Genomic DNA, 55,042 nt, shown 5'->3' with positions numbered 1-55,042 from the left:
GCGAGCCACCCGCCATCGACGGCAAGGACATGGCCCTGCACATAGGCCGCGGCATCGGAGGCGAGGAACACCGCCGCCCCGCCCAGGTCCGCCGGATCGCCCCAGCGTCCCGCCGGGATGCGGTCGACGATGGCGGTGTTGCGGACCGGATCAGCCTGGAGCGCGGCGGTATTGTTGGTCGCGATATAGCCCGGTGCGATCGCGTTGACCGTCACGCCATGCTTCGCCCATTCGTTCGCCAGCAGCTTGGTCAGCCCGCCGATCCCCGACTTGGACGCGGTATAGCTCGGCACGCGCACCCCGCCCTGAAAGGTCAGCATCGAGGCGATGTTGATGATCCGGCCCCGCCCTTGCGCGATCATGTGGCGCCCGGCGGCCTGCGACAGGAAGAACACCGACTTCAGGTTGGTGTCGACCACCGCGTCCCAGTCCTCCTCGGTAAAGTCGACCGCATCGGCACGGCGGATGATCCCGGCATTGTTGACCAGGATGTCGAGCCGCCCGAGCGCCTCCAGCGTTTCCGCCACGACCCGCTCGACCGGCGCGATGGTCGACAGGTCGGCGGACACGATCGCCGCCCGCCGGCCGAGCGCGCGGACCTGCTGCGCCGTGTCGGTCGCCGGCGTCCGCCCGACCAGCGCGACATCGGCCCCGGCCGCCGCCAGCGCGACCGCAATCGCCTGCCCGATGCCGGTATTGGCCCCGGTAACGGCCGCGACCCGGCCGGATAGATCGAAGGGGTTCATGGCTACTCCTCGTGTCCGCGCATCGGCGGGGTTCGGGCTATCGTGCGGCCCCCGGTCATTCGCAAAGCGTATCCCCGCGCAGGCGGGGATCCAGAGCCGCGGACGGTAACGCTCCTAACCCTGAATCCCCGCCTGCGCGGGGATACCGTCAGGTAGCGCTTACGCCAGCTGGCAGATGTCGAGGACCTGCATGTCGGTATAGTCCTGGTTCTCGCCGGCCATCGCCCAGATAAAGGCATAGGCGCGGGTGCCCGAGCCCATATGCACCGACCAGGGCGGCGAGATCACCGCTTCCTCGTTGCCCATGACGATGTGGCGCATCGCTTCGCCCTCGCCCATGTAATGGAACACCTTGTCGTTGTCGGTCGGCAGCTCGAAGTAGAAATAGATCTCGCTGCGGCGTTCGTGGATGTGCGGCGGCATGGTGTTCCACACGCTGCCGGGCTTGAGCACCGTCAGCCCCATCACCAGCTGCGCGCTGTCGCACACGCCGGGGATGACCAGCTGGTAGATGGTCCGCTCGTTCGATTCCTCGAGGCTGCCGCGCTCCAGCGCATTCGCATCGGCGATGCCGAGCTTGCGGGTCTGGAACCCCTTATGCGCCGGGCAGGACGCGATGTAGAAGCGTGCGCTCTCGCCGCCGAACTCCACGTCCTGCGCACCCATGGTGACGTAGACACAGTCCTTGTTGCCAAGCGTGAACGTCTCGCCATCGACGGTCACCGTGCCTTCCGCCGACCCGACATTGACCACTGCCATCTCGCGGCGTTCGAGGAAGGGATGCCCTTCCGCCGATTTCGGTTCGCTCTGCGCGGGCAGCTTCACCGGCGCGTCACCCACCGCCACCCCGCCGATCACGAACCGGTCGGCATGGGTGTAGTTCAGCACGCACTCGCCCTCGCGGAACAACCCCTCGATCAGATACCGGTCGCGCAACTCCTCGTTCGACACGCATTCCATCATGTCCGGATGCGTCGCGTAATAGGTCCGGTCGTACATTGCTCTCTCCCAAACGGTAACCGGTATCCCGCGCGTCGCGCGTCGTGCCCGTCGCCTCTATTCCGTACGCCCCGATGCTAAGGAGGTTCGGCGCGTCCGTCGACCCACTTTATGACACCGGTTTCTCCAAAGAACTGTTGCAGGGCTTTGCGAGAAGGTTCGTTCCGGCCTAAGTCGCCGACCATGCAACCGCTCGACCACCAGCAACAAGCCGCCCGCACCTGGTTCGAATCGCTCCGCGACCGCATCTGCGCGTCGTTCGAGGCGATCGAGCGCGAAGCGGGTTCGGACGCCAGCTTCACCTATACCCCTTGGGATCGCATCGACCCGTCGGGGGCGCCGGGCGGCGGCGGGGTGCGCGGCGTGATGAAGGGGCGCGTGTTCGAAAAGGTCGGCGTCAACGTGTCGACGGTCGGCGGTACGTTCGAGGGGGAGTTCGCCAAGTCGATCCACGGCGCGGCGGAAGACCCGCGCTTCTTCGCGACGGGCATCAGCCTGGTCGCGCACATGGCCAATCCGCATGTGCCCGCCGTGCATATGAACACCCGCTTCCTGGTGACGACGAAGCGCTGGTTCGGCGGCGGGGCGGATTTGAACCCGCCAATCCCCTATGCGGACGATACCGCCGACTTCCACGCCGCGATGCAGGCGGCATGCAATGCCCATGACCCGGCGCATTATCCGAAGTTCAAGCAATGGGCCGACGATTATTTCTACATCCCCCACCGCGGGGTCCATCGCGGCGTCGGCGGCATCTTCTACGACCATCTCGGCACCGACTGGGACGCGGACTTCGCCTTCACCCGCGATGTCGGGGAGGCGTTCCTGTCCATCTATCCGCAGCTGGTCCGCCGCCGGATGGACATGCCGTTCGATAATACCGACAAGGCGCGGCAGCTGGAATGGCGCGGGCGCTATGCCGAATTCAACCTTGTCTATGATCGTGGCACGTTGTTCGGCCTGAAAACCGGCGGCAATATCGATGCGATCCTGATGAGCCTGCCGCCGCTGGCGACGTGGAGCTGACGCCGTGGGACTGATCCCGGTCAGGCCCGGCGAGGTCGCGACGATCGTCACCTCGCTGGAAATGCTGGAGCGACCACGCCCGGCACCATTGCCGGCCTCGCCGCTGCGGCTGGCGCGCTGGGAACGACCGGGGGTCGAGCGATATCGCGCGTTGTTCCGCCGGGTCGGCGGGCCGTGGTTGTGGTTCTCGCGACTGGTGATGGCGGACGACCGGCTCGAGTCGATCCTCCATGACGATGGCGTCCGCATCTGGGCCGTGGTCGACCGGGCGGGGATCGAGGTCGGGATGCTCGAACTCGATTTCCGCACGGCGGGCGAATGCGAGCTGTCCTATGTCGGGTTGATCCCCGAACTGGCCGGCAAGGGGCATGGCCGCTGGTTGATGGCGCACGCGCTGGCGATGGCGTGGGCCAAGGACGTGACGCGGGTGTGGGTGCATACCTGCACGCTCGATCATCCCGGTGCGCTAGGCTTCTATCGCCGTTCGGGCTTCGTGCCGTACCAGCGCACCGTCGAGACCTTTGCCGACCCCCGCATCGCCGGGATCCTCCCCGACGACTGCGGCAGCCATTATCCGTTGCTGGCGAGCCGGCGGTAGATCGCGGCGCGGGTCAGCGTGTAGGCGATGGCGGTCGCCATCGACACGGCCGACGTCGCGATCGCCACCATGCCCAGCGTCACCGGATTGCTGCCGCCCGACGACGCGGCGCGCGCCAGGCTCTGCAGTAGCGTCTGGACGAAATAGGCACCGACGAAGATCAGCGCCCAGAGCGACAGGAGCTGGATTACCCGCCCCCGCGTCAGTTCGACCGCCCGCCCGATCGCATCGCCGAAGCGCCGCTCCGGCTCCGCGATCAGCACCGGCATCACCAGCGCCGCGCGGCCGATGACGTACAGCCCCGGCACGATGAACAGCGCCATGCCGCAGACCAGCGCGACGTTGATAAGCAGCATCGCTGCGATCAGCACCGGCAGCCGCCGCGCGACGATTCGCAGCGCCTCTCCGACCGTCGGGCGGCTCGGGTCGAGCAGCAGCGCCAGCAGCACCGTGACGCCGACCAGTTCGGCGATCATCTGGAACGCCAGCATCGGCGCATTGTCGATCAGGAACGACTGCATTGATGCCAGCAGCGCCTGATCGTCCGCCGCGCCGCCCGTCGTCGACACGGTCGCGGTCTCGACCCGCGCGAACAACGCCATCGCCAGATTGGGCAGGAAGAAGAACACGCCCCCGACCGCGGCGATGACGTCGCGGTCGCGCTTCCAGATAGTCGACGCCTCGGCACAGGCGGCCGCGATATTCAACCTCATGCGAAGACGGCCGCGTCATCCTGCTGGCCGACGACCTCGCGGTACAGCTTGCCGACGAACGCGCTCTGGTACAGCGCCAGCGCGGCGCTGACCGCCGCCACGGCAACGGCTCCGGCAATGACGGCGGGCGACATCGTAGCGCTATTGTCGGTCAGCAGGCCGAAGATTCCGCCGACGACGAACTGTACCGCCGAAACCGCCACGCCGGTGACGATGCCGTAGAGGATCAGCAGTCCGATCAGCTTCAGCGTCATGCCGCGAGTCAGCGCAAATGCCCGGCCGATCGCACCGATCCCGCGACGCTCATGCGCGACGACGGCGTTGATCGGCAGCAGCCGGGCCGATGCCCAGACGATGAACAGCGCAAGGGCAAAGAAGTACAGGATGGCGATGCCCAGCTTGCCGATCTCGCCGGGCTGGGGCGGCACACCGTTCATGACGGAGGTGAAGTCGAACCCGCTCATGACGGCCAGCACGACTCCGGGAATCGCCAGCACTGCGAGGATCGCCATCAGGACGATGCTGACGCCGATCATCGGCAGGAACCGCGTCTTGGCCAGCGACAGCGCGACGCGATGCTGTTCCTGCCGGTCGGGCTGTCCCGCGAAGGCGACCAGATAGAGCGCACCCCACAGGGAAATGATCGTCGCGACGACCGACACGATCCCCAGCACCGCCGCCGTGCCGGCACCGCTTGCGGCGCGCAGACCGCTGAGGCTGCCATTGATCGCAGGCGCCACGAACTGGGTCGCCAGCAGGACCGGCATCACCTCACCCAGATGGTCGCGCACGAAATCCACCGCACGGTCCCAGATCGTCCCGATCTTTGCCATCGTTGCACTTGCTCCCCTTTTATCCGATGGACGCTGTACCCATCCTGATCCCGAATGAAAATGGCTCCTGACCCCATCGTCCCGCCCGTCGCGACCGCGCAAGCCATTGAGTGGCGCACCGAAACCGAACAGATCGATTACGCCCACGCACTCTCGACGATGGAGGCGCGCGCGACCGCCATTGCCGATGGGCAGGCGGGCGAGATGATCTGGCTGCTCGAACATCCACCGCTCTATACCGCCGGCACCAGCGCCGACCCGGCGGAGTTGCTCGACCCGCGCTTTCCGGTCCACGCCGCCGGGCGTGGCGGGCGCTATACCTATCATGGGCCAGGACAGCGTATCGGCTATCTGATGCTCGACCTGACCCGGCGCGGGCGCGACGTCCGTCGTTTCGTCCACGCGGTGGAGGCGTGGGTGATCGGCGCGCTGGCGAGCTTCGACATCCATGCCTATGCCGTGCCGGAGCGGATCGGCATCTGGACGGCGGATGGCGGGACCGAGGCCAAGATCGGTGCGATCGGCGTTCGCGTGCGTCGGTGGGCCACATTGCACGGTTTTTCGGTGAATCTGGCCCCAGATTTGTCACATTTCGGGGGCATCGTTCCTTGTGGGATCGCCGAATTTCCCGTGACCAGCGCAGCGGCGCTGGGGAAAACGGTGACCCCGGAGATGTTCGACGCAGCGCTCGCCGCCGGTCTGCCGGCTTTTCTGGACGGGCTGTACCCTCCTGCGAAAGAGGCTTGAGGGCGGGCACCCCTTCGACTAATGTCCAGCGCGGATTGGGTATTAACGGCAAAGAAATGCCGCCTATCCATAGCTTAGGGAGCTTACCATGCGTGCATTCTCGAAGATCCTGACCGGTTCGATCATCGCCGGCGCGGCGCTGGCGCTGTCGGCTTGCGGTGGCAAGACCGAAACCACCGCCGACAACGCGACCATCACCGACCTGAACTCGACCGACATGATGGACGGCACGATGTCGGACAACATGACCGCCGTTGACGGCGCCATGGGCAACGACACCATGATGATGTCGAACGACAGCATGATGATGTCGAACGACACCATGATGTCGAACGAAGCCGGCATGACCAACGCCATGTAATCAGCCGTTTTCGGCTATTCTGGCGAAGGGCCGTCCGGGCGACCGGGCGGCCCTTTTCGTTGGTCACCGCCATCCGCCCGATCGTTACGGTTCCATGCGGCGAAACGTGACGCCAACGTGCAAGTTGGGGCTTGGGTCGTCGCGAAAAACGCCTTAACCATCGCTCCCTACCCTGGCGCCAAGCCCGCGCCACGAAAGGAAGAGATGAGCGTAGTGCGTACCCTGGTCCTGGCCGCTGCCGCCGCCCTGACCGTCGCGGCAACCCCCGCGTCGGCCCAATTTTTCTTCAAGCCCTATGACATGGACGGACCGCGCGTGACCGGGGACGAACCCGGCGTCATGACGCAGGCGTTGCCCGGTGCGACGCCCGCCGAACTGCGTGCCGCCGTGCTGTGGAATCTGCGTTCCGCGCTGAACGTGGCGGCGCTGCAGTGCCAGTTCGAACCGACGATGCTGACGCTCAACAACTACAACGCCATGCTGTTCAACCATGCCGACGAACTGAAGGCCAGCTACGCCGCGCTCGACAAATATTTCGACCGCACGACCGGGTCGCTGAAGGCCGGCCAGACCGCGCTCGACCAGTTCGGCACGCGCGTCTATTCGAGCTTCTCGACCGTGTCGGCGCAGCTCGGCTTTTGCCAGGCGGCGAACGAGATCGGGCAGGAAGCGTTGTTCGTGCCGCGCGGCTATCTGGGCGAATTTGCGGAACTGCGGATGCGCAAGCTCCGCAACTCGCTGGTCGCCTATGGCGAGCAGCAGTTTACCCGCCAGATCCCGTACATGCGTCCGGCGCGCCTCTACCAGTTCGAGAACCCGAAATGCTGGCGCAAGGGCGTGTGGCAGACGAAGCGGTGCGGCGCATTCCCGAGCTAACGATCTTTTCCAAAAAAAAGCACTGTAGCGCCGGAACCATGGATAGGGCTTGCCGTTATCACCTTCGGATAGCGATCTTATGCCCCCCCGCTCTCGCTATCCGCTAAAAGGACCCGGTAGGCGCAAACCCTCCCCCCCCCCCGGTAGCGCCACCGGGTCCATATACTGGTTTCACCTAAGCGACCCGTCGGCCACAAACCGGCGGGTCGCTTTTTTGGTGGCGCCATTTTGGTAGCGGAACGAATAATTTCGTCAGACATTCCTCTCCCGGAAGCGGGTATTGGCCCGCAAAACACCGGAGATGAACATGCGTAAGATCCTGAGCCTCGCCGTCGTTGCCGGCGCCCTTGCCATCAGCGCCTGCAACACCGTTGAAGGTGTCGGCAAGGACGTATCGTCGGCAGGCAGCGCAGTCGCCGGCGCGGCACGCGACACCAAGTAACGCTCGACCGACGGTCGACACGAAAAGGGCGGCCCGGAACCTCGGACCGCCCTTTTTCTATACCCGCATCTTTCGGGAAGAAGCCGTCAGGCGGCTTCTTCCTCGGCAGCGTCGGGATCGCGTTTTGCCCGCCGCTTTTCGGTGAACCAGATCGCGATGAGGGCCAGTTCGTAGAGCAGGATCAGCGGCACCGCGAGCAGGAACTGCGACCCGATGTCCGGCGGCGTCGCCACGGCGGCAATCGCAAACGCCGCGACGATGGCATAGCGCCGCGCGCCGACCAGCTGCTTGCGCGTGACGATCCCCGCCAGTTCCAGCAGCATCAGCAGCACCGGCAACAGGAACGCCAGGCCAAACGCGAACAGGAACTGCATCACGAACGACAGGTAATTCTCGATCGAGGGCAGTGCTTCCTGTTCGACGCCGCCGAGATTGCCCTGATAGCCGAGCAGAAAATGCAGCGCGACGGGGATGGTGACGTAATAGGCCAGCGCCGCCCCGGCGATGAACAGCACCGGCGTCGCCAGCAGGAACGGGAACAGCGCCTTTTTCTCGTTGCGATACAATCCTGGCGCCACGAACTGCCATAGCTGGTTCGCGATCACCGGGAAGGACAGCATCATCGCCGCGAAGAACGCGACCTTGATCTGAACGAAGAACGCCTCGAAAATCTGGGTGAAGATCACGCGCTTTTGCCCCGCCGCCAACAGCGGCTTGAGCAGAAACGTCAGGATCTGATGCGAGAAATAGAAGCAGACCGCGAAGCACAGCGCGACGGCGACCGCCGAATAGAGCAGGCGGCGGCGCAGTTCGATCAGATGGTCGAGCAGCGGGGCCTGGCTGTCGTCGATATCGTTCATGACGGAGCCTTGCCATCGGCGGCGGGCGGATGATCGCCGGGTGCCTCACGCAGTTCGGGACGTTCGACCATGACGGGTGCGTGCGCATCGTTGTGGGGCGGAATGTCCTGTGGCGCATCCTGGACCGGCGGTGGCGGCGAAGGCGCATCGACGGGATGCACCGCAGCCGGCGCATCGGCGGGGTGCTCCCGCATGATCCGGGCGTTTTCCTCCGCCCATTTCTTTTCCATTTCCGCAAGTTCCGCCTCGCGCACCATCGTGTCGAAGCCGGAGCGGAACTGACGCGCCACGCCACGCGCCTTGCCGACCCACAGGCCGACGATGCGCATGGCTTTTGGCAAATCCTTGGGACCGATGACGACCAGCGCGACCAGCGCGACGACCATCAATTCGGTGGGAGCGATATCGAACATCGGCGCTCGGGGTCAGGCGGGCGCGATGCCCGCCAGGGAACAGGGAATCAGCGGTCGCCGTGCGGACGGTCGGCGTCGCGAACGGGATCGCGATGCACAGGATCGCGCGGCGGCAGATCATGGTCGTAGGCAGTGTCGAGCGGACGCTGTTCCAGCCGTTCGCGCGGCCGTGCCGGCGGCGGCGGAACATCGTCGTCCTCCGCCATGCCCTTCTTGAAGCTCTTCAACCCCTTGGCAACGTCACCCATCATGTCCGAAAACCGACCCTTGCCGAACAGCAGCAGGATCGCGACGCCGACGATAAGCCAGTGCCAAATGCTAAGACCACCCATCGTCCAACTCCAAGCGAAACGGATCGTTGGGCCTCACTTAGTCGCTATCGCCGCCGCTTTCCAGCACGCTTGCGCAGGCATCGTCGATTGGTTCGAGCAGCCCCGCCGCGCGCAGATCGTCGATTCCCGGTAGATCGCGGCGGCTGTCCAGCCCGAAATGGTCCAGAAACGCCTGGGTCGTTGCGTACTGTAGCGGACGCCCGGGCACCTCACGCCGACCCGCCGGCCGGACCCAGCCGGCGCTGAGCAGCACATCGATCGTCCCCTTGGATATCTGCACCCCGCGGATCGATTCGATGTCCGCGCGTGTCGCCGGTTCGTGATAGGCGATGATTGCCAGCGTCTCGATCGCGGCGCGCGACAGGCGGCGTGATTCGTCGCGGTCGCGGCGCAGGAAATGGGCGAGGTCGGGCGCGGTTTCGAAATGCCAATGCTCGCCCCGGCGAACGAGGCCGAAGCCGCGACCTTCATGGTCCGCCGCGATCCGCGTCAGCGCGGCGCGCACGTCGCCTTCCCCAACATGAGTCGCGATCATCGCGACCGTCATCGGCGTTTCGCTGGCAAACAGCACCGCCTCGACCGCGCGGACGAACGGGTCGGTCATGCGATCCGCCGCACGTCGATCGGTCCGAACGGCGCATCCTGCCGGATCGCCACCCGCCCCTGCCGCGCCAGTTCCAGGGTCGCGAGAAAGGTCGACGCAAGCGCCGAACGGCGATAGCGTTCGTCCGCGTCGACCGGCAGGAACGCCGCGATCGACGTCCAGTCGATCCGCGTGCCGAGCATCGTCTCCACCCGTTCGATCGCCGTCTCCAGCGTCATGACGGGGCGATGGGCGACGACATGCAGCACCGGGCGGGTCCGGGCGCTGATCCGGCCATAGGCGGCGATCAGGTCGTACAGGCCCGCGTCCCACCGCGCCTTGCGCACGACGTTCAGCCCTTCCGGGTCCCCGCGCAGGAACACGTCCCGGCCGATCCGGTCTCGTCCCATCAGCCGCGCCCCCGCCTCCCGCATCGCATCCAGCCGTTCGAGCCGGAGCTGGAGCCGCAGCGCCAGTTCCTCCGGGTCGGGGTCCATTTCCGGTTCGCGCGGCAGTAGCAGCGCGGATTTGAGATAGGCGAGCCACGCCGCCATCACGAGCCAGTCCGCCGCCAGTTCGAGCCGCAACGCCGCCGCCCGGTCGATCCAGCGCAGATATTGCTCGACCAGCGCGAGGATCGAGATGCGGCGCAGGTCGACTTTCTGCGTCCGGGCCAGCGCCAGCAGCAGGTCGAGCGGCCCTTCCCACCCATCCAGTTCGATCGTCAGTACCGGTGCGTCGGCGTCCATCGCCCGACCCTACCCGGCCATGGCGCGGTCCGTCACCGATATTCGTGCGTCACATCCTGATGGACGCCGTACAACCGGACCGACCGGCCGTTCTCGACCTCCGGCAGCGCGACGATGCGCACCCAGCGGAGCGGCTGGCCTGGCGCGTCGACTTCGGTATCGATCGTGAAGCCGCGGTGATGGCGGATCGCATGGCTACGCAGCCGTTCCAGCGCGGCACGCGATTCGGGGCGGTACATCGGCAGGACGACTTCGCGGACCGGTGTGATACCGGCGGGCAGGCCGAACAGCGCATAGGTTGAATCGGACCAAGACAGGGTATTAGTGAGCAGATCACAGGCAAACGGGCCATCGTTGGCCCGTCCGGCGCTATAGCCGACATCCAGCATGCCATGGGGGAAGCGCGCTCCCCGTTCGAACAGCGGCCAGCTATGGTAGAGTTGAAGCGGCTCCGTCGGCAGCATCGTCCTGTTCCCACGCAGAAGGCCGGGAAAGTCTAGGTCGGCGGCGTTAAGAACCGGTTATCGCGTCAGGCGAGCGCCAGCAGCCGGTCCCGCGTGTCGACCAGTTCCGCCAGCGAAGCCATACCTTCCGTCGCGACGCCGGCCATCGCCCGGTCCAGCCGTACGCGCGATTCGGGGGCGACTTCGCCCAGCCGGTCGGCGATCGCCGCCATCTCGTCCAGCCGTGCCCAGCAGTCCAGCACCACGTCGCACCCGGCCGCAATCGCCGCCGCCGCCTTGTCCGCCGGTGCGCCGCTCAGCGCCTTCATGTCGATATCGTCGGTCATGAGCAGTCCGTCGAACCCGATCCTGCCCCGGATCACGTCACGGATGATGGTCGGCGACAGGGTGGCGGGTCGATCGGCATCCCATGCCTCGAACACGACATGCGCCGTCATTGCCATCGGCGCGGACGACAGCGTCGCGAACGGCGCGATATCCTGTTCGAGCGCATCGGCCGGTGCCGACACGCGCGGCAGTTCGAGATGGCTGTCGACGGTGGCGCGGCCATGGCCCGGCATGTGCTTGACGATACCGACGACCCCGGCCGCCGCCAAGCCGTCCAGCGTCGCCCGGCCGAGCGCCGCCACCTGCATCGGGTCCGCGCCGAAGCTGCGGTCGCCGATCGCCCCGGTCATGTCGGGCTGCGCCACATCGAGCAGCGGCGTCGCATCGACCGTCACGCCGACTTCCGCCAGCATGACCCCCAGGGCCTGCCCATTCGCTTTGGCCGCGGCGATCGCCGAGGACGGAGCGCGATCGTACAGCGCGGCAAAGGCCGAGGGCGCGGGAAAGGCCGGCCAGACCGGTGGCTTCATCCGGGCGACCCGCCCGCCCTCCTGATCGATCAGGATGGGAAGGTCGCTCCGGCCTGAAAGGTCTCGCAGGCTGTCGGTCAGCGCGCGCATCTGGTCGCGATCGACGCAGTTGCGCCCCATCAGGATATAGCCAACCGGATCGGCGTCACGGAACAGGGCGATTTCGTCGGGGGTCAGGGTCGGGCCGGACAGGCCGAAGATCACGGGCTTCATGGGACAGCGCGCTACCCCAGCAACGGGCGGGCGACAACCGTCGCCGCGCCCGTCCACCTCATCGTGCGACGAAGCAGTTCTCGCCCGCCAGTTTCAGCTTGCCGCACAGGTCCGACGCCTGGTTCGCGCTGCCGGCGTTGACGCGCAGGCGATAGACGGTCTTGCCCTTTACCTCCGCTACCTGCACCGACTTGCCGAGTGGGGCCAGGTAGGCGAAGCGGCGGGACAGCTGGTTCCACGCCGTGTTCGCGACGGCTTCACTGGGAAAGGAGCCGAGCTGCACGACCGATCCGCCTGCGCCCGCCGCCGTTTCGACCGGTGCGGCAGCGGCAGGCGCGCGCGCTTCCAGCTTGGCAGTCGTGGTCGGGACGGCGGTCGCCACGCGTCCGGTACCGCTGCTGGTCGGGCCGGCGGCCGGCGCGGCGGTGCGACCCTGAACAGGCGCTTCGGGTACGGCGTTCAGATTGACAGAGGCATTGCCCCCGGTCGCGCCTTCGCTGGTGGCGATGGCGGTATCGCTGTCGCCGGTCACACGCAAACCATCCGCTTCCTGCGGGCGGGTCTTGTACGGTCCTTCCGGCGCGGCGATCAGGTCGCCGGTACCGCTGGCGGTCGGCGCGCCGCGATGGCGCAGTAACGCAAAGGCGATCGTCCCGACCATCAGCAACCCGATCAGCACGATCAGCACCGTGCGCCAGATCGGACGCGCGGGTTCCGGTTCCGGCTCCGCGCTTTCCAGCCAGGGCAGGCGTTCGTGGTCGGGATCGCCGGATGCGATCATGTCCGCCATTACTTCATCTCCTCGACCGCCTCGACGCCCATGATCGCCAGGCCGTTGCGGATAATCTGCCCGATCGCGCGGGCGAGGAAAAGCCGCGCCTGCGTCAGCTGGGCGTCATCAGCCTGAAGGTACCGGCGGGACGGATCGTCGTTGCCGAGATTCCATGCCGCATGAAATTCGGCGGCCAAGTCGTAGAGATAAAAGGCGATCCGGTGCGGCTCGCGCGCCGCCGCCGCGCTTTCGACGACGCGCGGGAACTGCGCCGCACGCTTCACCAGCGCCAGCTCGACCGTATCGAGACGGGACAGGTCTGCATTCGCGTCCTCGGCAATGCCGGCCTCCGCCGCGCGGCGGACCAGCGAATGGACGCGGGCATGGGCGTATTGCACGTAGAACACCGGATTGTCCTTCGACGCCTCCACCACCTTGGCGAAGTCGAAGTCCATCTGCGCATCGGCCTTGCGGGTCAGCATGGTGAAGCGCACCACGTCCTTGCCGACCTCGTTGACGACATCGGCCAGCGTGACGAAATTGCCGGCGCGCTTCGACATCTTGACCGGCTCGCCACCGCGCAGCAGGCGCACCATCTGCACGAGCTTGACGTCGAAGCGGGTCTTGCCTTCGGTCAGTGCCTGCACCGCCGCGACGATCCGCTTGACGGTGCCGGCATGGTCCGCGCCCCAGATATCGATCAGCTGATCGGCACCCTCTGCCTTCTGAAAGTGGTAGGCGAGGTCGGCGCCGAAATAGGTCCAGCTGCCGTCCGACTTCCTGATCGGGCGATCCTGGTCGTCGCCGAACTTCGTCGAGCGGAACAACGGCAGTTCGACCGGTTCCCAATCGTCGGGCAATTCGCCCTTCGGCGCTTCGAGGACACCGTCATAGATCAGGTCGCGCGCACGCAGCCATGCCTCGGCCGCTTCGGGCTTGCCGGCAGCCTGCAACTCGGCTTCGGACGAGAAGACGTCGTGATGGATGCCGAGCAGTTGCAGGTCGGCGCGGATCATCTCCAGCATTGCGGCGACCGTCTTGGTGCGAAACAGCGCCAGCCATTCCTCCTCGGGTGCGTTCGCATAGCGGTCGCCATATTCGGCGGCGAGCGCCTGCCCGACCGGGACCAGATAGTCGCCGGGATACAGGCCTTCGGGGATGGTGATCGTCTCGCCCAGCGCCTCGCGGTAGCGCAGATGCGCCGAGCGGGCGAGGACGGCGACCTGTCCGCCGGCATCGTTGACATAATATTCGCGGATGACCCGCGCGCCGTTCCATTCGAGCAGGCTGGCGAGCGCATCGCCGACCACTGCGCCGCGGCAATGGCCCATGTGCATCGGCCCCGTCGGGTTGGCCGAGACATATTCGATGTTTACCACCTGCCCCGCACCGGTCTGCGAACGGCCATAGGCGTCCCCCGCTTCGGCGATCGCGGTCAGTTCGCCGCGCCAGGTGTCGTCGGTCAGCGTCAGGTTGATGAAGCCTGGCCCTGCGACCGATGCGCTCGCTACCTCAGGCAGGCCGGCCAGTTCGGCGACCAGCAGTTCGGCCAGCGCGCGCGGGTTGGTCTTGGCCGGCTTGGCCAGCACCATCGCTGCATTGGTCGACAGGTCGCCATGCGTCGTATCGCGCGGCGGTTCGACCGTGATCGCGCGTCGCTCCAGTCCCGCCGGCAGGTCGCCACGGGCGACGAGCGTGTCGAGCGCGCGGTCGAGATGGGCGAAGAAACGGGGGTACAGCGTCATGGCGGTTCCGGTCGATTGATCCAAACGCGCCGCTTAGCCGATACCGCCGCCGCTGCAAAGGATCACGCCCGGATCAGTCCCGCAACCGGACGCCGGCCCGTACTGCCGGGAAACAGCGTCGCCATGGACCGTGCCGGATCGATCCCGAAATGCCCGGCGACCGCCCCGGCGATCAGCGCGTCGAGATCGGTCGTCGGCGTCAGGTCGCGATCCTCGTAGAGCTTCGACAAGCCCGGCCAGTCGGCCATGACCCGTCTGCCCAGCACCGTGCCGCCCAACAGCATCGTCGCGGTAGCCGTGCCATGGTCGGTGCCGCCGGTGCCGTTGATCCTCGCGGTTCGGCCGAATTCGGTTGCGACCAGCACCAAGGTCCGGTTCCATGCCGGGCCGAGGCCGTCCTTCAACGCACCGACCATCGCGTCCAGCGCCTTCAGCTGATTGTTCAGCCGCCCGCGCTGGCCGGCGTGGGTGTCCCAGCCGCCGCTCTCGATCATCGCGATCCGCGCGCCATCGGCCGGGGCCAGCAGCCGCGCGGCCAGCGCTCCGGTCGCTGCAGCGTCGCGTCCGGCATCGCCACCTGCCTCCTGCGCCAGTTGCCGGGTCTGCAACGCCTTGGCCCACAGCGCATGGAGTTGCGGGTCCTCGGCATAGAGCTGCGTCACCCGCCCCATCAGGTCACCGGACGCGTCGGGCAGGGCGGAGGGTGCGTAGGACGCGACCTCCCTGCCCCCACGCAACGCCAGCGGGACCGTAGCGGCGACGGCAATGGCGCGGGCGTCATCGCGCGGTAGCAGGGTCAGCAGCCGGTTGAGCCAGCCATCCTTGACCGCATAGGCGGCAGCGCCGCCGGTTTCGAGGACATTCTGCCCGTCGAAATGCGAGCGGTCGCGATAGGGCGAGGCGACGGCATGGGCGAACAGCGCCTGGCCGGCGTCGTACAGCCCCGCCATGCTCGAGAGCGCGGGATGCAGCGCGAACATGCTGTCCAGCTTGCGCGCCGCCGCCGCATCCTCCGCCCAGACCCCGCGCAACGGCGCGAAGCCGGGATCGCCCGTCGGCATCAGCATGGCGAGGCCATCCGCCGCACCGCGCTGTATGATGAACACGAAACGACGATCGGTCGCAGCGCGGGCATAGGCAAGGCGCGGGGCGAACGCAGCGGACAGCACCGCTCCGCCGCCGATCAGGAAATTTCGCCGGTCGGTCATGGCTTATCTCCGCAGGAACTGAGGGGCGACGAACAACAGCGCGAGGCCCTGTGCCGGGCTTTCGGCGCGTGATATCGCCGTCGCGGTGGTCGGCGCGAGGCTTTGCGTGAACAGTCGCGTCGCCAGCGCGCGGGGATCGGGTGGCTCGCGCAATCGCCCGGCCAGCCGCTCGGCCGCCTCGATCCGGCGCATCAACGCGTCGGGGCCGGCCCAGCTGGCGGCGATATCGTCGAACCCGATCGGCTGGCCGGGTCGCCAGATCGGCTGACCCAGCTGCCCGAACAGGTTGACCAGCCCCCGCCCCTCCGCCGCCGGCGCGTCGATCGCGCGCAGTGCGGCGACGGTCCATTCCCATGGCGTGCGGAACTTGGGTGTGCTCGGTGCCCATGCCTCGGGCGCAGCGATCAGCGCGCGATAGACGGTCGGTAGGTCACCGCCCGACGACAGGAACGCCCGCTCGAGGCGCGCCACCGCAGCAGGGGGCGGATCGTCGGCGATGAAGTGGCGGACCAGCTTGGTGGCGATATGTTTCGCAGTCGCCGGATGAACCGCCAGATCGGCCAGCACCGCCGCCGACTGTTCCGCGCCGCCCTCCCCATATTGCATGCCCAGAACGGTCCGCGACCCCGGCTGGTGCAGCGCGGGCGCGAACACCGCCTCGCCCGGCTGCCCCGGCACGACGCGCGGCCCGCCCCGCCCGAGGCCAGCGACGGTCCAGCCGGTCAGTGCACGGGCCAGTTCGGTGACGTCCCCCTGCCCATAGCCGGTACGGACGCCCAGAGTGTGCAGTTCCAGAATCTCACGCGCCAAATTTTCGTTCAGCCCGGCACGTCCGCCCATCCGACGCTGGCCGAACGGACTGTCGGGGCCGACCGACTGCGCCTGGTCGAGATAGAGCAGCATCGCCGGATGATGCTCGACCGCCAGCAGCAGGTCGTGGAAGCGGCCCAGCACATGCGGGCGGATCGCGTCAAATTCGAACGCGGCGGCGAGGCCGGTCACCTCCAACTTGTCCGCCGACACCGCGAAATGGTTCGACCAGAAATGGGTCAGCCGCTCGATGAACGGCGTGTCGCTGGCCACCGCCGCCGCGGTGCGGGCGGCGACGCCGTCGAGGTAGAATTGGCGAACGCCGCGGCGAATCTGCGCGGCGCGATTGTCGGGCGGGTCCGCCGCCATCGGCATGGCGTCAGGCTTGTCGGTCGCCTGGGTCGCGCGGCGTTCCTGCCGAACCATGCGCAGTTCGGCCCGCGCCTGCGCCACCGCCTGCCCCGCGACTGCCGTCGTCGCGGTACCTGCCAGCGTGGCCGGACGCGGGTTCCAGCGGTCGAACTGGTCGGTCAGCCAGCGTTTCGGGTCGGCCGGCGGCGCTTCGTCCCCGCGCGCGCCCAGCCCGAACCGGTTCCATGCAATCTCCGCAAGCGCCATCACCCGCGACTCCACAGCCATACTCGCCCGCGACTGAGCGCGCCGATTGTCGCAGAGTTATGCCAGCGGGGTCAGAATCCGTCGGGCAGGTCGATCGGGCCGACGACCTGCCGATAGCTGCGCACTGCGAACCGGTCGGTCATGCCGGCGATATAGTCGGCGATGTGGCGACTGCGCTGCGGTTCCCCCTCCGGCAGCGTCGCGCGCCAGCCATCGTGCATCGCCGCCGGGTCGGCGTGATAGGCCGCGAACAGGCCGGCGACGACCGTCTCCGCCATCGCCGCCGCCGCCAGCTGGCGCGGATGGTGGTAGAGATTGGCGTACATGAAGCGCTTCAGCGTCCGCTCCGCCTCCGCCATTTCGGGCGAGAAATGGGCGAGGCATTGCCCCGCCGCGCGAACGTCGGCGACCGTTTCGACGCGGGCGGCGGCCACCCGACGCTGCGTCTCGGCGATCAGGTCGTTCACCATCGCACCGATCTGAGAGCGCGTCAGTTCGCCTACCAGCCGCTCCGCCGGCACGTCGGGAAAACGCGCGCGGACCGCGTCCCAACCGGCGGCGACGAACGGTACTTCGAGGAGCTGGTCAAGCGTCAGCAGTCCGGCGCGCAGGCCATCGTCGATATCGTGATTGTCATAGGCGATGTCGTCGGCGATCGCGGCGATCTGCGCCTCCAGCGACGGCCATTCGTTCAGCCGCAGGCCATGGGCGGCATCCGCCTCCGCCAGCGCCCAGCCGGGCGTCGGGATCGGACCGTTATGCTTGGCCAGTCCCTCCAGCGTGTCCCAGGTCAGGTTCAGGCCCCGCCAGCGCGGATACGGGCTGTCGAGCCAGGTCAGCGTGCGCAGCGTCTGACCGTTATGGTCGAACCCGCCCTGGCCGGCCATTGCCGCTTCCAGCGCGTCCTCCCCCGCATGGCCGAACGGCGGGTGGCCGATGTCATGGGCGAGGCACAATGCCTCGGTCAGGTCCTCGTTCAGACCGAGCGTGCGGGCGACGGCGCGACCGATCTGCGCGACCTCCAGGCTGTGGGTCAGCCGGACACGGAAATGGTCGCCGTCGGGCGCCATGAACACCTGCGTCTTGTGGCGCAGACGCCGGAAGCTGATCGAATGGATGATGCGGTCGCGATCGCGCTGGAACGCGTCGCGGGGCCCGCGGGTCGCATCGCCCGGTTCGGGATGGAGCCGCCCGCCATGCGCCAGCGGGTCGGCGGCATAGGATGCCCTCACTTGACCGGGACCCGCGCGACCTTCTGCCCCGCCTCGCTGGTGAAGGTGAAGGCCTGCACCCCGGACTTGCGCAGCGTGTTGACGAAGTCCTGCGCCTCCGCATCGCTCTTGAACGGGCCGGTCAGCAGGCGGTTGGTCGCGCGCAGCGGCGTGGTCCACGCCTGACGACCTTTCAGCGCCGGTGCCTTGCCCGCCATGATGCCCCATGCGGCGGGCAGGCCGGCGACGTTGGCGCCACCGGCGACCTGAACCCAATGGCGTTCGGGGTCGGCGCGCTTGATCTGAGCGAGGCGGGCGGCTTCGGCGGCCTCCGCCTTCTTCTCGTCGGCGATCCGCTTGGCTTCGGCGGCCTTCTTGGCGGTTGCGGCGCGGGCGGCGGCAAGCTTCTTTGCCTCGGCGGCTTCCGCCGCGCGGGCGGTGGCTTCGCGGGCCTCCGCAGCGCGACGGGCGGTTTCCGCTTCGGCGGCGAGCGTGGCGCTGCTGGCGGGGGCCGCGACCGGAGCCGGCGGCGGACCGACGCCCAGTTCGGACGCCGGAATGTCGAGGTTGCGGATGATGCGCGCCAGCACGTCGTCGTTGGACGGGGCACGGGCAACGACGCTCGCGGCGGCAGGCGTCGTGGCCGGCGCGGCGCTCGCCACCTCGACAGCTGTGGGCGGCGACGCAGCCGGGGCGGGTTCCGCAGGGCGGTCGACGATGGTGACCGGCACCGGGGCGGAGGCGACCTGTACCGGCGGGCGGGCGGCCTGTTCGGCGCGGTCGCGGGCAGCCAGTGCCTCGGCGGCGACGCGGCGTTCCTCGGCCTGCCGTGCGGCGACGCGCTCCGCCTCGATGCGGGTCGCTTCGGCGATGCGCGCCTGTTCGGCCTGTTGCGCGGCGAGCTGCTGCCGCTGGGCAAGGGCGGCGCGGCGGGCAGCTTCGTCGGCGCGGGCCTGTGCCAGCTGCTGTGCCTGCGCGTCGGCAGCGCGGCGGGCGGCTTCGGCCTGGGCGAGTTGCGCCGCCTGTGCCTGACGCTGGCGTTCGGCGCGACGCTCGGCATAGGTCGGCGTGCGCGTGACGGTGCGCGTGGTCGCTACGGTCGCGGTTGGCGTGGCGGAGGCCAGCGCGACCGGCGGCGCGGTGCGGACCGGCGCGGGCAGCGGCGGGGCGAGCCGCGCGTCGGCCAGCCGTTCCGGGCTGGGTGCGAGGCGGCCATAATGGACGGCGAAGGCACGGTCCGCCCCGGCCAGCTGCGGCAGGCGGCGGAAGAAGGGCGAGAGGCTGGCCGAAAAGCCCGGCAACATGCTGGCCGTGATCTTGTCCGCGCCCGCCGCATCGCCGGACATGGCGAGGACGAAGGCGCGCACCCGCCATGCCGCGCGGTCGCCCTTTTGCAGCAGCGGGTTCAGCACCGCCGTCGATTCGGTCACATTGCCGTCGATACCGAGCGACAGGGCGAGCCGCCGGGTCACCTCGTCATCCTCACCGGCGCGCAACACCTGACGATAGTCCGCCTGCGCCAGCGATCCCCGGCCGAGCAGGTCATAGGCGAGCCCGCGTTCGGCGAGGTACGGGGTCATCGACACCCCGGCGCGTTCGGCCGAGCCGAACATGGCCAGCGCCTCCCCCGGCCGCTCCATCGCCACCAGCGAGATGCCCCGGGCGGCGCGGATGCGCGGATCGTTGGGTGCGACCTTTTCGGCACGGGCGAGGAACTGCATCGCCGCATCGGTATCGCCGAGCTTGCCCGACAGCCGCCCCGCTTCGATCAGCGCCGACACGTCGTTCGGGCTGCGGCCGAGGATGCGCATCTGTTCCGACAGGCGGTCGGCATTGGGAGTCAGCGGCTGGACGATCGCACCGGGCTGCGCCAGCGCGGGCAGAGGCGCGGCGGAGGCGAGCAGCAGGGCGACGGCGCGGAGCGTGGGGAACTGGGTCATGGGCCGGTCCGCTTAACCATGGGACGGCTGAACGGGGAATGTTCGCAAGCCTCAAGCGGCGGTGAAGCGAGTGGTGGTGACGACGAAGCGAGCCGGCGCGGGCCAAAGTTCACAAAGTTCACACTCGTGCGCGTTTTGCGTGTCGTTTGGCCTTCGGGTTTCAAGTGGCTGGGATTGAGGAACGGGAAGCGGCAGGCTGGCAGGGTTCGGTCGTGTAGGAAAATGGTTTCCGGCCCTGTCGGACATGGTGGTCGTGAACGGCTTCCATACACACGGACGTCACCCCGGACTCGATCCGGGGTCCCGCTTTCCTTCTCCGTCGGCAAAGAAGCGGGACCCCGGGTCAAGCCCGGGGTGACGTTTGATGTACGGTGGCGGAAGCCGCCCGGTCCCGCCGGGCGACGACCGTTACTGGTTGTTCTGGCGGTGCAGGAAGCGCGGGATGTCCAGCGGTTCCTTCGCATCATCGGTGCCGCGTGCGGGCGCGCGGCCGGCATTGGCCATGCGTTCGAACAGCGTGCCGCCAGGCTTGCGCGCCGGGGCCGCTTCCTCGCGCGGGGCTTCGGCCGGAGCGTCCGGGGTCAGCCAGCGGCGACGGCCGTCGTTCGACGATGCGCCGAAATCGCTGGCCGGGGTCGGCGCGGGGATCGGGGCGGCGGCCTGTTCGGCACCCAGCACCAGTTCGTCCTCGTCCGGCGCCGGGGCGGGCGGCGTGTCGTAGGTCGAATGCGGCACGACGCGTTCCGAAGGCGACGGCTGGCTCGCGCCCTGCGGGAAGCGGTCCATCGGCTGCGGGGCCGGCGCTTCCTGGAGATGCTCGGCGGCGGCACCGCTCGGCGCGACCGGCGCGGCGGCCGGCGCGGCCGGACGGCGTGGTGCGTTGAACGAGAAGGCGCGGGTCGGCTCGGCCTGTGCGGGCGCCGGGACCGCCTGCGACGGGGCTTCGTCCTCGATACCGGTCGCGACGACCGAGACGCGGATCTTGCCTTCCAGTTCGGAATTGAACGCCGAACCCCAGATGATGTTGGCGTCGTCGTCGACCAGTTCGCGGATATGGTTCGCGGCCTCGTCCACTTCGAGCAGGCGCATGTCGTCGCCGCCGGTGATCGATACGATCACGCCCTTGGCCCCGTTCAGCGACACGCCGTCGAGCAGCGGGTTGGCGATCGCCTGCTGCGCGGCTTCGATGGCGCGGTTGTCGCCCTCGGCCTCGCCAGTGCCCATCATCGCCTTGCCCATCTCCTGCATCACCGAGCGCACGTCGGCGAAGTCGAGGTTGATGAGGCCGGGCATGACCATCAGGTCGGTGATGCCGCGCACACCCTGCTGCAACACTTCGTCGGCCATTTCAAAGGCTTGCTTGAAGGTCGTGTTGGCGTTCGCGATCAGGAACAGATTCTGGTTCGGGATGACGATCAGCGTGTCGACATATTTCTGCAGCTCTTCGATGCCGGCCTCGGCCGACTTCGCGCGGCGCTTGCCCTCGAACGCGAACGGACGGGTCACGACGCCGACGGTCAGGATGCCCATCTCGCGCGCGGCCTTCGCGATCACCGGCGCGGCGCCGGTGCCGGTGCCGCCGCCCATGCCGGCGGCGATGAAGCACATATGCGCGCCCTCAAGCGACTTCTGCACCTGCTCGATCGTTTCCTCGGCGGCGGCGCGACCGATTTCGGGGCGGCTGCCGGCACCCAGCCCCTGCGTGATCTTCGCACCCAGCTGGATACGCTGTGGCGCTTCCGACTGCTTCAACGCCTGCGCGTCGGTATTGGCGACGAGGAACTCGACCCCCTGCACCTCGGCACGGATCATGTTCGCGATCGCGTTGCCGCCGGCCCCGCCGACCCCGATCACGGTGATGCGCGGGGTCAGTTCGTCGACGTCGGGTGCCAGAAATTCGATGCTCATACTCGGTCTCCCTGTCCCGGCCGGCACCGGGTACAAAATTCGATAGGCGGTTGTGCATCAAGCCGAAGGACGATCCTAGCCCCTCCACCCGGCCCGATGGTAATAAATCGTCAATAGTTGGCGCGAAATGCGGTCAACAGCCGCTGGAACAGCGCCCCCGTGCTGGGGCGCGACACCATTTGCTGGGTCGGCTGCAGCGCGCGCAGGTCGACCGGGTTCGACGCGGCGAACATGGCAAGGCCGGCAAGCGTCGCGAATCCCGGTCCCGAATGCGCATCGGGCAGCGCCGCCAGACCCCGCGCCCGGCCGACGCGGACCGGACGGCCCAGCGCCTGCTGCGCATAGTCGGCGATGCCCTTCAGCTCCGCACCGCCGCCGGTCAGCACGACCTGTCGCCCGACGGGATCGTCGAAGTTCAACCGGCGCAATTCCTTGGAGATTTCGGCGACCAGCCGCTCCAGCCGCTGGCGGATGGTGGTGATGAGCTGCGCGCGGGTGATGCGCGTGCCCTCCGCATCCTCGTCCGCACGGACCGGCGCGACGTCGATCATGTCGTGATTGTCGCGCGGGGACATGTTGGCCGAACCATAGAAGCATTTCAGCCGCTCGGCCTGTGCCCGGTTGGTGCCGAAGGCGGAGGCGACGTCGTCGGTGATGTCGCTGGCCCCCATCGCGATCGACGCGAGACCGGTCAGCACGCCATTGGCGAAGACCGAGACGTTGGTGATCCCTGCGCCGATCTCGACCAGGGCGACGCCCAGTTCGCGTTCCTCTTCGGACAGGCAGGCCAGCCCGGTCGCGACCGGCGCCGCGACGATCGACTTGGTTTCGAGATGCGCCGAGCGGACGCATAGGTCGAGATTGCGCACCGGCGAGCCTTCGGTCGCGACGACGTGGATTTCGACGCCGAGGCGATCGGCGTGCAGCCCCTTCGGCTCCTTCACTCCGCCAAGGCCATCGAGCGTATAGCGCATCGGCTGGGCGTGCAGCACCATCCGCTGACCCGGATCGATGGCGTTGCGTCCGGCCTTCAGCAGCGCGTCGATATCCGACTGTTCGACGCGGTGGCCACCCAGATCGACCTCCAGCTTGACGATATCCGACACCAGGCCGCCGGCCGAGAAGCTGACCCACACATCCTCGATATTGAAGCCGGCGATGCGTTCGGCCTGCTCGACCGCTTCGCGGACCGCCGTCTCGGTCGCCTTCATGTCGGCGATATAGCCGCGCTTGACGCCCCGGCTCTCGCGCTGGCCGGTGCCCAGCACGGTCAGTTCGCCGCCCTCGCCCGGCTTCGCGATCAGCGCGGATACCTTCGACGTGCCGATGTCGAGCGCGGTGATGATCCCTTCCGGTGCCAATTTCGCCATGGTCCTGCCCCCTGTCAGTCGCCCTCGACCGGTTTCGCGGTCGCGGCACTGTTGCCCTGTTCGCTGCCGTCGTCGCCATTGTCCGGCGTCGCATGTTTCATCCGCACGACCAGCTTGGTCGGATCGCGCAGGTCGAACCGGTCATAGCCCTTGCCGAGCAGGCCTAGCGTCCCGTCGAGCTGCGCGAACTTCACCAGCGCGCGCGCCGATCCCCTGTCGCCTTCCGGCAAAACCAGTCGTTCGCCGGTCTGGAACAGGATGTCCCAGCGACGATTGCCGACCCAGATCGCGGCCTTGACCACGGGTTTCAGCGCGGGCGCGGCGGCCATCAGCTTGCGATAGGCCGGTTCCTGCGCATTGGCACCATCGCCGATCACCAGCGGCAGGCGCGGCATCTTGTTGGGCTGCACCCCGTCGAGCAGCACGCCGCCCTCGTCGATCAGCATCAGCTGCCCCTTGTTCTGCCAGACGGCGGCAGGATCGCGTTCGACGACGTCGACCACCAGCGTATCGGGCAGCCGGCGCGACACGCGGGCATCGGCGATCCAGCCATAGTCGAGCAGCTTCTGCCGCGTCGCGTCGAGATCGACCAGCGGCATCGCCCGCGAGCGCTGGTCCAGCGCGACGGCATAGACCGACGTCGCGTCCATCCGCTTGAGGCCGGTCACCTCGATCTGTTCGACGCGAAAGCCCGCAGCGCCGACGGCTTCGGCGGCGGCGACGCCGACCATGCCGAACAGGCCGAACCAGTTGGCGAGCGCCAGTGCGATCGCCCCTGCCCCGGCGGTCAGGCTCCAGCCGACGATGCGGCGTGCGGTGGCGGCCCCGCCGGGCAGCGCGGCAACGGCCTGGTCGAGGACCGAGGCGCGCACCGGGCGCTTGGTCTGGACGCGGCGCTTGGGCTTGACGGTGCGGGTCTGGACGACGCGCTTTCCGGTCTGGGTCATCGCATCGCCTCTTCCACGATCCAGCCGACGAGTTGCTCGTAGCTCATGCCGACATGCCGCGCCTGTTCGGGCACGAGGCTTAAGGGGGTCATGCCGGGCTGGGTATTGGTTTCGAGGACGAACAGCCCGTCGACACCCTGATTATCGTCCCAGCGGAAGTCGGTGCGCGACGCGCCTTTGCAGCCCAGCACGCGGTGGGCAGTGACGGCATAGGCCATGCACGCCTGCGCAATGTCGTCGGGAATGTCGGCGGGGCAGACATGTTCGGTCAGGCCGTCGGTGTATTTGCTGTCGTAATCGTAAAAGCCGCTCTTGGGCTTCAGTTCGGTGACGCCCAGTGCGCGGTCGCCGAGGACAGCGGTGGTCAGTTCGCGGCCACGGATGAAGGGCTCGGCGAGGAGTTCGTCGAATTCCTGCCACGGTCCCTTCGCGTCCGCCGCGATCGGGTTGCCATAGTTGCTGTCGTCGGTGACGATGGCGACGCCGACCGACGAACCCTCGCTGACGGGTTTGAGGACATAGGGGCGCGGCAACGGATCGCGTTCGTAGAGTTCGGCGGTCTTGACGATGCGGCCGCCAGGCATCGGCACGCCAGCGGGGACGAGCGCGTGCTTGGTCAGCACCTTGTCGATCGCGATGACCGAGGTGGCGAGGCCGCTATGCGTGTAGCGCAGCCCCATCAGGTCCATCATGCCCTGCACGCTGCCGTCCTCGCCGGGCGAGCCGTGGAGGGCGTTGAAGACGAGGTCGGGCTTCGCTTCGGCCAGGCGGGCGGCGATGTTGCGGTCCATGTCGATGCGGGTGACGCGGTGGCCGAGCGATTCGAGCGCGGTCGCGACGCCTGCGCCGGACATCAGCGAGACTTCGCGTTCCGACGACCAGCCGCCCATGAGGACGACGATGTGGAGGGGGTCGGTCACGCGGTCGGTTCCTTCGTTATATTGCCATATCCGTTTGCTTCGAGCGCAGGGTCGAGCCTGTCGAGACCCGAAGTCGAGAAGGCGGTGGTTGTGGCACACGCGTTCTCGACGGACGCTTCTCGACTTCGCTCGAAGCTGCTCGAACCAAACGGGTTGCTTGGGGGAAGGAAGGTCACGCCACCCCCACCCGCTGGATTTCCCATTCGAGCGTCACGCCCGATGCTGCCAGCACCTTCGCCCGCACCTCTTCGCCCAGCGCCTCGATATCGGCGCTGGTAGCGTTGCCGGTGTTGAGCAGGAAGTTGCAGTGTTTTTCCGATACCTGCGCGTCACCCTTGCGCAAGCCCCGACATCCGGCGGCATCGACCAACGCCCATGCCTTATGACCATCGGGGTTCTTGAAGGTCGATCCGCCGGTTTTCGATCGCAGCGGCTGCGAGGCTTCGCGTGCCGACGCGATGCGATCCATTTCGGCCTGGATCGCCTGGCTGTCGCCAGCCTCACCCCGGAAGGTCGCCGACACGACGATCGCGCCTTCGGGAAGATCGCTGTGGCGGTAGCGGTAGTTGAGGTCGGCTCGGCTCAGCGTGGTCAGCGTACCGTCGCGGGTGACGACCTGCGCCTCGACCAGCACGTCGGCTACCTCGCGGCCATAGGCACCGCCGTTCATCCGCACGAAGCCGCCGACCGTGCCGGGAATCGAGCGCAGGAATTCGATGCCAGCGATTCCTGCATCCCGGGCGGTCGAGGAGACGAGGATGCCGCTCGCCCCGCCGCCGCAGCTGAGCGTCAGACCGTCCGCCGCGACCTTTGCGAAGGCTTTGCCGAGACGCACGACCACGCCCGGAACGCCGCCGTCGCGAACGATCAGGTTGGAGCCGAGACCCAACCCCATGACCGGCACCGTCGGGTCGAGCGCGCGGAGGAAGTCGCACAGATCATCCGTGTCGGCCGGTTCGAACAGCCACTCGGCCGCGCCACCCGCCTTGAACCAGACGAGCGGGGCCAGCGGGGCGTTCGGGGTCAGCCTGCCACGGACCGGCGGCAACATCATTTTCCGCTGCCCCAGAAGCGCGCCCAAGCGGTCCATGCCTCGGCCTGCGCATCGGCGATCTGCTTGCCGACCTCGGTCATGTCGCGCGTCTCGGCGGTGTCGAGCAGCTTCTTGGCCGCGTCGAGCTGTGCCTGTTGCGCGCGCAGGATTTCGCGCTGCATTTCGATGGCGGTGGAGAACCAGTCGCTCATGCGAGCCGCTCCTCAATCGCGGCGGGCAGGCCGGCAGCGATCTTGGTGATGTCACCGGCGCCCAGACAGACGATCAGGTCGCCGTCCTGACCTTCGGCAGCCAGCGCGGTGGCAAGCGCGTCCTTGTCCGCCGCGACCTGTGCCGAACGGTGGCCGCGCAGGCGGATGCCGTCGACCAGCGCCTCGGCACTGACGCCTTCGACCGGGGCCTCCCCGGCGGCATAGACGGGCAGGACATGGACCGCATCGGCGTCGTTGAACGCCTGCGCGAACTCGTCCATCAGCGCGCCCAGCCGCGAATAGCGGTGCGGCTGCACCACGGCGATGACGCGCCCGCCGGTCGCTTCGCGCGCGGCGGACAGGACGGCACGGATTTCGACCGGGTGGTGGCCATAATCGTCGATCACGGTCATGCCCGCGACTTCACCCACGCGGGTGAAGCGGCGCTTCACGCCCCCGAACTTGGCGAAGCCCTGCGCGATGGTCGCGTCGTCGAGGCCCAGTTCGACCGCGACGGCGATCGCCGCCAGCGCGTTCTGGACATTATGGCGGCCGGCCATCGGCAGGTGGATGCCTTCGATGGTGCGGGTCTGCCCGTCGCGGTCGCGCACCACGCAGTCGAAACGGTTGCCGTCGCGGCCCGCCGTCACTTCGACGCCGCGCACATCGGCTTGCGCCGCGAAACCATAGGTGACGATGCGGCGGTCGCGGATGCGCGGGATCAGCGCCTGTACTTCCGGATGGTCGAGGCAGAGGACCGCCGCGCCGTAGAAGGGCACATTCTCGATGAATTCGACATAGGCGTCCTTCGCCCGGTCGAAGCTGCCATAATGGTCGAGATGTTCGGGATCGATGTTGGTCACGACCGCGATCGTGCCGTCGAGGCGCAGGAAGCTGCCGTCGCTCTCGTCCGCCTCGACCACCATCCAGTCGGACGCGCCCAGCCGGGCGTTCGAACCGTAGCTGTTGATGATCCCGCCGTTGATGACGGTCGGATCGACGCCGCCGGCATCGAGCAATGCCGCGATCAGCGAGGTCGTGGTCGTCTTGCCATGCGTGCCGGCGACCGCGACGGTTGATTTCAGCCGCATCAGTTCGGCGAGCATCTCCGCGCGGCGCACCACCGGGATACGCTTGGCCAGCGCATGGTCGCGTTCGGGATTGCCGGGCTTGATCGCGGTCGAGGTGACGACCACCGCCACGCCCTCCACATTCTCCGCCCGGTGGCCGATATGCACGTCGATGCCGCGCGCGCGGAGACCATCGACGACATAGCCCTCGGCCACGTCCGATCCCTGCACCTTATAGCCGAGATTATGCATCACCTCGGCAATGCCCGACATGCCGATGCCGCCGATGCCGACGAAATGGATCGTGCCGATATCGGTCGCGACGCCTTTCACGCAAATGCTTCCTTCTGTCGTTGGGCGGGGGCTTGCCTGCCCACTTTCGCCTTGGGTGCATCGATGCTCTCGACCAGATCGGCGAGGTCGCGGACGGCAAAGGGCCGACCGCAGCTGCGCGCGCGGGCCGCCGCATTGGCGAGCGCGGCGGGATCGAGGCCGAGCTTCTGGATTTGCTTGGCCAGTTCCGGCGCGGTGAACTGCGCCTGCTGGATCGAGCGCGCGCCGCCTGCGGCCACGATCTCGCGGCAGTTCGCGGTCTGGTGGTCGTCGGTGGCACCGGGCAGCGGTACGAGGATCGCAGGACGGCCGGCGGCGGTCAGTTCGGCGATGGTCGACGCCCCGGCACGGGCAATGACGACATGGCTCCACGCCAGCCGGTCGGGCAGGTCGGGCAGATAGGTCGCGATCTCCGCCGGGATGCCGTGTTCGGCGTACTTCGCGCGCACTGCGTCGATATCCTCGATTCGCGCCTGATGCGTCACCTGCATCCGGCGGCGGAAGGCGACGGGAAGCAGCGCGAGACCATCGGGGACGACCTGGCTGAGGATGCTCGCGCCCTGACTGCCGCCGGTGACCAGCACACGGAAAATGCCTTCCTCGTCCAGCGCCGGATAAGGGCGTTCGCGCAGGGCGAGGACGCTTTCGCGCACCGGATTGCCGACCAGATGCGTCTTGGGGACATGGCTGTCCTTCAGCCGGGCGACGCGTTCATAGCTGGTGGCGATGCCATGCACGCTGCCCGCGACCAGCCGGTTGACCCGGCCGAGCACGGCATTTTGTTCGTGGACGATCGTCGGCACCTTCTGCGCGAAGGCGGCCAGCAGCGCGGGGAGCGCGGGATAGCCGCCGAAGCCGATCACGGCGGACGGGCGGAAGGTCTTGTACAGCTCGATCGCCATCGACCGTCCGGCCAGCATCTGCCGCGCGGCCTTGGCCCAGCCGAGCGGACCGCCGGACAGGCGACCGGCGGGCAGGACATGGGTCTGGATGCCGTCGAAAAGGTCGGGAAAGCGCACGCCGCGTTCGTCGCTGACCAATGCGACACGATGGCCGCGCCGGGTCAGTTCGGTCGCCAGGGCGGCGGCGGGGACCATATGCCCCCCGGTGCCCCCGGCGGCGAGGACGTAGTGCTTGCTCATTTCGCTCCGCTCCAGCGCTGTGGGCCGTAAGGTGAGCGGCTCAGATACGGGTTCCGGCGCGTGAAAGCGAGCAGCAGTCCCATGCCGATCGACAGCGCGATCATCGACGACCCGCCGTAGGAGATGAACGGCAGCGTCATCCCCTTCGACGGGGCGATGCCGACATTGACCGCCATGTTGATGAGTGCCTGCGCCCCGAACTGCACCGCGAGGCCGGCGGCGGCGAGCAGCTTGAACGCGTCCTCTTCGTCCAGCAGCCGGACGAAGACGCGCACGACAATGGCAAGGAAGATGATCGCGATGATCGCGCAGGCAATCAGGCCGAACTCCTCACCCACCACGGCAAAGATATAGTCGGTATGCGCCTCGGGCAGCTTGAACTTCACCCGCCCCCCGCCGGGGCCGGTACCGATGACGCCGCCCGCGGTCAGCACGGCGTGCGCCATGTCGACCTGATAGCTGTCGGTCGCGGCGCTTTCGGGATCGGGGAACAGGAAGCCGTCGATGCGGACGCGGGCGGTGCCATAGAAGGTATAGGCAGCAGCGATCAGGCCGACCCCGGCCGCTCCGAGCAGCGCCATGGTGCGGACGGCAATGCCCGAAATGATGAGCAGCGCGAGCCACACGCCGCAGAAGATCACCGTCTGACCGAAATCGGGCTGGAGCATCAGGCTGCCCGCAATCACGGCGGTCAGCGCTCCGGTAACCCACAGCATCGGCAGCTGCGGGTCCTTTGCGCGCAGTGACAGCAGCCATGCCGTCGTGACGATGAACATCGGTTTGAGGAACTCGGACGGCTGGAACTGCCCGATGCCGAGGTTGATCCAGCGCCGCGCGCCGTTCGCCTCCACGCCGACGAAGGGCGTGACCATCAGTGCCAGTACCAGCACCGCCGCGCCGAGCAGGCACAGCCGGCGCGCGAGCGTGACCGGCAGCATCGACACGATAATCATCACCGGGAAGGACACTGCGATCCAGCCGGCCTGTCGCCAGAAATACATCATCGGCGGCACGGTGACGTCGCCGCCCGAATAGCGCACGGCGGATGCCGGCGAGGCGGCGGCAACCGCGACCAGCCCGATGGCGATCAGCACCATCGCGATCAAGAGCAGCACCCGGTCGACTTCGCGGAACCACGCGCCGATCGGCGAGCGCGCGCTGCGCCCCTGCAGCGTCTCTACCCGTTGGCGCAGTGCCCGGACGTCGCGCCCGCGCCCCATATCGGTCATGCCAATGCCCCCACTGCGGCCGCGAAGGCACGCCCCCGCGCTTCGAAATCGCTGAACTGGTCGAACGACGCGCAGGCCGGCGACAGCAGGACGGTATCGCCGGGTCGCGCCGCTGTCGCGGCCAATTTTACCGCTTCGTCCAATGTGTTGGCGACGGTTACGGGCATGTCGCCGCCAAGCAGTTCGGCAAAGCGGTCCGCCGCCGTGCCGATGGTATAGGCGTGGACGACATTGGCGAAGCCGGGGCGGCAGGCGTCGAGGTCGTCGGACTTGGCGAGGCCGCCGACGATCCAGTGGATGCGCTTGAACGCGTTGAGCGCGGGCGCGGTGGAATCGGGGTTGGTCGCCTTGCTGTCGTCGACATAGGCGACGCCGTTCACGTCGGCGACGTGCGCCATGCGGTGCGGCAGGGCGCGGTAGCTTTGGAGACCGGCGCGGATGGTTTCGGCGTCGAGGCCGAGCGCTTCGCAGACGGCGATGGCGGCAAGCGCGTTCTCCGCGTTGTGCGAACCGGCGAGTGCGGGGCCAAAAGTTACCGTTTCATCGTACGTCTTGGGCAGACGAACGACTTTGACGTTCGTCCCTACTCGACTGCGATTGTAACGGTAGATCGAAGCAGCCCACGACGCACTTGCGCGATTACGCCGTCCAAGGACTGCTGTGCCTTGAAACTGCATGGCGAACAGGCGGGCCTTGGACGCCGCATAGGCTTCGAAGCCGGCATAGCGGTCGAGATGGTCGGGGGTGAGGTTGAGCAGCACCGCCACGTCGCAGTCGAGGCTGCGGGTCAGGTCGATCTGGTAGCTCGACAGTTCGAGGACATAGACCCCGCCCGCCGGCAGCGGATCCTGCGCGAGGATCGGCAGGCCGATATTGCCGCCCATGCGTGTGGGGATGCCGGCCTGTTCGAGGATGTGGTGGATCAGGGCGGTCGTGGTCGACTTGCCGTTGGTGCCGGTGATGCCGACGACCTTGTGCGGCGGCAGGTCGGCGCGGGCCTGTGCAAAGAGTTCGATGTCGCCGATGATGGGCGTGTCGCCGGCGTGGGCGACAATCGGGTGCCGGTTGAGGGGCACGCCGGGAGACACGACGACGCCGTCGAACCCGGTGAGGTCTATGGTAAGCGGGTCGGCGAACGTCAAAGCCCTCTCCCCTTCAGGGGAGAGGGTTGGGAGAGGGGCAGTCGCGGGCGATGTCGTAGAAGAAGAAGGCCCCTCTCCCCGACCCTCTCCCCGCGAGCGGGGAGAGGGAGAGATCGCGTTGCGCTTCGCCTCGTCGCCATCCCAAGCCACGACCTCCGCGCCACCGGCCAGCAGCGCGCGCACCGTCGCCGCGCCGGAGCGTGCCAGCCCCAGCACCGCGAATTTCTTCCCCGCCCAGGCGGCAGCGGTAATCACCGCAGCTTCAGCGTCGAGAGGCCGGCTAGCGCCAGCACGAAGGCGATGATCCAGAAGCGGATCACGACCGTCGCCTCGGCCCAGCCGAGCTGTTCGAAATGATGGTGGATCGGCGCCATGCGGAAGATGCGCTTGCCGGTGCGCTTGTACCAGAACACCTGAATGATGACGCTCAGCGCCTCGACCACGAACAGCCCGCCGATGATCGCCAGCACGATCTCATGATGCGACGACACCGCGATCGCACCCAGCGCGCCGCCGAGCGCCAGGCTGCCGGTATCGCCCATGAACACCGCCGCCGGGGGCGCGTTGTACCACAGGAACGCCAGCCCCGCCCCGACGATCGCGCCGCAGAACAGCGCGAGGTCGCCCGCGCCCAATACGTGCGGGATGCCGAGATAGGCGGCGAACTTCGCGTTGCCGACCATATATACGATCAGCATCAGCGCGACCGAAGCGATGATGACCGGCATCGTCGCAAGGCCGTCCAAGCCGTCGGTCAGGTTCACCGCATTGCCGAACGCGACGATCGTGAAGGCGGCGAAGACGATATAGAACGGCCCCAGATCGATCGCGACGTTCGAGAAGAACGGCACATAGAGCATCGTGCCGGTCTGCCGGATGATGATCCAGCTGGCGATGCCGGCGATCAGGAATTCGAGCAGCAGTCGCACCCGGCCCGATACGCCGGCCGTGCTGGCCTTTCGCACCTTGTCATAATCATCGAGGAAACCGATCGCGGCGAACCCCAATGTCACGAACAGGCACGCCCAGACGAAGGGGTTGGCCAGGTCCATCCACAACAGCACCGACGTGGCGAGCGCGGTCAGGATCATCAGCCCGCCCATGGTCGGCGTGCCGCGCTTGGCAAGATGGGTCTGCGGCCCGTCGAGGCGGATCGGCTGCCCCTTGCCCTGGCGCACGCGCAACCAGCCGATGAAGCGCGGGCCGATGACCAGCCCGATCAGCAGCGCCGTCGCCGTCGCCGCGCCGGTGCGGAACGACAGGTAGCGGAAGAGGTTCAATACCCCCGGAAAGCCGAGATATTCGGCGATTTCGTACAACATCAGCCCTGGCCCCACAGGTCGGCGACGACCCGCGCCAGCCCCACCCCGTTCGATCCCTTTACGAGTACCGCGTCGCCCGGCAGCAGCAGGTCGGACAGGACCATGGCAGCGGCGGCGGCGTCGGGCACATGGACGGTTTCGATGCGGCCCTCAAGCGCCTTGGCGAGGGGAAGCATCCCCTGCCCCACCAGCACGGCGCGCGAAACGCCCGCTTCGTCGATAGGGACCGCCAGCGCCGCGTGATAGGCGTCGGACGACTCGCCCAGCTCGCGCATTTCGCCCAGCACCGCGATGCGCCGGTCGGCGCGTTCGGCGGCCAATACCTTCAGCGTCGCACGCATCGAGGCGGGGTTGGCGTTGTAGCTTTCGTCGATCAGCAGCGCCTCGCCCGCCGGCAGCTTCAGCGTGCGACGGGCACCGCGCCCGGCGAGGCCGGCAAGGTCGGCCAGCGCGAGGCCGGCAACGCCCAGATCGCCACCGATCGCATCAACCGCCGCCATCACGGCCAGCGAATTGGCGACCCAATGCTCGCCCGGCGGGGCCAGCGTATAGCTGACCTCGCGCGATCCCAGCCGCGCGGTCACGAAGCTGTCGCCGCCCGACATGCGGACATGTTCGATCGCGCGGACATCGGCCCCTTCGCGCAGACCGAAGGTCACGATCTTCGCGGCGTGCGGGCGCGCGGCGGCAATCAGCGTGTCGCGATGCGGGCTGTCGAACGGCACGATGGCGATGCCGCCCTCGACCAGCCCTTCGAAAATTTCGCCCTTGGCGCGGGCGATGGCGTCTTCGCCGGTGAAGAATTCGGTATGGGCCGGTGCGATGGTGGTGACGATCGCCACTTCGGGGCGAACCAACCGGGTCAGCTGCGCCAGCTCGCCCGCATGGTTCATGCCCATTTCGAACACTGCGGCCTGCGTGGCGGCCGGCATCCGGGCGAGGCTCAGCGGCACGCCGGTATGGTTGTTGTAGCTCTTGACCGACCGATGCGCGTTGCCGTGGGTGATCCGGTCGAGCGCGGCGAACAGCGCTTCCTTCGTGCCCGTCTTGCCGACCGATCCGGTGACGCCGATGATGCGCGACGCGGTGCGCGCGCGCGATGCCGTGGCAAGCTGGTTCAGCGCGATGGTCGTGTCGTCGACCAGGACGTGCGGGCCGTCGACCGGACGCGATACGATCGCCCCCGCCGCCCCTTGCGCGAACGCCTGTGCGACGAAGCGGTGGCCATCGGTCGCCTCGCCGGACAGCGCAACGAACAGGTCGCCCGGCCCGACTTCGCGGCTGTCGAACGCCACGCCGTCGACGGCGAAATCGGTGGAGGCGGTGCCCCCGGTCGCGGCGGCGATGGCGGCGGCGGTCCAGAGCGGCAGGTCAGCCGGCACAGTCACGCGCCACCTGTACGTCGTCGAAGGGCAGGATCATGTCGCCCACGATCTGTCCCTGTTCATGCCCCTTGCCCGCGATCAGCACGATGTCGCCGGGCTGCGCCATGGCGCATGCGGCGGAGATAGCGGCGCGGCGGTCGCCGATCTCGGTCGCGTTCGGCGCACCGGCCAGTACCTGCGCGCGGATCTGCGCCGCATCCTCGGTCCGGGGATTGTCGTCGGTGACGATCGCGACGTCGGCCTGTGCGGCGACGACCTCGCCCATCGGCGCGCGCTTGCCATTGTCGCGGTCGCCACCCGCGCCGAACACGACGATCAGCCGCCCCTCGGCATGGGGACGCAGCGCGGCGATGGCGGCTTCGAGCGCGTCGGGCGTGTGGGCGTAATCGACATAGACCGGCGCGCCATTGGCGAGGATCACGGCACGTTCCAGCCGCCCGCGCACCGGCTGCAACCGGGCGAGACCGGCGAGCGTCGCGGCAAGCGTGCCGCCGGTCGCCAGCACGAGCCCAGCGGCAGTCAGCGCGTTCGCCGCCTGATAGGCGCCGATCAGCGGCAGCTGCACCTTATGGGTCGCGCCCTCCGCCTCGATGGTCAGCGCCTGCCCCAGCAGGCTCGGCTCCCGGCCGACCAGCCGCAGCGTTTCGCCATGTTCGCCCACGGTAATCAGGCGGTTGCCGCGCACCCGCGCCAGATCCATCACCCGGTCGGCATGGGGATCGTCGATCCACACGACTGCCGTACCGTCATCGGCCAGCACTTCGGAAAACAGGCGCAGCTTGGCGGTCAGATAGCTCGCCATGTCGCCATGATAGTCGAGGTGATCGCGGCTGAGATTGGTGAAGGCGGCGGCGCGGACCGGCAGCCCTTCGGTGCGATATTGCGACAGGCCATGGCTCGACGCCTCGAACGCGACATGGGTCACGCCCTCGCGGGCCAATCCGGCGACGTTGGACAGGAAAGTGACGATGTCGGGCGTGGTCAGCCCGGTCACGACGCGTTCGTCGGCGGTGGTGACGCCCAGCGTGCCGATGGAGGCGGCGTGATGACCCTGCATCCGCCACAGCTGGCGCACCATTTCGACGGTGCTGGTCTTGCCGTTGGTGCCGGTCACCGCGACGCAGGTCGGCGGGAACGGCGCGAAGAACTGCGCGGCGGCGCGGGCGAAGGCCTCGCGCGGGTCCTGCGCGCCGATATGGACGGCGCCGTCGACCACCGCCTCCGGGCGGGCGACGACGGCGATCGCTCCGGCGGCGATGGCGGCGGGGATATAGTCCTCGCCATTCACCCGCGCGCCTTCGAAAGCGCCGAAAATCGTGCCCGGTGCGACCTTGCGATGATCGATCGCGAAGCCGGTCACCGTCTGCGGTTCATCGCCGCCCGTGATCGTTCCTAATTTCATTCGACGTTCGCCAGCTTCTTCGCATCCCCCGGCGCCCGCCACAGCAGCGAACGCAGTCCGGCGAGGTCAATATCGGCATTGGCGTCGGGAATCACCCCCAGCAGCGGTCCGGTGCGCGAAATCACCCGACTGACCACCGGTGCGGCGGTCCATGCCGCCGTGGTGAAGCCGAAGGTTTCCTTCGTGCCCTTCGGGCTGTCGAGCATCGCGATCACGACATAGCGTGGGCGATCCATCGGAAAGACCGCGGCGAAGGTCGAGACGTTGACCTTCTTCGAATAGCCGCCGCCAGCGCCGACCGTCTCGGCCGTACCGGTCTTGCCACCGACGCGAAAGCCGGGTGCCTCCGCCTTGCGGCCGGTGCCGTCGGTAACGACCAGGCGCAGTAGCGCGCGCATCTTGGCGCTGGTCGCTTCGGTGAAGACACGGCTGCCCGCCGGGGCCTGTCCGGGCTTCAGCTTCAGCATCGTCGCTGGACGCCAGATGCCGCCATTGACCAGCGCGGCATAGGCGCTGGCGAGGTGGAGCGGCGTGACGGCGATGCCATGGCCATAGGCGGTCGTCATGGTCGTGGTCCGGCCCCAGTAATGCGGCCAGATGGTGCGCGATTTTTCCAGTTCGATATCGGGCGCGGTATCGAAATGCAGCGCGCGGAACAGCTTTTCCATCCGCGCCTGCCCCATTTCGTCGGCGATGCGCGCGGTCGCGATGTTCGACGAATGGACCAGGGTTTCCGGGATGTTCAGCCAGCGCTTCTGCGCATGGTCGTCGCGGATGCGGAAGCCGCCGACGGCGAGCGGCTGGGTCGCATCGTAGCGCTTGGACAGCGACGGTGCGACGCCGCTGTCGAGCGCGGCGGCCATGGTCAGCGGCTTGAACGCCGACCCCAGCTCGTACACGCCCTGCGTCACCGTGTTCATCTGTCCGGTGTTCGCGGTCACGGCATTGGGATTGAACGTCGGCAGCGAGGTCATGGCGATCACCTCGCCGGTATCGCTGTCCAGCACGATGCCGCCCGCGCCGCGCGCCTGGAACACCGCCATCGCATTGGCGAGTTCGCTTTCCAGTGCCGCCTGCACCCGCAGGTCGAGGCTTAATGCGACCGGGCGACCACGCTCGGCCGGATCGACCAGCCGGGCGTTCAGATATTTCTCCATGCCGCGCACGCCGCGCCCGTCCATGTCGAGATAGCCCAGCGCATGCGCCGCCATCGCGCTTTGCGGGTACAGGCGTTCGGGTTCGCGGCCGAGCGCGATGCCCGGTTCGCCCAGCGCATTCACCGCCTGCACCAGTTCGGGCAGCGCGCGGCGACGCAGATAGACGAAATTGCGGTCGAGGTTCAGCTGCGCATAATAGTAGCCGGCGTCATGTTCCGGCATCAGCGCGGCCAACTGCTGGGCCAGCTGCTTCTTGTCGCCGATCACCTTGTCCGGGCGGACGGCGATCGACCAGGCATCGATGGTGCGGGCGAGCGGCGCGCCGTTGCGATCGACCAGATCGCCGCGCAGCGGGACCAACGCCGCCTCCGCTGCGATCGCCGAACGCGGTTCGGCAGCGACCGCCAGCAGCATCAGCCGCGCGAGGATCACCGTGACGCCCGCCGCGAACAGCAGCATCAGCACCATCAACCGATAATGGGCGATGTTGACCAACGTGTGCCGCGCACCGTCGGACCGTTGCTGATTGAGGGGCGGGGCCACGACGACGATCACGGGCGGGCCGCTTCCTTACGCGCCGAACGGGCAAGGTCGGCCATGGTGGCGTCGCTCAGCAGCGTGCGGTCAAGCATTGCCACCGCCCGCGCCTTGGCCGGGATCACCGCCGCCGTCTGCACCGCGCCGACCGGCTTCATCGCCGGCTTGGCCTTGTCCGCCTTCGCCGGGGCCGTGACCGGCGCGCTTGCCGCAGCGAGGGTCGGCTCGGGCGTCGCGGCGGCCATTTCCATCGGGGCGCTGGGGACGACATAGGCGAGCGCGACATTGCCGCCCTCGGTCCGGCCGGGCAGCGACGCCAGCTGATGCTCGCCCCCGACATATTGTTCGGCGCGCGGCGCGGCGAGCGCCAGTACGTCCCCGTTCCAGCGTTCGAGTTGGGCCATGTTGGCGCGGGTATCGAATTCGGTTTCCAGCGCGCGGATGTCCTTGCGCGCCTGCACGATCGAGCGCTCGACCGCCTCGACCCGGCCGCGTTCCGCCGCGCCCTGCGAGATGACAAGATAGAAGGCCGGCGCCATCACGCCGACCGCCACCAATTTGCCCAACGTTCCGAACCCGAACGCACTCATACCAACGCACTCCCGTTCGAACTCCACGGCGCGGACGCCGTGCGAAGGCCCGCGCGCAGCGTAGCCGACCGTGCGCGCGGGTTAACCGATATTTCTTCGTCACTTGGCCGCACCGCCTTGGCAATGTCGCCAAAGCTGGGCGCCGGCCCCTGCACCACGACCGGGCGATGGCGCGACCCGGCGGGCATCGCCCCGCCGCGCTCCCGCAGGAACCGCTTCACGATGCGGTCCTCCAGACTGTGGAAGCTGACCACCGACAACCGCCCGCCGGGTCGCAGCACCCGTTCCGCCGCGTCGAGCCCGGCGGTCAGTTCGCCCAGTTCGTCGTTCAGATGGATGCGGATCGCCTGGAACGCGCGGGTCGCCGGGTCCTTCTTCTCATGCGGACGATGGCCCAGCGCACGGCGGACCACGGCGGCCAGCTCGCCGGTGCGCGACAAGGGCCGCGCGCCGACGATGAAGTTCGCGACGCGACGGTGGCGCGGTTCCTCGCCGTAACGATCGAGGACGTCCGAGATTTCGGCCTCGGCAGCGGTGTTGAGCCATTCGGCGGCGGTGATGCCTTCCCGGCTCATCCGCATGTCGAGCGGCCCGTCATACTGGAACGAAAAGCCGCGATCGGCTTGGTCGAGCTGCATCGACGACACGCCGATATCCATCACCACGCCATCGACCAGATCGATGCCACGCGCCGCCAGTTCGCTCGCCATCGCGGAAAACGGAGCCTGGATCAGGGTCAGGCGATCGCCCGCCTCGGTCAGCAGCGGCGCGGCGGCGGCGTGCGCGGTCGGATCGCGGTCGAACGCGATCACCCGCGCACCGGCCGCCAGCATGGCGCGCGTATAGCCACCCGCGCCGAACGTCGCGTCGACATGGGTTTCGCCCGGCTGGATCGCCAGCGCGGCGACCGCTTCGGCCATCAGCACGGGGATGTGCGGCGCGTCGGTCACAACAGCCCCTTCTCTTCCATCAGGAATTCGCACAGCTCGCGCGTATCGGCGTCGATCTCCAGATCGGCGATCAGCGTGTGCGGGTCCCAGATGTTGAACGTGTCGCCACGCCCGTGAAAGAACGCCCATTTGTCGATCTTTGCACGGCGGCGGTAGAAGGTCGGCAGGACGAAGCGTCCGGCGCTGTCGAACGGCGCGGTTTCAAGGTTGCCGAACGCCTTGCCCGCGACGTTGTAGTCGGTGTCCGCATCCTCGTCGCTGCCCTGGGGTTTGCGCGAATAAAGGATCTTGGGCCACGCGGCGTCGAACGCGCTGAGGCAGACATGCTTGGCGTGCCGCTTGAGCAGGAGTTCGCGGGCGTCGGCGTTCTTCTCCAGCACCGAGCGCAGCTTGGCAGGCACCGCGACGCGACCCTTCGCGTCGACCGCCTGTAGCCCGTAGCTCAGGTAGAGTTCCCTCTCCAACACAGCCCCTGTTCGGTCACGCAGGAGAAGCGTCGACCGCCGGCAAATACGCGCCGGGCAGTGTGAAGCGACGATCCCAGGACCTGCCCCCTGTGACGCCCGATACGTACCAAAACCCAATCTGGGTAACAATGGGCGAAGTTGGGTCAGAATGGGAAAAAGCGCCACCAGAACGGCAGATTTTGGGATGTACGTTGTTTGTTCTCACCGTACTTTTGGGTGAGCGCGGGTGTGGCGATGGGATGGCGCCCCACTGGACGTTGCAGTCGGACCGCAGATGCGGGGTTGGATGGGAATCCGCCTAAGCGTCACCTGCGGCAAAGGCGGGAGTCTCGTGCGGCAACTGCGGCGCACGATCGGCGGTCGATCCCAGCCTGCGCCGGGACGGCGCGCGTGGGCAGGTTCGCAGGGAAGCTATCCGGCGAGGTCGCATTGCGGCGACGAAAGAGCCGGACAGGACGTGGCCGCGCACGTCACCCCCGCGAAGGCTGGGGCCTCATTGGGCTACTACGGCGCGTTGGTGTGGCGATATCAGTCTGCGCGCTGCTCGCGCGGGTCAGAACGAACGGATCGCGGCTTCAGCGAATCTCCGGCGTCGCGACATTCCCGTTCGGCGAGGCACCCGGCGAAATGCCGAGTTCGGCCAGCGGCTCATCGGGGTTGCCGACGGGCGTGACGTTCACGACCGCGATATTGGCCTGTTCGTCGATCGTGGCGACGTCCTCGCCGATCGGCGCTTCGTCGATCGCCGAGCGGAACAGGGCGCTGGCCAGCACGATCAGCAGCACGACCAGCACCAGTCCGGTCGCGCCGACGCGCAGGCGTTGCAATAACTGGGATTGATCGGACCGCGGCACCATCTGCACCGCTGTTACGCCGAAGCGGCCCCGCTGTCGACCGCCAAGCCCTTCGCCGTCAGCCATTCGGGATTGTAGAGCGTCGACAAATAGCGAAATCCGGTGTCGCACAGGATCGTCGCCACCCGGCTGCCCGCGCCCAGTTGCCGCGCCAGCAGCACCGCGCCGGCGACGTTGATCCCGGACGACAGGCCGAGACACAGCCCCTCCTCCGCCAGCAGCCGGCGGACCCAGACCATGCCTTCCTCGTCCGAAACCCGGAACTGGGTATCGATCGGCGCGCCGTCGAGGTTCGCGGTGATCCGCCCCTGCCCGATCCCTTCGGCTACCGACGTTCCTTCGGAGCGAAGCTCGCCATGGGCATAATAGTCGTACAGCGCTGCGCCGTGCGGATCGGTCAGCGCGATGGTGACCGATTCGTCCTTTTCCTTCAGGCCGAGACCGACCCCGGCCAGCGTTCCGCCGGTACCCGCCGCACAGGTGAAGCCGTCGATCCGCCCGTCCATCTGTTCCCAGATTTCGGCCGCCGTGCCGGTGATGTGCGCACGGCGGTTGGCGATATTGTCGAACTGGTTCGCCCAGATCGCGTTCGGGGTCTCCTCGGCGATGCGGCGGCTGGTGTGGACGAAATGGCCGGGGTTGGAATAGGGCGCGGCCGGCACCAGCACCAGTTCGGCTCCCAGTGCGCGCAGCGTCTCCATCTTCTCGCGGCTCTGCGTCTCCGGCATCACGATGATGGTGCGATAGCCCTTGGCATTGGCGACCAGCGCAAGGCCGATGCCGGTATTGCCCGCCGTTCCCTCGACGATCGTCCCGCCGGGCCGGATCAAGCCGCGTGCCTCCGCATCCTCGACGATCGACAGCGCGGCGCGGTCCTTCACGCTGGCGCCGGGATTGGCGAATTCGCACTTGGCGAAGATCTCCGCCCCGGCGGCCTCGCTCGGCCCCTTCAGCCGGACGAGCGGGGTGTTGCCGATCAGGGCGAGCGTATCGAGAGCAGTGTGCATGATAAGGAGATGGCCCGCCGCGCCCGCCGGGGCAAGCGCGCGAGCGGGTAGAATGGATTGAGGGGCGGCAATGGTGGCTTGGGCGCTACCCCGCCAGCAGGTCGACCAGCGCCTTCACCTTCGCCTGTCGCCATTGCGGCAGCGGTGCGACCAGCCAATAGCCCAGCCGCCCCGTCTTCGGTTCGCCGGTCACTGCGATCCGGCCGGCGGCGAGGTCGTCGCGGGCGAGCAGTTCGGGCACGGTCGCCCGCCCCAGCCCCGCCGCCGCCGCATCGATCGCCAGCCCGGCATCGGCGACGCGGACCAGCGCGGTCGCATCCTCGGGTTCGCAACCGGGCCAGCCGATCCGGGTATCCGCACCGCCGTCGGCACGTTCCACCGTGACCATGCCGTCCGATTCGAGCGCCTCGCCCTCATGTGCCCCCGGCCCCTCGCCCCAGCGGATGGCGAGATCGAGATTGGCTTCGGTGAAATCGAGCGCGTCGTCCGCCGCGACCAGCACGAACCGCAGTTCGGGATCGGCGGCGGCGATGCGCGACAGGCGTGGAAGCAGCCATTTCTGCGTAACGTCGCGCGGCGCGGCGATGGTCAGCGACTTGGACGACTGCCCGGCCTGCATCGCGCGGACCGCTTCCTCGAACTGCAGGAACCCACCGCGCAGCGCGGCCAATCCCGCCTCGCCCTCCGGCGTCAGTTCCAAGCCACGCGTGGTGCGGCGGAACAGCACGACGCCGAGCGTATCCTCCAGCGCGCGGACCTGCTGCCCCACCGCCGCCGGGGTCACCGCCAGTTCGTCGGCCGCGCGCGTGAACGACAAATGACGTGCGGCGGCGTCCAGCACGCGGAGGCCATTCAGCGGCAGATGCGTCCGCTTCATGCGCCGACCGCCGGCGCCAGCAACGTGAAGCGCGGGATGGCCACGTCGAACGTCTCCCCATCGTCGGCCAGCATATGATAGCTCCCCTGCATCGCCCCGGTCGGGGTCGTCAGCGGACAGCCCGATACGTAATCGAAGCTGCCGCCCGGTTCGATCACGGGCAGTTCGCCGATCACACCTTCGCCCTCCACGCTATGCCGTTCGCCGCGCCCGTCGGTGATGATCCAGTGGCGGGTGAGCAGCTGCACCGTCCGATCCGAATCATTCTCGATCCGGATGTGATAGGCCCAGAACCACCGCCCCTGCGCCGGGTGCGATTGTTCGGGCAGATAGGTCGCCGATACCCGCACCACGATACCGCCGGTCGTCGCCTCGTGCGGGAACAGCGCCTTCATAGGGCGACCGCGCGCAACGCCTGGTCGAGATCGGCGATCAGGTCGTCCGCGTCCTCCAGACCCACGTTGATGCGGATCATGCCTTCCGAAATGCCCATCTCGATCCGCTTCTCTTCGGCCACACCCGAATGGGTGGTGGAGGCGGGATGCGTCATCAGCGAACGCGAATCGCCGATATTGTTCGAGATATCGATGAGTTGCAGCGCATCGAGCAGCCCGTGCGCCTGCGGCCGGCCGCCATCGAGTTCGAACGAGAAGATCGGCCCGGCCATCTTCATCTGGCGCATACACAGCTCGTGCTGCGGATGGCTCGGCAAGCCCGGCGCATTGATCTTCGGCACGCGGCTTTCGAGGAAGCTCGCGACCTTCAGCGCATTTTCCGACTGGCGCATGACGCGCAGGTCGAGCGTCTCCAGACCCTTCAGCACCACCCACGCGTTGAACGCGCTGAGCGTCGGGCCGGTATTGCGGGTGAAGGGCAGCAGCACGTCGTCGATGAACGCCTTCGTCCCGCAAACGGCACCGGCAAGGACGCGGCCCTGCCCTTCCATCAGCTTGGTCGCGCTATAGGCCACCACGTCCGCGCCGAACTCCATCGGGCGTTGCAGCGCGGGGCTGGCAAAGGCGTTGTCGACGACCGTGACGATGCCCCGCTCGCGCGCGGCCGCGCAGATCGCGGTCAGGTCGGCGACGTCCATCGTCGGGTTGGCCGGCGTTTCGAAGAACCAGACCTTGGTGTTCGGGCGGCTGGCGTCGATGAACGCCTGCGTATCGCGCGCATCGACGACAGCGGTTTCGATGCCGAACTTCGGCAGCAGCGTATCGGTCAACCAGCGGCACGACCCGAATGCGGCGCGCCCCCCGACCAGGTGATCGCCCGCCGACAGCTGGCTGAGCAGCGCCGCGGTCATCGCCGCCATGCCGGTCGCCATGGTGCGACATGCCTCCGCTCCTTCGAGCAGGGCGATGCGCTCCTCCAGCATCTCGACGGTCGGGTTCTGCAGCCGGGAATAAGTCATGCCGACCTGTTCGCCCGCGAACCGCGCGGCGGCATCGCCGGCACAGTCATAGGCATAGCCCGAGGTGAGGAACAACGCTTCCGACGTCTCGCCATATTCGCTGCGCGCTGTGCCGCCGCGCACGGCCTGCGTTGCGGGACGCCAGTTGGCGGTGATGCTGCGGTCTTGTCCGGTCTTGCGCTTCATGGCGCCGTCTTTGCGCGCTCGGGGCAAGAATTTCCAGTAGAGATGCGCCCCGCTGGACCACCCTGCCGCCAAGGGGTACAGCGCGGCGATGCGTTCCGTACTCAATGTGCATCGCTCCATCCTCGGCCAGCCTTGGCGCTGGCGTGGACTGGAGGGCGATGTGTGCGACGACGGGTTCGTCGCCGACGACCTCGTCACCCGTATCCTGCTGGCGCGTGGCTGCCCGCGCGAGGCACTTGCCGCGCACAAGACGCCCAGCATCCGCGACTTCATGCCCGATCCTTCGATCTTCCGCGACATGGACCGCGCCGCCGAACGCCTGGCCGATGCGGTCATCGCGAAGGAGCCGGTCGCGATCTTCGGCGATTACGACGTCGATGGCGCCACGTCGGCGGCGCTGCTGGTGCGGCTGCTGCGCGACCTGGGCCTGACCGCCCGCCCCTATATCCCCGACCGCCAGCGCGAAGGTTACGGCCCCAACGCGCCGGCGATGCTGCGGCTGGCGGGTGAAGGTGCGACGCTGATCGTCACGGTCGATTGCGGCGCGCAGGCGTTCGAGGCGCTCGCCGCGACGCGCGACGCCGGGATCGACGTACTGGTGGTCGATCATCACCAGTGCACGACTGCGCTTCCGCCCGCCCTCGCCATCGTCAATCCGAACCGATTGGATGAGGGCGAAGGCGCGGCGCACGGTCATCTGGCGGCGGTCGGGGTCGCATTCCTGCTGGCGGCGGCGCTGGTTCGGACGTTGCGTGCGCGCGGCTTCTTTGCCGGCCGCCCCGAACCGAAGCTGCTCGACCTGCTCGACCTCGTGGCGCTCGGCACCGTCGCCGACGTCGCGCAGTTGCGGGGCCTGAACCGGGCGTTCGTGGCGCAGGGGCTGAAGGTCATGGCCCGGCGGCAGAATATCGGCATCGCCGCGTTGATCGAGGCATCGCGCCTCACGCGCGCGCCGACCGCCACCGACCTCGGCTTCGCGCTGGGACCCCGCATCAACGCCGGCGGACGGGTCGGCAAGTCGGACCTCGGCGTCCGGCTGCTGACGACGCAGGACCCGGAGGAGGCCCGCGCGCTGGCGGTCGAGCTGGACCGGCTGAACGAGGAACGCCGGTCGATCGAGGGCGACGTGCAGGCATCGGCCGACCTGTCGGCGCGCGCACAGGACACTCGCGGCTGCGTGGTGGTATCGGGACGCGGCTGGCATCCCGGCGTCATCGGCATCGTCGCCGGACGGTTGAAGGAAAAGCTCGGCCGCCCGGTGCTGGTCATCGCGATCGACGACCATGGTGTGGGCAAGGGATCGGGTCGATCGATTCCCGGTGTCGACATGGGCGCGGCGATCCTGGCCGCCAAGGAACTGGGGTTGGTCAGCGCCGGCGGTGGCCACGCGGCGGCGGCGGGCGTCACCGTGGCGGAGGACGCGATCCCCGCCCTCGCCGATTTTCTCCACGCGCGGATGGCGGAGCCGGTCGAGCGCGCCCGTGAGGACCGCGCGCTGCTGGTGGACGCGGTGCTGGCCCCCGGCGGGGTCAGCCCGCTGCTGATCGAGGCGCTGGAAGCCGGCGGCCCTTACGGCATGGGCTGGCCCGCCCCGCGCGTCGCGGCGGGACCGGTACGGATCGTGAAGGCCGACATCGTCGGCAACGGCCATGTCCGTGCGATCCTGACCGGCGACGATGGCCGCCGGTTCAAGGGCGTGGCATTCCGGCAGGCCGAAACCGACCTGGGCGCCGCACTGCTGGGCGCACCGCCGCATCGCAAGCTGTGGCTGGCGGGGCGCGCCAAGCTGGACGACTGGGGCAGCCGCCCCGCCGCCGAACTCCATATCGACGATATGGCATGGGCCGATTGAAGAAAAATGCAAAAGTGTGTTGACCGATCGCGAACCCTCCACTAACAGCCCCTCCACGCCACCAGATGGCCCCTTCGTCTAGCGGTTAGGACGCGGCCCTTTCACGGCTGAAACACGGGTTCGATTCCCGTAGGGGTCACCATCGTCAAGGCAAAAGCAGCCGAAATCTGCGCTTTTTGCGGACACGGTGCGATTGGCGACTTCACTTCACCTCCCAAGATAATCCGGCTCTGATGGTTCGAAATGGACCGCTTGGGGTCGAAAGTCATCGCTTGGGATATGCCATGGCGTCTCGCATCCGAGCATGGTCCCCGGCCGATGACTGCCACCACGTCCCGCGCGTGAGCCGCTATACCGCCTAAGCCCGGCTCGCCTCTCACCACGCAACGCCGCCCGGCGCTTCAGCCGGGCGGTGTCACACTTCGTCAGGCCAGCCCGCGATTGCGCAGCAATGCCGTCGCGTCGGGCATCCGGCCGCGGAACGCGACATAGCTTGCTGCGGGGTCGCGGGAGTTGCCGCGCGAGAGTACTTCGTCCCGCAACTTCTTTGCCAAGGCCGGATTGAAGACGTCGCCCGATTCCTCGAACGCGGCAAAGCCATCGGCGTCCAGCACCTCGGCCCAGGTATAGGCGTAATAGCCTGCCGAATAACCGCCGTCGAAGATATGGCTGAAGTGCGGCAGCCGGTGCCGCATCCCGACCGCGTGCGGCACGCCCAGATCGGCCAGCTGCGCCTTTTCCCAGCGGAGTGCGTCGAAATCGGCAGGCAGCGTGCCCAGCGAATGCAGCCGCATGTCGAGGATCGCCGACGACAACTGCTGCACCGTCAGATAACCCTGGTTGAAGGTGCGCGCCTCCAGCAACGATTTCAGCATCGCCTCCGGCATCGGCTGGCCGGCGGCGTTGCGGGCGTGGGCGCGCAGGATCGCCGGATCGCTGACCCAGTGCTCATGCACCTGCGACGGGAATTCGACGAAATCGCGGGTGACCGACGTGCCCGACAGGCTGGGGTAGCGGACCTTGCTGAACAGCCCGTGCAAACCATGCCCGAACTCGTGGAACAGCGTCTCGGCATCGTCGAGGCTGATGAGCGCGCGTTCGCCCGGAGCCGGCGGCGTGTAGTTGCAGTTGTTGACGACGATCGGCTGGTGGCCCAGCAGCATGTTCTGGTCCCGCAGCGAGTTCATCCACGCACCCGGCCGCTTGGTCGGTCGCGCGAACCAGTCCGCGTAGAACAGCCCGATCGGCGTGCCGTCGCGCTCGCGCACCTCCCACACCTTCACGCCATCGGCATAGACGGGCACGTCGGCGCGGGCGACGAACTGGATGCCGTACAGCCGCTTGGTCGTGTCCATCAGCGCGGCGACCATGCCGTCGAGCGGGAAATACTGCTTCACCGCACCTTCATCGAGGCTATAGCGCCGCTGGCGTTCCTTTTCGGCATAGAAGCGCCAGTCCCACGGCTCGATCCGCGTGACGCCATCGGCGCTGGCGAGCTTCAGCAGCGCCGCTTCCTCCTCCTGCGCGCGGGTCAGCGCGGGACGATAGACCCGCATCAGCAGGTCGGTCGCGGCCTCAGGCGTCTTGGCCATCGCATCCTGCAACACGAACGCGGCGTGGCTCTGAGCGCCCATCAGCCTGGCACGTTCGATGCGCAGTTCGACCAGCCGACGGATGATCGCCGACGTGTTGTTCTCGTTCGCATTCGCGCCGCGATTGTCGAACGCCGCGAACACCTTTTGCCGAGCCGCACGATTGGTCGCCACGGTCAGGAACGGTTCGACCGCCGAACGCGTGGCCGGGATCAGATAGCCGGTCTTGCCCGCCGCCTTGGCCGCCGTCGCTGCTGCCGACTTCTGGTCCGCGGGAAGCCCCGCGACCTCCGCCTCGGTCAGCAGCACGCTGCTCGCCTTCTGATCGGCCAACAGCTTCTGGCCGAACTGGACTCCGAGCCTGGCCTGCTCCTCGTTGATCGCCGCCACCCGCGCGCGTGCCGCCGGCGGCAGCGCCGCACCGGCGCGGACATAGCGCTTGTGCGTCTCCTCCAGCAGCCGCGACTGTTCGGGATCGAGGCCGAGCGAGGCGCGATCCTTGTACAGCCGGTCCACCCGCGCGAACAGCGCCGGGTCGAGCGAGGTTTCGTTCGAGAAGCGAGTCAGTTCGGGGACCACCGCCTCCTCGATCGCCTGGATCTCGGGCGTCGCATCGGCGGACGACACGTTGAAGAAGGCGGACGATATCCGTGCCAACTGCTGCCCCGACCGCTCCATCGCTTCGATCGTGTTGGCGAAGGTAGGCGCGGATCGCACGACGGTGATCGCACGGAAATCGGCGCGTGCGGCCTTCAGCGCGGCATCGAACGCCGGGCGATAATGCGCAGGGCGGATCGCCTGATAGGGTGGGATGCCGCCGGTCCAATCCCCGAGCAGCGGGTTTGCCGGTTCGGCGGCACGAAGCGGCGTGTTCAGCAGCGGCAGCATGGCGGCGGAGACTAGCAGGGTACGACGGTGCATGAAGGTCCTTCGTCAGGTTAATTCTTCGTATCGAACGCGATGGTATAGCATCACATCGACGCCGCGCGCACAACCCCGGCGTTCGGCCGATGGCGTACGCGATCGATGCCGCATTGCTACCCGCACGAACATGAACGTAGCCGGTCCGAGGACGCGCAGGGTCAGGCGGGGCGGCGACACCGGGGTTGCAATCCCCTACGACGTGAATGATATGTTGTATCATTCAATCGTTAGTCGAGTATGTCGCATGTCCAGCACTTCCCCCGCCCGGCAGCCTGCCGCGCCACATCGCCAACGGCTGCTCGACGGATTTGCCGTGACCGCATCGATGCTATGTCTGATCCACTGTCTCATACTGCCGATCCTGCTGATCGCCCTGCCCGTGCTGGCGACGGTGCTGGTCGTGCCGGAGGCGTTTCACACCATCGCCTTTGCCATCGCATTGCCGATCAGCATCCTTGCCATGGCGTCGGGCCATGCCCGGCACCACCGCTTCGGTCCGGCAATGCTGGCGGCGGCCGGTCTGATGCTGCTCGGCATCGGGGCATTCGCCATCGACGGCGAAACGGCGGAGCGGATCGTGACGTCCGTCGGCGCGGTGACGCTGGCGGTCGCCCATGTCCTGAACTGGCGGGCACGATCGGCACCGATATCGCCGGGAACGGTCGGCTGACGCTGGCTGACCGTCCTAAGCAGAAGGATAAGCCGACACGGATCGATCGATTCCCCACTTTCGGCATCGGCGGGGGGAGCATAGAAGCGCGACGGGCGTTCCGCTCCCGCAACGACAATGTCCGGCCGCACCGCCGGCACGTACCGAAACCGAGGCTGTCCAGCATGGCAATCGTCCGTCAGCGCGTCGAATCCGGCGGGTTCCTGCTCTTTCTCGCACTCATCACCGTCGCGCTTACCTTCGTCGTATCGAGCTTCATCGGCGCACTGCTATGGGCGGCGCTCGCGGCATTATTGTTCCAGCCGCTGTTCCAGCGCCTGCTGCGCTGGCGTCCCGGACAGCGCAATCTTGCCGCCGCGCTGACGCTGCTCATCATCACCGTCGCGGTCGTGATTCCGGCGATGATTATCGTCAGCATGGTCATCGACCAGGCGGCGGGCGTCTATGGCCAGCTGCGCACCGGGCAGATCAATTTCGCGACCTATTTCGAACAGGTCCATGGCGCATTGCCGACGAGGTTGCAGCGGGCGATCGACAGCGCGGGCTTTGGCAGCTTCGAACGCGCCCAACTGAAGATTTCGCAGGCGGCCAGCGCCAGCGCCAGCGTCCTCGCCCGCAGCGCCCTGTCGATCGGCGCGAATGCGGCGGCATTCCTGCTGGCATTCGGCGTCGGGCTGTACGTCACCTATTTCCTGCTGCGCGATGGCGAGCGTATCGGTCCGGCGGTGGTCCGCGCCCTGCCGCTGGAACCGACGGTCGCACAGCGCCTGGCCGACAAGTTCGTCGCCGTCGTGCGCGCCACGATCAAGGGGTCGGGCGTCGTTGCGCTCGTCCAGGGTGCGCTGGGGGCTATCACCTTCTGGATCGTCGGCCTGCCCGCCGCCCTGTTGTGGGGCGTGGTGATGGCAATCGTCGCACTGCTGCCAGCGGTCGGACCAGCGCTGATCTGGACCCCGGTCGCCATCTATCTGCTGGCGACTGGGGCGATCTGGCAGGGGGTCGTCGTCATCCTGTCGGGGGTGTTCGTCATCGGACTGGCCGACAATATCCTGCGGCCGGTGCTGGTCGGGCGCGATACCGGACTGCCCGACTGGATGGTGCTGGTCACGACGCTGGGTGGGATCGACCTGCTGGGATTGAGCGGGATCGTCGTCGGACCGGTGGCAGGGGCGCTGTTCCTGACCGGATGGCAGGTGCTGACCGAGCAACGCCGCCTGCGCGCCGCACCGCAACCCGTTGAAGAGACACCATAAGGTAGAATCAGACTAATCGCTTGAAGGCTTGGCACTCCGGCGGCATCGTTGCCGCTCAGCCGTCGGAGACACCATCATGGACCTTGCCCGCCGCGACGTGATCCTCAGCGCGGCCGCGCTGTCGCTGGCGTCGAGTACCCGCGGCCTTGCCGCTCCCGACCGACCGCTCGGCTATGCGATCGTCGGTCTGGGCAATTACGGGCTTGGCCGAATCATCCCCGAATTCGCCAATTGCCGGCACAGCCGGCTGGCGGCGGTGGTCAGCGGCGATCCGGCGAAGGCCGCCAAGGTCGCGGCCGATCACCGGCTGCCCACCCGCTCGATCTACAACTATAACGACTTCGACCGCATCCGCGACAATCCGGCGGTCGATATCGTCTATGTCTGCCTGCCCAATGCGATGCATGCCGAATATACGATCCGCGCGGCAAGAGCCGGCAAGCACGTACTGTGCGAAAAGCCGATGGCGGTTTCGGTCGCCGAAGCGGAGGCCATGATCGCGGCCTGTCGCGAAGCGGATCGCCAGCTGATGATCGGCTATCGCTGCCATTTCGAGCCGTATAATCTGGAGGCGATGCGGCTGGCGAAGAGCGGCGCTGCGGGCAAAATCCGCTATGTCCGCTCCGAACACGGCTTCACCGCGGGCGACCCGACGATGTGGCGGTTGAAGCGTGCCCTGTCGGGCGGCGGGTCGTTGATGGACATGGGCATCTACAGCCTGCAGGCGGCGCGCTACATGACCGGCGAGGAGCCGATCGCCGTCACCGCACGCGAATCCACCGACCGCCGCGACCCGCGCTTTGCCGAGGTCGAGGACATGATCGACTGGACGCTGGAATTTCCCTCCGGTGCGATCGGCAGCTGCCAGTCCTCCTATAGCGCGAACCACAACCATATCCTGCTGATGGGCGACAAGGGCCGCATCGAACTGGAACCGGCGACCGGCTATTCGGGGCAGCAATTATGGGTCGGGAGTGGTCGGGAACGCGCGGTCAACCCGCCGCCGGGACCGGGCAGGACGCAGTTCGCCGCGCAGCTCGACCATATGGCCGAATGCGCGCGCACCGGACGAACCCCGATCGTGTCGGGCGAGGAGGGGCTGCGCGACATGCGGATCATCGAGGCGATCTACCGCTCGGCGCGTGAGGGGCGGACGATCCGGCTGGACGGCCGGGCATGAGGATCGCGTTGCGTCTGGCGCCGCTGGCTGCACTGCTGGCCGTGCCGGCGACGGGACAGGATTTCGCCAGCGGCAGCGACATCGCCGCCCGTGTCGAGGCGATGGGCAAGGCGATGAAGCCGGGGCAAGGCTTTGCCTGGGAGCCGGTCGTGCGCGATGGCGAACGTGTCGCGGCGCTGGAATATTGGAAAGCGCCCGGACGGCCGGCGGTCCATCCCGATCAGGCGGAATATGCCATCGTCATCGCCGGCGAGGGCACGTTGCGCACCGGGCAGCGCATGGATAACGGGCGCGAAACCCAGCCCGGATTGATCGAGGGGGACCGGATCGTCGATGCGGTCGACCGGCCGCTCAAGCCCGGCGACGTGCTGCTGATCCCGGCGGGCGTGCCGCACTGGTTCGGAATTACCAGCGACCGGCTGGTGTTGCTGGGAACGAAGATCCCGGCGAAATAGGCGGCGGGCAGGCGCGATGCCCCTGCCCGCCTGCGCCTTGTCAGAACTTCACGCCAGCGCGGGCGTAAAGGTAGCGCCCGTTGAAGCCGAACGGCGAGAAGCTGCTGTACGGAATAAAATAATTGTTGATCGCGGTCGCGCCGAGGATCGGATTGCGCGTCGGATAGACGTCGAACAGGTTGTTCGCGCCGATCGCCAGTTCGAACTGCCCCGGCGTCGCGCGGAGTTCGAGGTCGGTCAGCCACTTCGGCTCCAGCTCGACATCGGTGATCGCCGCGCCGCCCGGCGACAGCGTGTTGCCGAAGCGATTGGTGCGTGCGGTGACGCCGAAGATACCCTGCGACCAGTCGAGGCCGAGATTGACCTTCGAGCGCGGCTGTCCTTCGGTCAGGCGCAGCGATTCCTGCCGACCGAACAGGGTGACGCCGGGGATCGCCGACAGCGTCGACCGGTCGGTGATGTCGGTCTGGTTGTAGTTGTAGCCGGCGGTCAGCGTGACGCTGCCGATGCCCAGATCGGGCACGCGGTAGGTGCCGACCACCTCGACACCCTGGGTGCGGGTATCGATGCCGTTGATGAAGAAGCGGGCCGAGGTGATGTCCTGAATCCCCGCCGCGCGCAGCACCGCGACGACTGCCGTGCCCTGCAGATTCTCGGACAGGATGATGCGGTCGTTGATCTTGATGTTGTAGTAATCGGCGGTCAGCGTCAGGCCACGCAACGGGGTGAGCGTAAGGCCCCCGCCGATATTGACCGACTTTTCCGCCTGCAACTGGCGCGATCCCAGCGCGCGGGCGACCGGATCGCCGACGCGGAAGGTGCCGATCTCGACCAGCGTGCCGCCGATATTCTGCGTGGCGAAGGACGAGAAGAATTGCTGCGCCAGGCTCGGCGCGCGGAACCCGGTCGAAATCGATCCGCGGGCCGCGATCCACTCGGTCGGGGCGAAGCGCGCCGCGACCTTGCCGTTCACCGTATCGCCGAAATCGCTGTAATGTTCGTAACGGCCCGCTGCGACGACGTTGAACGCATCGCTGACCTTCGCATCCAGTTCCGCATAGCCGGCGAAGCTGTCGCGCGACGTGTCGACCCGGCTGTTGGGCGAGAAGCCGGGGAAGCCCTGCGACCCGGCAGCGGCCCCGTTGGTGAAGGCGAACGGCCCGGCGGCATAGCTCTGGAACTCGCCCGCGACGATCTTGTAGTTTTCGTTGCGATACTCGCCACCCAGCGCCAGCGAGAGCGACGACAGGAAGCCGACCGCGATCTCGCGCTGCAGGTCGAGGTTGATCGTCTGCTGTCCGAAGCGCGTGCCGCCCGCATTGAACGCGCGTTGCGACTGCGGACCAAACGAGGCGTTGTAGCTGTTCTCGATACGGAAATCGAAGCTGTTGGTGCCGTAGACATAGGACAGGTCATACTTGAACCCGGCCACGTCGCCCTTCACGCCCAGTGCGCCGGAGAAATCCTCCATCTGGCTGGTGATGAGCGGCAGGAAGCCGTCGGCGTAGAAGGGCGTGCAGACCGTGCCGGTGAAGGTGCAGTTGCGCAGATCCTGGATGTTGCTGTTCGTGTCGCGGCCCGATGCCCGGCGATAGAAGGCCGCGCTTTCGCCGTCGCGAATGCCGTAGCTGCCGAAGATGTAGAGTTCGGACGTCGCGCCGATATCGACGCCGCCGTTCAGGAAGAAGTTGAAGTCGGTCGTCTTCGCATCGCCATAGCGATGGTTGACGCGGTTCGCGCTGAATTCGCGGGCGTCGACCGTGCCGGTCGCGGACAGCGGGTAGAAGCGGCGCGGGTCATAGCCGGCGCGGTTCGTGGGTTCGCGATCGCGATATTCGCCGGTCAGGTTCAGATAGGCGGTCTCACCCATCGGCAGGCCCATATTGGCGGCGAAGGTCACGGTGCGGCCATCGCGCACTTCACGGTCGCGGCCGGTTTCCTCCAGCACATAGGTGCCGTCGGCGCGGACCTGCGGCTGGCCGTTCGCCTGCCGTGCGATGCCCGATACCTCGGCCACGCCCTCCATCGACGAGACATATTTGCCATAGGTCATCGTCGCACGACCGCCCTCGCGGCGCTTGAGCTGAACGTTGATGACGCCGGCGATCGCGTCCGAGCCATATTGCGAAGACGCGCCGTCGCGCAGCACGTCGATCCGTTCGATCGCAAGGCTGGGAATGGTGTTGAGGTCAACCGCCGACGATCCGCGCCCGACCGAACCGTTGGCGTTCAGCAGCGACGTCGTATGGCGGCGCTTGCCGTTGACCAGCACCAATGTCTGGTCCGGCGACAGACCGCGCAGCGTCGCCGGGCGGACGACGTCGGTGCCGTCGGTGATCGATGGTTGCGGGAAGTTGAACGACGGGACCAGCTGGTTCAGCAGCTTGTTGGTTTCGGTATAGCCGGCGTTGACCAGCGCATCGCCGGTGATGACGTCGACCGGCACCGGGCTTTCCGCGACGGTGCGGCCCTGTGCCCGGGTGCCGACGACCAGGATATCCTCACCGGCCGGCACCTGATCCGCGGGCGGCGGCGCATCTGAAACCTGTGCGAAGGCGGGAACGGCGACCAGCGCGCTCGACAGGAACAGCGCCGTGAAAACGGATTTACGCATGAAAGTCTCCCCCTGACCCAACCGATCGGTCAGGCTGTTGCGCCCCAACCCTCCCTCGCGTAATTTTCTGGCGCAAGTCTTTGGCTGATGCCGTCTCTCGATTGTCACAGCACCGTTGCCGCGGTGCAACACGGGTTTCGCGACCGAATCATTGCTTCACCATTGACAGCGCGGATCGGCTTGCCTAGTCACGGTCCACTTGCCGCGTGGGGTATCTCCACGCGGACATATTGCATTTGGGAAAGAAGCAAGGGCCATGTTCGCAATCGTGCGCACGGGCGGCAAGCAGTATCGCGTTGCCGCAGGAGACAAGATCGTCGTCGAGAAGCTCGATGGCGAAGCTGGCAGCAACGTGACGCTCGGCGACGTGCTCCTTGCTGGCGAAGGTTCGGAACTGAAGTCGGTCGCAGGGCTGACGGTTTCGGCGGAAATCATCGCGCAGGCGAAGGGCGAGAAGGTCATCGTCTTCAAGAAGCGCCGCCGGCACAACTACCGTCGCAAGAACGGTCACCGCCAGCAGCACACCATCCTGAAGATCACCGCGATCGGCGACAAGCGCGCCGACGACAGCGCCGCCGCATAAGCGCCTGAGCGAATACGAGGAGTTTGAACCATGGCACATAAGAAAGCAGGCGGTTCGTCGCGCAACGGTCGTGATTCGGCCGGCCGTCGCCTTGGCGTGAAGAAGTTCGGCGGTCAGGAAGTGGTCGCGGGCAACATTATCGTGCGTCAGCGCGGCACGAAGTTCTACCCGGGCGTGAACGTCGGCATGGGCAAGGACCATACCCTGTTCGCACTGGTCGATGGCCGCGTGGCGTTCAAGGAAGGCAAGCTCGGCCGCAAGTTCGCGTATGTCGAGATGCAGGCGCAGGCCGCAGAATAACGGGCTACCACACGGGTCGCCCTCCAGGGTGACCCGGGTTCCGGCGACG

At 67.5% G+C, this 55,042-nt stretch carries 54 protein-coding genes and 1 tRNA gene; 14 read left to right on the top strand and 41 right to left on the bottom strand.

Translation table 11 applies throughout. The features are described from left to right. Together kduD and kduI are read right to left on the bottom strand one after the other, a co-directional pair. Positions 1-746, bottom strand: a 746-nt coding sequence (gene kduD, locus MF609_RS10780) for a 2-dehydro-3-deoxy-D-gluconate 5-dehydrogenase KduD (protein WP_242416310.1), incomplete at its 3' end; no start/stop codon positions are given. A gap of 159 nt (positions 747-905) precedes the next feature. After that, the gene (gene kduI / locus MF609_RS10775; protein WP_242416309.1) at positions 906-1,745 is read right to left on the bottom strand and encodes a 5-dehydro-4-deoxy-D-glucuronate isomerase; all 840 of its coding nucleotides are present in this window, start codon (positions 1,743-1,745) and stop codon (positions 906-908) included. Between the two features lie 183 nt (positions 1,746-1,928). Here kduI and hemF point away from each other — a divergent pair, with 183 nt between their 5' ends. Both hemF and MF609_RS10765 read left to right on the top strand, forming a co-directional pair. Further along, the gene (gene hemF / locus MF609_RS10770; RefSeq protein WP_242416308.1) at positions 1,929-2,771 is read left to right on the top strand and encodes an oxygen-dependent coproporphyrinogen oxidase; all 843 of its coding nucleotides are present in this window, start codon (positions 1,929-1,931) and stop codon (positions 2,769-2,771) included. Positions 2,772-2,775: 4 nt separating this feature from the next. Then, positions 2,776-3,369, top strand: a complete 594-nt coding sequence (locus tag MF609_RS10765) for a GNAT family N-acetyltransferase (RefSeq protein ID WP_242416307.1) — start codon at positions 2,776-2,778, stop codon at positions 3,367-3,369. On the opposite strand, the gene MF609_RS10760 is transcribed toward MF609_RS10765, so the two are convergent. Together MF609_RS10760 and MF609_RS10755 are read right to left on the bottom strand one after the other, a co-directional pair. Further along, positions 3,342-4,082: a hypothetical protein gene (locus tag MF609_RS10760; RefSeq protein WP_242416306.1), complete on the bottom strand. Its 741-nt coding sequence runs from the start codon at positions 4,080-4,082 to the stop codon at positions 3,342-3,344. The genes MF609_RS10765 and MF609_RS10760 overlap by 28 nt on opposite strands. Next, a complete protein-coding gene (locus MF609_RS10755) occupies positions 4,079-4,915 on the bottom strand; it encodes a hypothetical protein (protein WP_242416305.1) in 837 nt (278 codons plus the stop codon). Before MF609_RS10755 ends, MF609_RS10760 begins: the two co-directional genes overlap by 4 nt. 60 nt (positions 4,916-4,975) lie before the next feature. On the opposite strand from MF609_RS10755, the gene lipB reads away from it, so the two are divergent. The 4 genes from lipB (at position 4,976) to MF609_RS10735 (ending at position 7,341) form a co-directional block, all read left to right on the top strand. Further along, entirely contained in the window at positions 4,976-5,662 is a 687-nt protein-coding gene (gene lipB / locus MF609_RS10750) for a lipoyl(octanoyl) transferase LipB (protein WP_419723095.1), read from the top strand. Positions 5,663-5,750: 88 nt separating this feature from the next. Beyond that, positions 5,751-6,023, top strand: coding sequence for a hypothetical protein (locus MF609_RS10745; RefSeq protein ID WP_242416303.1), 273 nt, complete (start codon positions 5,751-5,753; stop codon positions 6,021-6,023). A gap of 204 nt (positions 6,024-6,227) precedes the next feature. Next, positions 6,228-6,899: a hypothetical protein gene (locus MF609_RS10740; protein WP_242416302.1), complete on the top strand. Its 672-nt coding sequence runs from the start codon at positions 6,228-6,230 to the stop codon at positions 6,897-6,899. A gap of 307 nt (positions 6,900-7,206) precedes the next feature. Continuing rightward, positions 7,207-7,341 (top strand): entericidin A/B family lipoprotein, encoded by a 135-nt coding sequence (locus MF609_RS10735; RefSeq protein ID WP_242416301.1) that lies wholly within the window; start codon positions 7,207-7,209, stop codon positions 7,339-7,341. 86 nt (positions 7,342-7,427) lie between these two features. On the opposite strand, the gene tatC is transcribed toward MF609_RS10735, so the two are convergent. The 35 genes from tatC to MF609_RS10560 all read right to left on the bottom strand — a co-directional run bounded on the left by tatC (position 7,428) and on the right by MF609_RS10560 (position 43,570). Then, positions 7,428-8,201: a twin-arginine translocase subunit TatC gene (tatC, locus tag MF609_RS10730; RefSeq protein WP_242416300.1), complete on the bottom strand. Its 774-nt coding sequence runs from the start codon at positions 8,199-8,201 to the stop codon at positions 7,428-7,430. Then, a complete protein-coding gene (gene tatB / locus MF609_RS10725) occupies positions 8,198-8,614 on the bottom strand; it encodes a Sec-independent protein translocase protein TatB (RefSeq protein WP_242416299.1) in 417 nt (138 codons plus the stop codon). Before tatB ends, tatC begins: the two co-directional genes overlap by 4 nt. A 47-nt stretch (positions 8,615-8,661) precedes the next feature. Next, complete coding sequence (locus tag MF609_RS10720) at positions 8,662-8,946, bottom strand: twin-arginine translocase TatA/TatE family subunit (protein WP_242416298.1); 285 nt, start codon at positions 8,944-8,946, stop codon at positions 8,662-8,664. Between the two features lie 37 nt (positions 8,947-8,983). Further along, positions 8,984-9,550 (bottom strand): SMC-Scp complex subunit ScpB, encoded by a 567-nt coding sequence (scpB, locus tag MF609_RS10715; protein ID WP_242416297.1) that lies wholly within the window; start codon positions 9,548-9,550, stop codon positions 8,984-8,986. After that, on the bottom strand, positions 9,547-10,278 hold the full coding sequence (locus tag MF609_RS10710) for a segregation and condensation protein A (protein ID WP_242416296.1): 732 nt from the start codon (positions 10,276-10,278) through the stop codon (positions 9,547-9,549). The genes scpB and MF609_RS10710 overlap by 4 nt, the downstream gene beginning before the upstream one ends. 32 nt (positions 10,279-10,310) lie before the next feature. Continuing rightward, positions 10,311-10,742, bottom strand: a complete 432-nt coding sequence (locus MF609_RS10705; RefSeq protein ID WP_242416295.1) for a hypothetical protein — start codon at positions 10,740-10,742, stop codon at positions 10,311-10,313. A 65-nt stretch (positions 10,743-10,807) separates the two neighbouring features. Further along, a complete protein-coding gene (gene nagZ, locus MF609_RS10700) occupies positions 10,808-11,812 on the bottom strand; it encodes a beta-N-acetylhexosaminidase (protein WP_242416294.1) in 1,005 nt (334 codons plus the stop codon). A 58-nt stretch (positions 11,813-11,870) separates the two neighbouring features. Beyond that, positions 11,871-12,602, bottom strand: coding sequence for an SPOR domain-containing protein (locus MF609_RS10695; RefSeq protein ID WP_242416293.1), 732 nt, complete (start codon positions 12,600-12,602; stop codon positions 11,871-11,873). Beyond that, the gene (gene argS, locus MF609_RS10690) at positions 12,602-14,329 is read right to left on the bottom strand and encodes an arginine--tRNA ligase (protein ID WP_242416292.1); all 1,728 of its coding nucleotides are present in this window, start codon (positions 14,327-14,329) and stop codon (positions 12,602-12,604) included. Before argS ends, MF609_RS10695 begins: the two co-directional genes overlap by 1 nt. A 62-nt stretch (positions 14,330-14,391) precedes the next feature. Continuing rightward, positions 14,392-15,537 (bottom strand): DUF1501 domain-containing protein, encoded by a 1,146-nt coding sequence (locus tag MF609_RS10685; RefSeq protein WP_242416291.1) that lies wholly within the window; start codon positions 15,535-15,537, stop codon positions 14,392-14,394. A gap of 3 nt (positions 15,538-15,540) precedes the next feature. After that, positions 15,541-16,965 (bottom strand): DUF1800 domain-containing protein, encoded by a 1,425-nt coding sequence (locus tag MF609_RS10680; RefSeq protein ID WP_242416328.1) that lies wholly within the window; start codon positions 16,963-16,965, stop codon positions 15,541-15,543. A 71-nt stretch (positions 16,966-17,036) separates the two neighbouring features. Then, a complete protein-coding gene (locus MF609_RS10675) occupies positions 17,037-18,197 on the bottom strand; it encodes a deoxyguanosinetriphosphate triphosphohydrolase (protein ID WP_336944610.1) in 1,161 nt (386 codons plus the stop codon). Beyond that, entirely contained in the window at positions 18,194-20,116 is a 1,923-nt protein-coding gene (locus MF609_RS10670) for an SPOR domain-containing protein (protein ID WP_242416290.1), read from the bottom strand. The genes MF609_RS10675 and MF609_RS10670 overlap by 4 nt, the downstream gene beginning before the upstream one ends. Positions 20,117-20,524: 408 nt before the next feature. Beyond that, the gene (gene ftsZ, locus MF609_RS10665; protein ID WP_242416289.1) at positions 20,525-22,024 is read right to left on the bottom strand and encodes a cell division protein FtsZ; all 1,500 of its coding nucleotides are present in this window, start codon (positions 22,022-22,024) and stop codon (positions 20,525-20,527) included. A gap of 110 nt (positions 22,025-22,134) precedes the next feature. After that, complete coding sequence (gene ftsA / locus MF609_RS10660; RefSeq protein WP_242416288.1) at positions 22,135-23,394, bottom strand: cell division protein FtsA; 1,260 nt, start codon at positions 23,392-23,394, stop codon at positions 22,135-22,137. 14 nt (positions 23,395-23,408) lie between these two features. Further along, the gene (locus MF609_RS10655) at positions 23,409-24,341 is read right to left on the bottom strand and encodes a cell division protein FtsQ/DivIB (protein WP_242416287.1); all 933 of its coding nucleotides are present in this window, start codon (positions 24,339-24,341) and stop codon (positions 23,409-23,411) included. Continuing rightward, complete coding sequence (locus MF609_RS10650; protein WP_336944609.1) at positions 24,338-25,261, bottom strand: D-alanine--D-alanine ligase; 924 nt, start codon at positions 25,259-25,261, stop codon at positions 24,338-24,340. The genes MF609_RS10655 and MF609_RS10650 overlap by 4 nt, the downstream gene beginning before the upstream one ends. A gap of 172 nt (positions 25,262-25,433) precedes the next feature. Next, positions 25,434-26,315 (bottom strand): UDP-N-acetylmuramate dehydrogenase, encoded by an 882-nt coding sequence (gene murB / locus MF609_RS10645; RefSeq protein WP_242416286.1) that lies wholly within the window; start codon positions 26,313-26,315, stop codon positions 25,434-25,436. Further along, positions 26,312-26,506, bottom strand: coding sequence for a hypothetical protein (locus tag MF609_RS10640; RefSeq protein WP_242416285.1), 195 nt, complete (start codon positions 26,504-26,506; stop codon positions 26,312-26,314). The genes murB and MF609_RS10640 overlap by 4 nt, the downstream gene beginning before the upstream one ends. Continuing rightward, positions 26,503-27,909, bottom strand: a complete 1,407-nt coding sequence (gene murC, locus MF609_RS10635) for a UDP-N-acetylmuramate--L-alanine ligase (RefSeq protein ID WP_242416284.1) — start codon at positions 27,907-27,909, stop codon at positions 26,503-26,505. The genes MF609_RS10640 and murC overlap by 4 nt, the downstream gene beginning before the upstream one ends. Next, the gene (gene murG, locus MF609_RS10630) at positions 27,906-29,051 is read right to left on the bottom strand and encodes an undecaprenyldiphospho-muramoylpentapeptide beta-N-acetylglucosaminyltransferase (protein ID WP_242416283.1); all 1,146 of its coding nucleotides are present in this window, start codon (positions 29,049-29,051) and stop codon (positions 27,906-27,908) included. Before murG ends, murC begins: the two co-directional genes overlap by 4 nt. Beyond that, the gene (locus MF609_RS10625) at positions 29,048-30,271 is read right to left on the bottom strand and encodes an FtsW/RodA/SpoVE family cell cycle protein (protein ID WP_242416325.1); all 1,224 of its coding nucleotides are present in this window, start codon (positions 30,269-30,271) and stop codon (positions 29,048-29,050) included. The genes murG and MF609_RS10625 overlap by 4 nt, the downstream gene beginning before the upstream one ends. A 5-nt stretch (positions 30,272-30,276) precedes the next feature. Continuing rightward, a complete protein-coding gene (gene murD, locus MF609_RS10620; protein ID WP_242416282.1) occupies positions 30,277-31,677 on the bottom strand; it encodes a UDP-N-acetylmuramoyl-L-alanine--D-glutamate ligase in 1,401 nt (466 codons plus the stop codon). Next, positions 31,674-32,744: a phospho-N-acetylmuramoyl-pentapeptide-transferase gene (mraY, locus tag MF609_RS10615; protein ID WP_242416281.1), complete on the bottom strand. Its 1,071-nt coding sequence runs from the start codon at positions 32,742-32,744 to the stop codon at positions 31,674-31,676. The genes murD and mraY overlap by 4 nt, the downstream gene beginning before the upstream one ends. Further along, entirely contained in the window at positions 32,744-34,114 is a 1,371-nt protein-coding gene (locus MF609_RS10610) for a UDP-N-acetylmuramoyl-tripeptide--D-alanyl-D-alanine ligase (RefSeq protein WP_242416324.1), read from the bottom strand. Before MF609_RS10610 ends, mraY begins: the two co-directional genes overlap by 1 nt. A gap of 1 nt (position 34,115) precedes the next feature. Further along, complete coding sequence (locus MF609_RS10605; protein ID WP_242416280.1) at positions 34,116-35,531, bottom strand: UDP-N-acetylmuramoyl-L-alanyl-D-glutamate--2,6-diaminopimelate ligase; 1,416 nt, start codon at positions 35,529-35,531, stop codon at positions 34,116-34,118. Beyond that, a complete protein-coding gene (locus MF609_RS10600) occupies positions 35,528-37,243 on the bottom strand; it encodes a peptidoglycan D,D-transpeptidase FtsI family protein (RefSeq protein ID WP_242416279.1) in 1,716 nt (571 codons plus the stop codon). The genes MF609_RS10605 and MF609_RS10600 overlap by 4 nt, the downstream gene beginning before the upstream one ends. Continuing rightward, positions 37,240-37,815: a hypothetical protein gene (locus tag MF609_RS10595; RefSeq protein ID WP_242416278.1), complete on the bottom strand. Its 576-nt coding sequence runs from the start codon at positions 37,813-37,815 to the stop codon at positions 37,240-37,242. The genes MF609_RS10600 and MF609_RS10595 overlap by 4 nt, the downstream gene beginning before the upstream one ends. Continuing rightward, on the bottom strand, positions 37,812-38,765 hold the full coding sequence (gene rsmH / locus MF609_RS10590; RefSeq protein ID WP_242416277.1) for a 16S rRNA (cytosine(1402)-N(4))-methyltransferase RsmH: 954 nt from the start codon (positions 38,763-38,765) through the stop codon (positions 37,812-37,814). Before rsmH ends, MF609_RS10595 begins: the two co-directional genes overlap by 4 nt. Continuing rightward, complete coding sequence (locus MF609_RS10585) at positions 38,762-39,229, bottom strand: division/cell wall cluster transcriptional repressor MraZ (protein WP_242416276.1); 468 nt, start codon at positions 39,227-39,229, stop codon at positions 38,762-38,764. Before MF609_RS10585 ends, rsmH begins: the two co-directional genes overlap by 4 nt. 578 nt (positions 39,230-39,807) lie before the next feature. Then, the gene (locus MF609_RS10580; protein ID WP_242416275.1) at positions 39,808-40,059 is read right to left on the bottom strand and encodes a hypothetical protein; all 252 of its coding nucleotides are present in this window, start codon (positions 40,057-40,059) and stop codon (positions 39,808-39,810) included. Positions 40,060-40,100: 41 nt separating this feature from the next. Then, entirely contained in the window at positions 40,101-41,093 is a 993-nt protein-coding gene (locus MF609_RS10575) for a cysteine synthase A (protein ID WP_242416274.1), read from the bottom strand. 85 nt (positions 41,094-41,178) lie between these two features. Further along, entirely contained in the window at positions 41,179-41,970 is a 792-nt protein-coding gene (locus MF609_RS10570; RefSeq protein ID WP_242416273.1) for a LysR family transcriptional regulator, read from the bottom strand. Further along, a complete protein-coding gene (gene apaG / locus MF609_RS10565) occupies positions 41,967-42,365 on the bottom strand; it encodes a Co2+/Mg2+ efflux protein ApaG (protein WP_242416272.1) in 399 nt (132 codons plus the stop codon). The genes MF609_RS10570 and apaG overlap by 4 nt, the downstream gene beginning before the upstream one ends. Then, entirely contained in the window at positions 42,362-43,570 is a 1,209-nt protein-coding gene (locus tag MF609_RS10560; protein WP_242416271.1) for a trans-sulfuration enzyme family protein, read from the bottom strand. The genes apaG and MF609_RS10560 overlap by 4 nt, the downstream gene beginning before the upstream one ends. An 88-nt stretch (positions 43,571-43,658) precedes the next feature. On the opposite strand from MF609_RS10560, the gene recJ reads away from it, so the two are divergent. Continuing rightward, positions 43,659-45,422, top strand: a complete 1,764-nt coding sequence (recJ, locus tag MF609_RS10555) for a single-stranded-DNA-specific exonuclease RecJ (RefSeq protein ID WP_242416270.1) — start codon at positions 43,659-43,661, stop codon at positions 45,420-45,422. Between the two features lie 67 nt (positions 45,423-45,489). Then, a tRNA-Glu gene (locus tag MF609_RS10550) sits at positions 45,490-45,564 on the top strand. Between the two features lie 283 nt (positions 45,565-45,847). On the opposite strand, the gene MF609_RS10545 is transcribed toward MF609_RS10550, so the two are convergent. Next, positions 45,848-47,935, bottom strand: coding sequence for a M3 family metallopeptidase (locus MF609_RS10545; protein WP_242416269.1), 2,088 nt, complete (start codon positions 47,933-47,935; stop codon positions 45,848-45,850). 247 nt (positions 47,936-48,182) lie between these two features. Here MF609_RS10545 and MF609_RS10540 point away from each other — a divergent pair, with 247 nt between their 5' ends. The 4 genes from MF609_RS10540 (at position 48,183) to MF609_RS10525 (ending at position 51,496) form a co-directional block, all read left to right on the top strand. Further along, on the top strand, positions 48,183-48,608 hold the full coding sequence (locus tag MF609_RS10540; RefSeq protein WP_242416268.1) for a MerC domain-containing protein: 426 nt from the start codon (positions 48,183-48,185) through the stop codon (positions 48,606-48,608). A gap of 164 nt (positions 48,609-48,772) precedes the next feature. Then, positions 48,773-49,861 (top strand): AI-2E family transporter, encoded by a 1,089-nt coding sequence (locus tag MF609_RS10535; RefSeq protein WP_242416267.1) that lies wholly within the window; start codon positions 48,773-48,775, stop codon positions 49,859-49,861. A 76-nt stretch (positions 49,862-49,937) separates the two neighbouring features. Then, positions 49,938-51,041, top strand: coding sequence for a Gfo/Idh/MocA family protein (locus MF609_RS10530; protein WP_242416266.1), 1,104 nt, complete (start codon positions 49,938-49,940; stop codon positions 51,039-51,041). Beyond that, entirely contained in the window at positions 51,038-51,496 is a 459-nt protein-coding gene (locus MF609_RS10525; protein WP_242416265.1) for a cupin domain-containing protein, read from the top strand. The genes MF609_RS10530 and MF609_RS10525 overlap by 4 nt, the downstream gene beginning before the upstream one ends. Positions 51,497-51,536: 40 nt before the next feature. Here the strand turns inward: MF609_RS10525 and MF609_RS10520 are convergent, their stop codons facing one another. After that, on the bottom strand, positions 51,537-54,110 hold the full coding sequence (locus MF609_RS10520; protein ID WP_242416264.1) for a TonB-dependent receptor plug domain-containing protein: 2,574 nt from the start codon (positions 54,108-54,110) through the stop codon (positions 51,537-51,539). A gap of 256 nt (positions 54,111-54,366) precedes the next feature. On the opposite strand from MF609_RS10520, the gene rplU reads away from it, so the two are divergent. Continuing rightward, complete coding sequence (rplU, locus tag MF609_RS10515; protein WP_055760895.1) at positions 54,367-54,693, top strand: 50S ribosomal protein L21; 327 nt, start codon at positions 54,367-54,369, stop codon at positions 54,691-54,693. Between the two features lie 30 nt (positions 54,694-54,723). After that, positions 54,724-54,993 (top strand): 50S ribosomal protein L27, encoded by a 270-nt coding sequence (gene rpmA / locus MF609_RS10510; protein ID WP_055755412.1) that lies wholly within the window; start codon positions 54,724-54,726, stop codon positions 54,991-54,993. Positions 54,994-55,042 lie beyond the last annotated feature (49 nt).

The organism is Sphingomonas panni (assembly GCF_022664435.1).
In the GTDB taxonomy this organism is placed as follows: Bacteria; Pseudomonadota; Alphaproteobacteria; order Sphingomonadales; family Sphingomonadaceae; genus Sphingomonas; species Sphingomonas panni.
Note: the sequence above shows the minus strand (reverse complement) of the source record. Positions and strands in the feature narration are given on the sequence as shown.

Bases quoted from the DNA above. Each gene is read 5' to 3' on its own strand.
- MF609_RS10695 (WP_242416293.1), bottom strand. From the start codon at position 12,602: ATGGCGGACATGATCGCATCCGGCGATCCCGACCACGAACGCCTGCCC.
- MF609_RS10740 (WP_242416302.1), top strand. From the start codon at position 6,228: ATGAGCGTAGTGCGTACCCTGGTCCTGGCCGCTGCCGCCGCCCTGACC.
- MF609_RS10530 (WP_242416266.1), top strand. From the start codon at position 49,938: ATGGACCTTGCCCGCCGCGACGTGATCCTCAGCGCGGCCGCGCTGTCG.
- MF609_RS10745 (WP_242416303.1), top strand. From the start codon at position 5,751: ATGCGTGCATTCTCGAAGATCCTGACCGGTTCGATCATCGCCGGCGCG.
- MF609_RS10655 (WP_242416287.1), bottom strand. From the start codon at position 24,341: ATGACCCAGACCGGAAAGCGCGTCGTCCAGACCCGCACCGTCAAGCCC.
- MF609_RS10710 (WP_242416296.1), bottom strand. From the start codon at position 10,278: ATGGACGCCGACGCACCGGTACTGACGATCGAACTGGATGGGTGGGAA.
- MF609_RS10680 (WP_242416328.1), bottom strand. From the start codon at position 16,965: ATGGCGCTTGCGGAGATTGCATGGAACCGGTTCGGGCTGGGCGCGCGC.
- MF609_RS10640 (WP_242416285.1), bottom strand. From the start codon at position 26,506: ATGAGCGACTGGTTCTCCACCGCCATCGAAATGCAGCGCGAAATCCTG.
- ftsZ (WP_242416289.1), bottom strand. From the start codon at position 22,024: ATGAGCATCGAATTTCTGGCACCCGACGTCGACGAACTGACCCCGCGC.
- MF609_RS10535 (WP_242416267.1), top strand. From the start codon at position 48,773: ATGGCAATCGTCCGTCAGCGCGTCGAATCCGGCGGGTTCCTGCTCTTT.
- rpmA (WP_055755412.1), top strand. From the start codon at position 54,724: ATGGCACATAAGAAAGCAGGCGGTTCGTCGCGCAACGGTCGTGATTCG.
- MF609_RS10545 (WP_242416269.1), bottom strand. From the start codon at position 47,935: ATGCACCGTCGTACCCTGCTAGTCTCCGCCGCCATGCTGCCGCTGCTG.
- MF609_RS10540 (WP_242416268.1), top strand. From the start codon at position 48,183: ATGTCCAGCACTTCCCCCGCCCGGCAGCCTGCCGCGCCACATCGCCAA.
- tatC (WP_242416300.1), bottom strand. From the start codon at position 8,201: ATGAACGATATCGACGACAGCCAGGCCCCGCTGCTCGACCATCTGATC.
- murG (WP_242416283.1), bottom strand. From the start codon at position 29,051: ATGAGCAAGCACTACGTCCTCGCCGCCGGGGGCACCGGGGGGCATATG.
- MF609_RS10595 (WP_242416278.1), bottom strand. From the start codon at position 37,815: ATGAGTGCGTTCGGGTTCGGAACGTTGGGCAAATTGGTGGCGGTCGGC.
- MF609_RS10685 (WP_242416291.1), bottom strand. From the start codon at position 15,537: ATGACCGACCGGCGAAATTTCCTGATCGGCGGCGGAGCGGTGCTGTCC.
- murB (WP_242416286.1), bottom strand. From the start codon at position 26,315: ATGATGTTGCCGCCGGTCCGTGGCAGGCTGACCCCGAACGCCCCGCTG.
- argS (WP_242416292.1), bottom strand. From the start codon at position 14,329: ATGACGCTGTACCCCCGTTTCTTCGCCCATCTCGACCGCGCGCTCGAC.
- MF609_RS10720 (WP_242416298.1), bottom strand. From the start codon at position 8,946: ATGGGTGGTCTTAGCATTTGGCACTGGCTTATCGTCGGCGTCGCGATC.
- scpB (WP_242416297.1), bottom strand. From the start codon at position 9,550: ATGACCGACCCGTTCGTCCGCGCGGTCGAGGCGGTGCTGTTTGCCAGC.
- MF609_RS10625 (WP_242416325.1), bottom strand. From the start codon at position 30,271: ATGGGGCGCGGGCGCGACGTCCGGGCACTGCGCCAACGGGTAGAGACG.
- MF609_RS10520 (WP_242416264.1), bottom strand. From the start codon at position 54,110: ATGCGTAAATCCGTTTTCACGGCGCTGTTCCTGTCGAGCGCGCTGGTC.
- MF609_RS10735 (WP_242416301.1), top strand. From the start codon at position 7,207: ATGCGTAAGATCCTGAGCCTCGCCGTCGTTGCCGGCGCCCTTGCCATC.
- hemF (WP_242416308.1), top strand. From the start codon at position 1,929: ATGCAACCGCTCGACCACCAGCAACAAGCCGCCCGCACCTGGTTCGAA.
- MF609_RS10570 (WP_242416273.1), bottom strand. From the start codon at position 41,970: ATGAAGCGGACGCATCTGCCGCTGAATGGCCTCCGCGTGCTGGACGCC.
- ftsA (WP_242416288.1), bottom strand. From the start codon at position 23,394: ATGGCGAAATTGGCACCGGAAGGGATCATCACCGCGCTCGACATCGGC.
- MF609_RS10560 (WP_242416271.1), bottom strand. From the start codon at position 43,570: ATGAAGCGCAAGACCGGACAAGACCGCAGCATCACCGCCAACTGGCGT.
- kduI (WP_242416309.1), bottom strand. From the start codon at position 1,745: ATGTACGACCGGACCTATTACGCGACGCATCCGGACATGATGGAATGC.
- mraY (WP_242416281.1), bottom strand. From the start codon at position 32,744: ATGTTGTACGAAATCGCCGAATATCTCGGCTTTCCGGGGGTATTGAAC.
- MF609_RS10705 (WP_242416295.1), bottom strand. From the start codon at position 10,742: ATGCTGCCGACGGAGCCGCTTCAACTCTACCATAGCTGGCCGCTGTTC.
- rplU (WP_055760895.1), top strand. From the start codon at position 54,367: ATGTTCGCAATCGTGCGCACGGGCGGCAAGCAGTATCGCGTTGCCGCA.
- recJ (WP_242416270.1), top strand. From the start codon at position 43,659: ATGCGTTCCGTACTCAATGTGCATCGCTCCATCCTCGGCCAGCCTTGG.
- MF609_RS10605 (WP_242416280.1), bottom strand. From the start codon at position 35,531: ATGAAATTAGGAACGATCACGGGCGGCGATGAACCGCAGACGGTGACC.
- MF609_RS10755 (WP_242416305.1), bottom strand. From the start codon at position 4,915: ATGGCAAAGATCGGGACGATCTGGGACCGTGCGGTGGATTTCGTGCGC.
- MF609_RS10525 (WP_242416265.1), top strand. From the start codon at position 51,038: ATGAGGATCGCGTTGCGTCTGGCGCCGCTGGCTGCACTGCTGGCCGTG.
- MF609_RS10670 (WP_242416290.1), bottom strand. From the start codon at position 20,116: ATGACCCAGTTCCCCACGCTCCGCGCCGTCGCCCTGCTGCTCGCCTCC.
- lipB (WP_419723095.1), top strand. From the start codon at position 4,976: ATGGCTCCTGACCCCATCGTCCCGCCCGTCGCGACCGCGCAAGCCATT.
- MF609_RS10575 (WP_242416274.1), bottom strand. From the start codon at position 41,093: ATGCACACTGCTCTCGATACGCTCGCCCTGATCGGCAACACCCCGCTC.
- apaG (WP_242416272.1), bottom strand. From the start codon at position 42,365: ATGAAGGCGCTGTTCCCGCACGAGGCGACGACCGGCGGTATCGTGGTG.
- MF609_RS10760 (WP_242416306.1), bottom strand. From the start codon at position 4,082: ATGAGGTTGAATATCGCGGCCGCCTGTGCCGAGGCGTCGACTATCTGG.
- tatB (WP_242416299.1), bottom strand. From the start codon at position 8,614: ATGTTCGATATCGCTCCCACCGAATTGATGGTCGTCGCGCTGGTCGCG.
- nagZ (WP_242416294.1), bottom strand. From the start codon at position 11,812: ATGAAGCCCGTGATCTTCGGCCTGTCCGGCCCGACCCTGACCCCCGAC.